The sequence below is a fragment of the Pseudomonadaceae bacterium SI-3 genome (assembly GCA_004010935.1).
Classification (GTDB): Bacteria; Pseudomonadota; Gammaproteobacteria; order Pseudomonadales; family Pseudomonadaceae; genus Stutzerimonas.
In genome coordinates this window covers 2,645,003-2,702,673 of record CP026511.1, presented here as the reverse complement: position 1 = coordinate 2,702,673, position 57,671 = coordinate 2,645,003, and the positions used below count along the sequence as shown (strand labels likewise).

Annotated in this window: 46 protein-coding genes (2 of these 46 running past the window's edge); 27 read left to right on the top strand and 19 right to left on the bottom strand. The window is 61.3% G+C overall.

Annotated features, from left to right (window positions below; all coding sequences use genetic code 11):
- The 4 genes from C1896_12610 to pcaD form a co-directional block, all read left to right on the top strand.
- A protein-coding gene (locus C1896_12610; protein AZZ45658.1) for a 3-oxoadipate--succinyl-CoA transferase subunit A crosses the window boundary here: on the top strand, positions 1-830 show its 3' portion. Its footprint begins 28 nt before the window's first position; only the last 830 of its 858 coding nucleotides appear in the window; the start codon falls outside the window, past its left edge; it ends in the stop codon at positions 828-830.
- Positions 830-1,624, top strand: coding sequence for a 3-oxoadipate--succinyl-CoA transferase subunit B (locus C1896_12605; GenBank protein ID AZZ45657.1), 795 nt, complete (start codon positions 830-832; stop codon positions 1,622-1,624). Before C1896_12610 ends, C1896_12605 begins: the two co-directional genes overlap by 1 nt.
- Positions 1,621-2,826, top strand: a complete 1,206-nt coding sequence (gene pcaF, locus C1896_12600) for a 3-oxoadipyl-CoA thiolase (protein AZZ45656.1) — start codon at positions 1,621-1,623, stop codon at positions 2,824-2,826. Before C1896_12605 ends, pcaF begins: the two co-directional genes overlap by 4 nt.
- Before the next feature lie 311 nt (positions 2,827-3,137).
- Positions 3,138-3,926 carry a 3-oxoadipate enol-lactonase gene (gene pcaD, locus C1896_12595; GenBank protein ID AZZ45655.1) on the top strand — a complete coding sequence of 263 codons (789 nt, stop codon included), beginning with the start codon at positions 3,138-3,140 and terminating at the stop codon, positions 3,924-3,926.
- An 89-nt stretch (positions 3,927-4,015) separates the two neighbouring features.
- On the opposite strand, the gene C1896_12590 is transcribed toward pcaD, so the two are convergent.
- Positions 4,016-5,275 (bottom strand): outer membrane porin, OprD family, encoded by a 1,260-nt coding sequence (locus C1896_12590; GenBank protein AZZ45654.1) that lies wholly within the window; start codon positions 5,273-5,275, stop codon positions 4,016-4,018.
- 292 nt (positions 5,276-5,567) lie between these two features.
- Entirely contained in the window at positions 5,568-7,295 is a 1,728-nt protein-coding gene (locus C1896_12585; protein ID AZZ45653.1) for a tannase/feruloyl esterase family alpha/beta hydrolase, read from the bottom strand.
- Positions 7,296-7,809: 514 nt separating this feature from the next.
- On the opposite strand from C1896_12585, the gene C1896_12580 reads away from it, so the two are divergent.
- Positions 7,810-9,450: a Na+/H+ antiporter gene (locus C1896_12580; protein AZZ45652.1), complete on the top strand. Its 1,641-nt coding sequence runs from the start codon at positions 7,810-7,812 to the stop codon at positions 9,448-9,450.
- Here C1896_12580 and C1896_12575 read toward each other — a convergent pair.
- Together C1896_12575 and C1896_12570 are read right to left on the bottom strand one after the other, a co-directional pair.
- On the bottom strand, positions 9,447-9,863 hold the full coding sequence (locus tag C1896_12575; GenBank protein AZZ45651.1) for a hypothetical protein: 417 nt from the start codon (positions 9,861-9,863) through the stop codon (positions 9,447-9,449). The two genes, C1896_12580 and C1896_12575, sit on opposite strands and share 4 nt — an antisense overlap.
- A gap of 296 nt (positions 9,864-10,159) precedes the next feature.
- Complete coding sequence (locus C1896_12570; protein ID AZZ45650.1) at positions 10,160-10,960, bottom strand: alpha/beta hydrolase; 801 nt, start codon at positions 10,958-10,960, stop codon at positions 10,160-10,162.
- Between the two features lie 211 nt (positions 10,961-11,171).
- Here C1896_12570 and C1896_12565 point away from each other — a divergent pair, with 211 nt between their 5' ends.
- Positions 11,172-11,996 carry an AraC family transcriptional regulator gene (locus C1896_12565; GenBank protein AZZ45649.1) on the top strand — a complete coding sequence of 275 codons (825 nt, stop codon included), beginning with the start codon at positions 11,172-11,174 and terminating at the stop codon, positions 11,994-11,996.
- Between the two features lie 83 nt (positions 11,997-12,079).
- On the opposite strand, the gene C1896_12560 is transcribed toward C1896_12565, so the two are convergent.
- Positions 12,080-12,505: a glyoxalase gene (locus C1896_12560; GenBank protein ID AZZ45648.1), complete on the bottom strand. Its 426-nt coding sequence runs from the start codon at positions 12,503-12,505 to the stop codon at positions 12,080-12,082.
- 114 nt (positions 12,506-12,619) lie between these two features.
- Between C1896_12560 and C1896_12555 the strand changes: the two genes are divergently transcribed.
- The 7 genes from C1896_12555 to C1896_12525 all read left to right on the top strand — a co-directional run bounded on the left by C1896_12555 (position 12,620) and on the right by C1896_12525 (position 25,663).
- Complete coding sequence (locus C1896_12555) at positions 12,620-13,510, top strand: LysR family transcriptional regulator (GenBank protein ID AZZ45647.1); 891 nt, start codon at positions 12,620-12,622, stop codon at positions 13,508-13,510.
- A gap of 200 nt (positions 13,511-13,710) precedes the next feature.
- Positions 13,711-16,296 (top strand): PAS domain S-box protein, encoded by a 2,586-nt coding sequence (locus C1896_12550; GenBank protein ID AZZ45646.1) that lies wholly within the window; start codon positions 13,711-13,713, stop codon positions 16,294-16,296.
- Positions 16,297-16,586: 290 nt separating this feature from the next.
- Positions 16,587-18,638: a histidine kinase gene (locus C1896_12545; GenBank protein AZZ45645.1), complete on the top strand. Its 2,052-nt coding sequence runs from the start codon at positions 16,587-16,589 to the stop codon at positions 18,636-18,638.
- 222 nt (positions 18,639-18,860) lie between these two features.
- Positions 18,861-19,067 (top strand): hypothetical protein, encoded by a 207-nt coding sequence (locus tag C1896_12540; GenBank protein AZZ45644.1) that lies wholly within the window; start codon positions 18,861-18,863, stop codon positions 19,065-19,067.
- Between the two features lie 237 nt (positions 19,068-19,304).
- A complete protein-coding gene (locus C1896_12535; protein AZZ45643.1) occupies positions 19,305-20,969 on the top strand; it encodes a phosphoglucomutase, alpha-D-glucose phosphate-specific in 1,665 nt (554 codons plus the stop codon).
- Positions 20,970-21,427: 458 nt separating this feature from the next.
- Positions 21,428-24,280, top strand: a complete 2,853-nt coding sequence (locus C1896_12530; GenBank protein AZZ47658.1) for a hybrid sensor histidine kinase/response regulator — start codon at positions 21,428-21,430, stop codon at positions 24,278-24,280.
- A gap of 612 nt (positions 24,281-24,892) precedes the next feature.
- Entirely contained in the window at positions 24,893-25,663 is a 771-nt protein-coding gene (locus tag C1896_12525; protein AZZ45642.1) for a 3-hydroxybutyrate dehydrogenase, read from the top strand.
- Between the two features lie 65 nt (positions 25,664-25,728).
- Here C1896_12525 and C1896_12520 read toward each other — a convergent pair whose 3' ends face one another.
- The 9 genes from C1896_12520 to C1896_12480 form a co-directional block, all read right to left on the bottom strand.
- The gene (locus tag C1896_12520) at positions 25,729-26,220 is read right to left on the bottom strand and encodes a GNAT family N-acetyltransferase (GenBank protein ID AZZ45641.1); all 492 of its coding nucleotides are present in this window, start codon (positions 26,218-26,220) and stop codon (positions 25,729-25,731) included.
- A gap of 100 nt (positions 26,221-26,320) precedes the next feature.
- Positions 26,321-27,811, bottom strand: a complete 1,491-nt coding sequence (locus C1896_12515; protein AZZ47657.1) for a sigma-54-dependent Fis family transcriptional regulator — start codon at positions 27,809-27,811, stop codon at positions 26,321-26,323.
- 77 nt (positions 27,812-27,888) lie between these two features.
- Positions 27,889-29,256: a C4-dicarboxylate ABC transporter gene (locus tag C1896_12510; protein AZZ45640.1), complete on the bottom strand. Its 1,368-nt coding sequence runs from the start codon at positions 29,254-29,256 to the stop codon at positions 27,889-27,891.
- A gap of 16 nt (positions 29,257-29,272) precedes the next feature.
- The gene (locus tag C1896_12505; protein AZZ45639.1) at positions 29,273-29,854 is read right to left on the bottom strand and encodes a C4-dicarboxylate ABC transporter permease; all 582 of its coding nucleotides are present in this window, start codon (positions 29,852-29,854) and stop codon (positions 29,273-29,275) included.
- Positions 29,855-30,097: 243 nt separating this feature from the next.
- Positions 30,098-31,183 (bottom strand): C4-dicarboxylate ABC transporter, encoded by a 1,086-nt coding sequence (locus tag C1896_12500; protein AZZ45638.1) that lies wholly within the window; start codon positions 31,181-31,183, stop codon positions 30,098-30,100.
- A 406-nt stretch (positions 31,184-31,589) separates the two neighbouring features.
- Positions 31,590-31,985, bottom strand: a complete 396-nt coding sequence (locus C1896_12495) for a MerR family DNA-binding transcriptional regulator (protein AZZ45637.1) — start codon at positions 31,983-31,985, stop codon at positions 31,590-31,592.
- A gap of 133 nt (positions 31,986-32,118) precedes the next feature.
- The gene (locus C1896_12490) at positions 32,119-32,745 is read right to left on the bottom strand and encodes a CoA transferase subunit B (protein ID AZZ45636.1); all 627 of its coding nucleotides are present in this window, start codon (positions 32,743-32,745) and stop codon (positions 32,119-32,121) included.
- Between the two features lie 2 nt (positions 32,746-32,747).
- Positions 32,748-33,443 (bottom strand): succinyl-CoA--3-ketoacid-CoA transferase, encoded by a 696-nt coding sequence (locus C1896_12485; protein AZZ45635.1) that lies wholly within the window; start codon positions 33,441-33,443, stop codon positions 32,748-32,750.
- 40 nt (positions 33,444-33,483) lie between these two features.
- Entirely contained in the window at positions 33,484-34,380 is an 897-nt protein-coding gene (locus tag C1896_12480) for a hydroxymethylglutaryl-CoA lyase (protein AZZ47656.1), read from the bottom strand.
- Between the two features lie 170 nt (positions 34,381-34,550).
- Here C1896_12480 and C1896_12475 point away from each other — a divergent pair, with 170 nt between their 5' ends.
- Entirely contained in the window at positions 34,551-36,173 is a 1,623-nt protein-coding gene (locus C1896_12475) for a methyl-accepting chemotaxis protein (protein ID AZZ45634.1), read from the top strand.
- A 179-nt stretch (positions 36,174-36,352) separates the two neighbouring features.
- On the opposite strand, the gene C1896_12470 is transcribed toward C1896_12475, so the two are convergent.
- The 4 genes from C1896_12470 to C1896_12455 all read right to left on the bottom strand — a co-directional run bounded on the left by C1896_12470 (position 36,353) and on the right by C1896_12455 (position 42,076).
- Positions 36,353-38,266, bottom strand: a complete 1,914-nt coding sequence (locus tag C1896_12470) for a 3-methylcrotonyl-CoA carboxylase (GenBank protein AZZ45633.1) — start codon at positions 38,264-38,266, stop codon at positions 36,353-36,355.
- A complete protein-coding gene (locus C1896_12465; GenBank protein AZZ45632.1) occupies positions 38,263-39,066 on the bottom strand; it encodes a gamma-carboxygeranoyl-CoA hydratase in 804 nt (267 codons plus the stop codon). Before C1896_12465 ends, C1896_12470 begins: the two co-directional genes overlap by 4 nt.
- 86 nt (positions 39,067-39,152) lie before the next feature.
- Positions 39,153-40,760: a methylcrotonoyl-CoA carboxylase gene (locus tag C1896_12460; GenBank protein AZZ45631.1), complete on the bottom strand. Its 1,608-nt coding sequence runs from the start codon at positions 40,758-40,760 to the stop codon at positions 39,153-39,155.
- A 152-nt stretch (positions 40,761-40,912) separates the two neighbouring features.
- On the bottom strand, positions 40,913-42,076 hold the full coding sequence (locus C1896_12455) for an acyl-CoA dehydrogenase (GenBank protein ID AZZ45630.1): 1,164 nt from the start codon (positions 42,074-42,076) through the stop codon (positions 40,913-40,915).
- A 233-nt stretch (positions 42,077-42,309) separates the two neighbouring features.
- Between C1896_12455 and C1896_12450 the strand changes: the two genes are divergently transcribed.
- From C1896_12450 to C1896_12415, 8 genes are all read left to right on the top strand, one after another.
- The gene (locus C1896_12450; GenBank protein ID AZZ45629.1) at positions 42,310-43,986 is read left to right on the top strand and encodes an AMP-binding protein; all 1,677 of its coding nucleotides are present in this window, start codon (positions 42,310-42,312) and stop codon (positions 43,984-43,986) included.
- Positions 43,987-44,044: 58 nt separating this feature from the next.
- Complete coding sequence (locus C1896_12445; GenBank protein ID AZZ45628.1) at positions 44,045-44,638, top strand: alkylhydroperoxidase; 594 nt, start codon at positions 44,045-44,047, stop codon at positions 44,636-44,638.
- Positions 44,639-44,742: 104 nt separating this feature from the next.
- Positions 44,743-46,005: an outer membrane porin, OprD family gene (locus tag C1896_12440; protein ID AZZ45627.1), complete on the top strand. Its 1,263-nt coding sequence runs from the start codon at positions 44,743-44,745 to the stop codon at positions 46,003-46,005.
- A gap of 249 nt (positions 46,006-46,254) precedes the next feature.
- Positions 46,255-47,028 carry an ABC transporter ATP-binding protein gene (locus C1896_12435; GenBank protein ID AZZ45626.1) on the top strand — a complete coding sequence of 258 codons (774 nt, stop codon included), beginning with the start codon at positions 46,255-46,257 and terminating at the stop codon, positions 47,026-47,028.
- Positions 47,025-47,741: an ABC transporter ATP-binding protein gene (locus tag C1896_12430; protein AZZ45625.1), complete on the top strand. Its 717-nt coding sequence runs from the start codon at positions 47,025-47,027 to the stop codon at positions 47,739-47,741. Before C1896_12435 ends, C1896_12430 begins: the two co-directional genes overlap by 4 nt.
- 83 nt (positions 47,742-47,824) lie before the next feature.
- Positions 47,825-49,039 (top strand): ABC transporter permease, encoded by a 1,215-nt coding sequence (locus C1896_12425; GenBank protein ID AZZ45624.1) that lies wholly within the window; start codon positions 47,825-47,827, stop codon positions 49,037-49,039.
- A gap of 68 nt (positions 49,040-49,107) precedes the next feature.
- On the top strand, positions 49,108-49,995 hold the full coding sequence (locus C1896_12420) for a branched-chain amino acid ABC transporter permease (protein ID AZZ45623.1): 888 nt from the start codon (positions 49,108-49,110) through the stop codon (positions 49,993-49,995).
- Positions 49,996-49,997: 2 nt separating this feature from the next.
- Positions 49,998-51,023, top strand: a complete 1,026-nt coding sequence (locus tag C1896_12415) for a branched-chain amino acid ABC transporter permease (GenBank protein AZZ45622.1) — start codon at positions 49,998-50,000, stop codon at positions 51,021-51,023.
- Between the two features lie 64 nt (positions 51,024-51,087).
- Here C1896_12415 and C1896_12410 read toward each other — a convergent pair whose 3' ends face one another.
- The gene (locus C1896_12410; GenBank protein AZZ45621.1) at positions 51,088-51,864 is read right to left on the bottom strand and encodes an enoyl-CoA hydratase; all 777 of its coding nucleotides are present in this window, start codon (positions 51,862-51,864) and stop codon (positions 51,088-51,090) included.
- Between the two features lie 173 nt (positions 51,865-52,037).
- On the opposite strand from C1896_12410, the gene C1896_12405 reads away from it, so the two are divergent.
- The 5 genes from C1896_12405 to C1896_12385 form a co-directional block, all read left to right on the top strand.
- Positions 52,038-52,928: a LysR family transcriptional regulator gene (locus C1896_12405; protein AZZ47655.1), complete on the top strand. Its 891-nt coding sequence runs from the start codon at positions 52,038-52,040 to the stop codon at positions 52,926-52,928.
- The gene (locus tag C1896_12400) at positions 52,925-53,956 is read left to right on the top strand and encodes an AraC family transcriptional regulator (GenBank protein ID AZZ45620.1); all 1,032 of its coding nucleotides are present in this window, start codon (positions 52,925-52,927) and stop codon (positions 53,954-53,956) included. Before C1896_12405 ends, C1896_12400 begins: the two co-directional genes overlap by 4 nt.
- A 1,082-nt stretch (positions 53,957-55,038) precedes the next feature.
- Positions 55,039-55,806: a 3-hydroxyacyl-CoA dehydrogenase gene (locus C1896_12395; protein ID AZZ45619.1), complete on the top strand. Its 768-nt coding sequence runs from the start codon at positions 55,039-55,041 to the stop codon at positions 55,804-55,806.
- Between the two features lie 12 nt (positions 55,807-55,818).
- Positions 55,819-57,006 (top strand): acetyl-CoA C-acyltransferase, encoded by a 1,188-nt coding sequence (locus C1896_12390; protein ID AZZ45618.1) that lies wholly within the window; start codon positions 55,819-55,821, stop codon positions 57,004-57,006.
- A 9-nt stretch (positions 57,007-57,015) separates the two neighbouring features.
- Positions 57,016-57,671, top strand: partial view of an acyl-CoA dehydrogenase gene (locus C1896_12385; GenBank protein ID AZZ45617.1) — the 5' portion only. 478 nt of this gene lie beyond the right edge of the window; only the first 656 of its 1,134 coding nucleotides appear in the window; its start codon is at positions 57,016-57,018; its stop codon lies off the right edge, out of view.

Genomic DNA, 57,671 nt, shown 5'->3' with positions numbered 1-57,671 from the left:
CAGTGGATCGCTTCGTCAGCAACGGCGATACCGTTGCGCTTGAAGGCTTCACGCACCTGATTCCCACCGCTGCCGCCCACGAGCTTATCCGCCAGGACAAGAAAGACCTGACCCTGGTACGGATGACCCCGGATCTGGTCTATGACCTGCTGATCGGCGCGGGCTGCGCGAAGAAACTGGTGTTTTCCTGGGGCGGCAATCCCGGCGTCGGCTCGCTGCACCGCCTGCGTGACGCCGTGGAAAAGCAGTGGCCGCTGCCGCTGGAAATTGAAGAACGCAGCCATGCGGATCTGGCCAATGCTTATGTCGCTGGCGCGTCCGGCCTGCCGTTCGCCGTGCTGCGCGCCTACCTCGGTTCCGATCTGCCGAAGGTCAACCCGATGATCAAATTCATCGACTGTCCTTTCACTGGCGAAACGCTGGCGGCGGTCCCCAGCGTGCGCCCGGACGTGACCGTGATCCACGCGCAGAAGGCTGACCGCAAGGGCAACGTACTGATCGCCGGCATTCTCGGCGTGCAGAAGGAAGCGGCCCTGGCCGCCAAGCGCTGCATCGTCACCGTCGAGGAAATCGTCGATGACCTGCAGGCGCCAATGAATGCCTGCGTCTTGCCCAGCTGGGCCCTGAGCGCCGTGTGCCTGGTGCCCGGTGGCGCGCATCCTTCCTACGCGCATGGCTATTACGAGCGCGACAACCGCTTCTACCAGCAGTGGGACCCGATCGCTCGCGACCGCGACACCTTCACCGCCTGGATCGATGAATTCATTCGCGGTACCGAAGATTTTCCAGCGTTTCAGGTCAAGCTGGCTGCGCAGCAGGAGGCCAAGTGATGAGCGCTCAGGTCAAGGACTACAGCACCAATGAAATGATGACGGTGGCCGCGTCTCGCAGCTTGGGAAATGGCAGCGTCTGCTTCGTCGGCATTGGTCTGCCATCCAAGGCCGCCAACCTGGCGCGCCTGACTCACGCGCCGGACGTGGTGCTGATCTACGAGTCCGGCCCGATCGGCGCGAAGCCATCGGTGCTGCCGCTTTCCATCGGAGACGGCGAACTGGCGGAGACCGCCGACACCGTGGTCCCCACCGCAGAGATTTTCCGCTACTGGCTGCAAGGCGGACGCATTGACGTGGGCTTTCTCGGTGCTGCCCAGGTGGACAGGTACGGCAACATCAACACCACGGTGATCGGCGACTATCACCAACCGAAAGTTCGCTTGCCAGGGGCAGGCGGCGCGCCGGAAATTGCCGGGTCGGCGAAAAAGGTGCTGATCATCCTCAAGCAGTCGCACCGCACCTTTGTCGACAAGCTGGCGTTCATCACCTCGGTCGGTTTCGGCGAAGGCGGTGAGCACCGCAAGCAGCTCGGGCTGCCCGGCAATGGCCCGGTTGGGATCATCACTGACCTCTGCATCATGGAGCCCGAAGCGGGGTCCAACGAATTCGTGGTGAGCTCGCTGCATCCGGGCGTGACCCGCGAACAGGTGACCGAGAACACCGGCTGGGCCATTCGTTTCGCCGCTCAACTGGGCGAAACCGTGGCACCGACCGAAACTGAACTGCAAGCGCTGCGCGCCCTGGAAGCACGCACCGCTGCCGCCCATGGACAAGCTGGAGGTGACGAGTGACACGCGACGTCTTTATCTGTGATGCAGTCCGTACGCCTATTGGCCGCTTCGGCGGCGCGTTGGCCGCTGTGCGAACTGACGATCTGGCTGCCACGCCAATCAAGGCGCTGCTCGAACGCAACCCCGGGCTCGACCCGGCGGCGGTCGAAGAGGTCTTCATGGGCAGCGCCAACCAGGCCGGCGAGGACAACCGCAACGTCGCGCGTATGGCCGCGCTGCTAGCCGGGCTGCCGGAAACCGTGCCAGGTGTGACGCTCAATCGTCTTTGCGCCTCGGGCATGGACGCGGTGGGCAGCGCCTTTCGCGCCATCGCTTGCGGTGAAATGGAGCTGGCCATTGCCGGTGGCGTTGAATCCATGACCCGCGCACCCTACGTAATGGGCAAGGCCGATACCGCCTTCGGCCGGACCCAGAAAATCGAGGACACCACAATTGGCTGGCGCTTCATCAATCCCAAGATGAAGGAGATGTACGGCGTCGATGCCATGCCGCAGACTGCGGACAATGTCGCCGAGGAGCACAGGATCAGCCGCGAGGACCAGGATGCCTTCGCGCTGCGCAGCCAGCAGCGCACCGGCAAGGCGCAGACGGCTGGTTTCTTCGCCGAAGAGATCGTGCCGGTGGTGATCAAAGGCCGCAAGGGCGACACAGTGGTCGACACCGACGAGCATCCACGTCCGGATACATCTGCCGAGGCGCTAGCCAAACTCAAGCCGGTCAATGGGCCGGACAAAACCGTCACCGCAGGCAATGCCTCGGGCGTCAATGACGGTGCGGCGGCGATGATCCTGGCCAGTGCCGACGCGGTGCGGAAATATGGCCTCACGCCTCGAGCTAAGGTGCTCGGTATGGCCAGTGCCGGTGTAGCGCCGCGGGTCATGGGTTACGGGCCGGTGCCGGCGGTACGCAAGCTGTGCGAGCGCCTGAATCTGGCCGTAAGCGACTTCGACGTGATCGAACTCAACGAAGCCTTCGCCGCCCAGGCGCTGGCCGTCACTCGCGATCTGGGCCTCGAAGACGACAGCCCGAAGGTCAACCCGCAGGGCGGTGCCATTGCCCTCGGTCATCCGCTGGGCATGAGCGGTGCGCGGCTGGTGCTGACCACCGTGCATGCGCTGGAGAAGAGCGGCGGCAAGCTCGGGCTTGCGACCATGTGCGTCGGTGTGGGGCAGGGCCTGGCCTTGGCGGTTGAAAGGGTTTGATCGGCGCGGCCATGGTGGGCTGAAGCCCACCCTACAGGAACTGTGCTGCGCGCTGGTAGGGTGGACTTCAGCCCACCATTGCTCTCACAGCTGTGGTGGGCTTGGCCTCGGCATGATTTGTACAACGGCCGTCTTACTCATTCGCGGATACCTATAAATCCGACTTCCAGGAGGGTCAGTAGGGTGGGCTTCAGCCCACCAGCGCTACCCACGACTGCGTTTGCCGCGCCACGGCACTGGTGTGATTGCAGGCACAGCATCTTCCTTGCACGTGCGCTGCCACCTCTAACTCGACGTTCAGGAGGGCTCCCATGCCCAGCATCAAACTCGCAGACGGCGAACTGTTCTACCGCTTCGATGGCCCGGTGGATGCGCCTGTGCTGGTGCTTTCCAACTCTCTGGGCACGACATTCGAGATGTGGGATGCACAGGTCCCCGCGTTCAGCGAACACTTTCGCGTACTGCGCTATGACACCCGCGGTCACGGCAGCTCGTCCGTCACGCCTGGCCCTTACACCATCGCGCAGCTCGGACAGGACGTGCTCGACCTGGCAGATGCCTTGTCCATCGATCGCTTCGCTTTCTGCGGTCTGTCCATGAGCGGCCTGATCGGCCAATGGCTGGGTATCCATGCCGGTGAACGCCTGACCCACCTTGTGCTCTGCAATACGGGCGCGAAGATCGGCACGGATGAAGCCTGGAACGAGCGTGTCGACGTCGTATTGCACGGTGGCGAGCAGGCCATGTGCGACATGCGTGACGCCTCTGTCGCACGCTGGTTCACGCCCGACTTTGCGGCGCAGCATCCCGTCGAGGTGGGTCGCATCACCCAGATGGTCGCCAACACCTCACCAGTCGGCTATGCCGCCAACTGCGCGGCCGTGCGTGATGCCGATTACCGCGAGCAGCTGGGTGCGATCAAGGTGCCGACGCTGGTTGTCTGCGGTAGCAAGGATCCGGTCACGACGCCTGAGCACGGGCGCTTTATCCAAGCGCATGTCGCCGGGGCGAGGCTGGTCGAGCTGGATGCTGCGCACCTGTCCAATGTCGAGGCGGGCGACGCCTTCACCCAGCCGGTAATGGCGTTTCTCTGTGATTGAGCCGCAAGGTTGATTTGGATGAAAAAAGCCGGGCCGCAAGGGCCCGGTAAAGGATCAACGAGGAGGTATTGCGGTGCTGCTCAGGACGCTTACCAGAGCGCCAGGGTGTAGCTAAGGATCACCCGAGTTTCGTTGATGTCGCTGCCAAAGTTGCTGCGTACCGTAGCGTTACGCACTTTCATGGCGAGGTTCTTCAACGGTCCGTTCTGGACCACATAAGCGATGTCGGTGTCGCGTTCCCACTCTTCACCTTCGCCGCCGCCGGCCAGGTTGACGTTGTCACCGGACACGTAGCGGGTCATCAGGCTCAGCCCGGGTATACCAGCTGCAGCAAAGTCATAGTCATAGCGGACCTGCCATGACTTCTCATCTTCGTTACCGAAGTCATTGATCTGCAAAAGGTTGATCAGCATGTTGTCGCCACCGCTGACGTACGCAAACCCGGTGTCGCCGCTCAGGGTCTGATAACCGCCAGTGAAGCCATGGCCGCCGATCTTGTAGGTGAACAGCGCGCCGAACGCGTTGTTATCGACGTTGCTGCCGCCGTCATCGGTGGAGCGCACGTAGCGCAGGTCGGTTTTGAAGCTCTGGTTCTCACCGAGCGGCATGATGTGGACCAGCTGCGTGTTGTGCTGCTTGTAGATGCCATCCAGGCCGCCGTAGTAATAGCTACCGGTCAGTTCGGGCCTGAACTGGTATTTGCCGCCAGCGAACATAAACTCGTCGCTGGTTTTGGCATTGCCCAACACGATGTTGCGTGCTCCCGCGGTGAATACGGTCATCTCTTCGTAGTCCGAGGAGTCACGGTAGCTGGTGCGGTCGAGCATGCCGAGGTCGAGCGTAAGCCCGTCGACTTCTTTGCTCTGCAACCAGGCACCGCGATAGACGTTGGGCAGCAGACGACTGTCGTTGCGCATCACCACCGGGATGATCGGCTGCAGGGTGCCAACGTGCAGGGTCGTGTCGGACATCTTCGCTTTGGCGGTCAGGCCGGCAGTGCCGTAGTCATCAGACGGCTGACCGGACGAATCGCGCTGCAAGATGCCAGTGCCGGAACGATCCGGGCTGGAGTCGAGCTTGACGCCCAACAGGCCGATCGCATCCACGCCGAAGCCGACTGGGCCGTCGGTGTAACCCGACTCGATTTTCATGATGAAGCCTTGGGCCCACTCGTCCGCCTCAGACTGCGGTGCGCCACTCTGGCGGAAATCACGGTTCATGTAGAAGTTGCGCAGCTCGACGCTGGCTTTGCTGTCATCGAGGAACGCAGCGCTGGCCGGGCCGGTGATGCTCAGTGCAACGCTGGCACAGAGCAGGTTGCGGGCGAAGAAATTGCGGAGGTCTGTCATGGTGCTTCCTTTTGTTGTTATTGGTTCGGTGTCGCCAGGTTTCCCTTCAACGAATAGCGAATGCCGTGCCAGGCGCACCGGCAGAGCCGGCATTCCACCGCTATCGGGCGCGGAGCTCTAGCCAGAGCCCTGCAGCCACTACCTCAAGGACCGCACGGCCACAAAACGGGTAGGGCAGCACTGTCTGTCCGGCTGGACATGTTCGCCTGGGCAGGCCAAACGCTGTCCAATCGGCTGGAAGCCGGTCGCCGCGCACCACCAGGTGCTGCGTGGGGCGCGGCGTTATGCGGCTCTAGTTGAGGCCTATGTGGCTCTTCACGCAGACAAAGCTGGAGGCATCGTTAACATCGCCGCGCCGCTTGTACTTCGGCCAGCCCGGGTATTCGCAAAGTGGGCGGGTGCGACCGGGTACGGCGATGGTGTCGGTGACGACCTGGCGCTTGGGTGTCACGCCGCGTTCGACCCAGTTTTCTAGCGCGGTCAGCGAATCCCAGGCGGCATTGAAGACGGTGCTGGCCGCGTGTGCGTAGCCGGGAATCTCGTAGTAGCGCATGAACCGGCGGGTCTGCCCGACGCCCATGTCCTGCTGCAGGCGCCGGTAATATTCAGCCGTGGCGCGGGTGCTGACCAGCTGATCTGAGGTGCCATGGGCCATTAGAATCTTGCCGCCGTTGGCAACGAACGCCGACAGATCGGTCTGGTTAACGTCCTGACGCAGCGACAGTGCATCGACTCGCGCCTGCCACGGACCGAGATCGGTCGGGTCCAGCGTCAGGGAGTTGAATGCCGGGTTGCGGGTCACGAAGTAGCGCACCCACTCGTCCCAGAATCCTGAATGGTAGGGCGCGCCTTCGGCGAAGCCGGTGCCATGCACGGGCATCGGATAATCGGGTTGCAGGGTATTCAGCCCCAGCCGATTGACCACCAGTTGCAGGCCTTCGCCGGGACGGCCCAGGTCGGTGCCCCAGGTATTGAAGCCGGGATAGCCGCGTTCACCACTGGCCAATGGTTGGCTGAAACGAATCGGCGTATCGAACACTTTGAGCGCGTTGATCTGTGCATCGGACAAGCAGCTGCTACCTGTGTCAGCCCCGTCACGGCAGCGCAAGGGACGGCCGTTGAGCTTGGCTGTTGCCGGATCGAATTGGGCATTGCATGCCGCCTGATGACTGATCACCCGATCATGCACGCCATCGAGCCCGTCACAGGCCTGGATCGCGGCTTCCAGTAGCGCGGCACGCTTTTCCAGGCTGGGATAGGCGCCTGGCGCGGCCAAGGCGCGGGTAATGCGGCCAAACTGCAAATCCAGTGCGGCGGCGTTGTATGCCGGGTAGAGCACGATTGCACCGTGAAAATCCTTCGGCCATTGCTGCACCACCGCCAGCGCCTCTCGGCCACCAGTGGAGCCACCGGCAAAATAGCTGCGAACCGGGGGCTGACCGTAACGTTGCTCGATCAGATACATCGCCGTATCACGGGTTTTCTTCAGGGCGTCGTGCCCGTAGTTGGCCAAGGCTTCCTCGTTCCAGGCGAAGTCACCTGGATGAACCGGGTTGGCGACGTGGCCCGAATCGCTGGCAAATACCGCATAGCCGCGGCCCAGTGGCGTCGGCTGGTCGATCGGCCCGGCTGGGACGTTGCCGGCAACATTGGGGACAGTGCCGTTGTAGCCGCCACCGCCATACATCATCGCTTTGCTGTTCCATTGTTCAGGCAGGACGATGCGCATCTTGATGCTGGGTGCGCTTGGGTCGACCGGAGCGATGTCCACGCTCAGATCGCAATGTGGGCCAAATGTCTGTGGTGCGCTGCCACCGCCTGGGTTCAGGGTCGCGGCTGTGACCCTCGCGCCCGATGTAGGTAGAGCGATTGCCGAGGCAGGTATTTGCGCACCGGATAATTCGCTGCAGTTAGCGGCTAGGGTTGGCTCGGCTATCACTAACGCCAGCAGGGCGGGCGATGCCAACAGCAGCCGCGGAGAGGCTGCGCTGCGAAAACGCTTTGCACGGGATGCTTTCATGTGGGTTTCCTTGTTCTTGTTGTCATGCCTTCATGACTGACGCCACGAGGTGATGCCCGAGAACCACTGGCCGGGCGTAGTGGCTGAGCCAAAGCTGTGCCAGCTCAACAGAGCAAGGTTCAGCCGCCGATGACCGGTCACGAGATTGCAGCCGGACCGCTCTAGCATGAAGACGGTCAGGCTGAATGCAGCGCTGCGACGAAGTTGTTTTCTGTCCAGTCCACGGGACATAGGTAGCCGCGTTGTCGTCGCGGCTGGACACTCTGTATGGCGGCTTGGACTTATTCGACGGGCGGTGCGGCCGTTAATTGAGAAATGCCGCCCCGAGGCGTGACGGGGTGCCGGCACGGTGACGTCTGTGCTTTAGCACCCGGGGAGTGGCGGTCGCAGCGTTTAGTTCGGACGGATCTGAACACCGAAGCGGATATTCCAAAACCTCCTGACTATACTTTCGTCGTATGTGCGCAACGGTCGCACGCCCCGCCTATTTTTCCTGTCGAGACCAGCCCGCCCCATGGAAACGCTTTACCTCATCTTCCTGCTGCTGCTTGCAGTGGGTGCAAGCCGCATTCTGGCCAATGTCGTTCCGCTGCCACTGCCCATTCTGCAGATCATCATGGGTAGCCTGCTGGCGCTCCCACCGTTTGGCATGGGCGTCGAGCTAAGGCCCGAGATATTCATGCTGCTGTTCATTCCACCGTTGCTGTTTTATGACGGCTGGAAGATACCCAAGCGCGAGTTCACCGAGCACGGCGCGGAAATGACCGCCATGGCGCTGGTGCTCGTGCTGATCATTCTGGTGGTGGTGGGCTATTTCATTCACTGGCTGCTGCCAGCCATTCCGCTCGGGGCGAGCTTCGCTCTGGCCGCCATCCTGTCGCCGACCGATGCGCTGGCGGTGATCGCCATTGCCCAGGGACGGCTGCCGCGGCATATGTCTCACCAGCTGGAAGGTGAGGCGATGATGAACGATGCCACCGGCCTGGTTTCCTTCAAGTTCGCGTTGGCTGCGGCTATCACCGGCTCTTTCTCGTTGGTCACCGTTACCGGCGAGTTCTTCGTCATCGCGCTGGGCGGTCTCGCGATTGGTGCGGGACTGAGCTGGTCGGTCGGCAAGGCCAAACAGTGGATGACCGCACGAGATCTGTTTGATCCTTCGACTTACGTGGTGATGATTCTCCTGCTGCCATTCGCCGCGTTCTTCCTGGCCGAACATGCCGGGATGTCCGGCATTCTCTCGGCGGTAGCGGCGGGGATGGTGCAGAGCCGTATCGACATGCTGCCGGTCAAGACCAGTACCCGGATCCTCAATCGCAGCATCTGGGAGATGCTCGACTTCAGCTTTAACGGCCTGGTATTCCTGCTGCTGGGTCTGCAGTTTCCGCGGATCGTCGAGCGCGTCTGGGAAGCGGCTGGGCACGAGTCCTACAGCATGCCGATGCTGGTTTTCAGCGCGCTGGCGATCATGGCGTTGCTGTTGGTGGTGCGCTTTGTCTTCGTCTTCGCCTATCACTGGAGCGAGGCACGTGTGCGTCGCATGCTCGGCAAGACCGTCCAGCCCAAATCCCTTCGCTTGTTCTCAGCGCTGAGCGCCGTCGCCGGCGTGCGTGGTGCGATTACCCTGGCAGGTGTGCTGTCGATCCCGTTGATGATCGGCGATACACCGTTTCCAGGCCGTGATCTGATGATCTTCCTCGCCGCCGCAGTGATCATTTTGTCCTTGCTGATCGGTGCGCTGGGCATTCCCTATTTCCTCAAGCAGCTACCCAACAACGATTTTGAAGAACATAGGGAAGAGCTGAAAAAGGCACGACGGCTGGCCGCTCAGGCAGCGGTCAGCTGGCTGGAGGGCTGGAAGCAGGCCAACCCGGTGGAAGATGCGGATAGCGCATTGCTGCGCAGCGAGGTGACCGCGCGGGTCACCGAGTCATACCGTCACGACATCGAAGCGTTGATGGACCATCACGGTCGAGCAAACCAGGCCCGTGAAACCATGACGTTGGAGCGGGTCATTCGCGTTCAAGCCATCGCGGTGCAGCGCAAGGAAATGTACCGCATGAGGAAACGGCACGAGATCGACGAGCAGATGCTGCAAACCCTGCTGCGCGAACTCGATTATGAAGAGGCCGCGCTGGGGGCGGGTGAAACGGCTTAACGGCCGGCCAGGTCTTGCTGCGGTTCGGGTTCAAGCACGGCGATCGTATGGTCGCTGTGCTTGAACGTCACCAGCTGGGTCAGCCAGGCCTGCAGCACAGGCGATGGTGCTTTCTGGTTGCGCATCGCGATCGCAAGGATTTCCCGGGCGATGGTCACCACCGCGCTTTTGCTGCCGAGAAAGTGCCAGTTGAACCAGCCATCGCCGTAGGTCAGCGGCGTTTTCTGCCCTGACGGCAAGGGGATGTACACCTTGACCGAAAGATCGAAAAGCACTTCGGGCTTGGAGATGATCAGCAGCTTCACGTCCGCTACCTTGCTCAACCAGTAGCGATGATCGAAGCGTCCTCCCGTCAGTTCCGCAGACTGGCTCAAGGCATCGTTGATCAACGCTCGGTTATCGATGAGTTGCACGGTAAGGGCTTCCGTCTGCAGGGTGGGTGTTCCGCATTCGAGCTGACGCGATCGATACGAAACAGTACGAAATCGGTGAAATAGACGCCGCGCGTGGCCGACAGCTTGGAGCCGTGCACGCCTCGCTTGGCATGTCGGGTTATCGGTTGATCGAGGTTTTTGTTTAGCCTCGCGTGAGTGAAAAGTTCGTTCGTCCAACAGCCCTTACCGATGGCGAACCCTGTCTAACAAGCGGCCTAGGCGCAAAAAGGCCGGTCGATGAACCAAGCTCATCGACCGGCTTTTTGCCGTAGCGGTTACTGGGCGCTGGCTTGCGCGGCTTCTGTGATCAGCGCAGCCACTTCATCTGGATGCGAGGTCATCACGACGTGGGAGGCGCCGGGGATGCTCAGGGTTTTCTTCGATCCCGCGCGGTCGGCCATGAACTTCAGCGCCGCCTCGGGGATGTTCTTGTCGCCGGTACCGTAGACGAACCAGGAAGGCACGTACTCCCAGGCGGTGTTCTGGCTTTCTTCGTTCAACGCGGCGGCGGTTATCGGGCGCTGCGTAGCGGCCATCAAGGCCGCCTCGGCCGCCGGCACATCGGAAGCAAACTGTTCGGCAAACTTGTCCTGCTGGATGTAGAGATCCTGGTTGCCGTCGCTCAGCTGAACGGGTTCGGCCAGGGTCGGACCAAGCGTTCCGCCTGGAAACTTGCCGGCCAGCGTGGCAGCACTTTCGCCGGCTGCCGGTGCGAATGCAGCGACGTACACCAGCGCTTTGACCTTGTCGCTTCCATTCACTGCGTTGGTGATGACGCTACCGCCGTAGGAATGACCAACCAGCACGATAGGGCCTGAGGTGTGCTCGATGATGTCGGAGACGTATTTGGCATCGTTGGCCACGCCACGCAGCGGGTTGGCGGCGGCGATGACCGGATAACCTTGTCCAATCAGCCGGGTGGCCACGCCGTTCCAGCTTGCTGCTTCGGCAAATGCACCGTGCACCAGAATCACGGTCGGTTTGTCGGCGGCGAAGCTGGCGACGCTGCCCAGGGTAGTGGCGGCGGCGAGAAGGGTGGCGGCTGCGGCGTTGCGGGTTTTCGATGCAGTGGTCATGACGTTGTTCTACCTTTTCGATTAGATACGGTTCGGGTTGTTGTGTCGGTGGCGGGCTCTGCTCAGCAGGCCGGAGCACCCACACAGGAAACGGCTTGGGACTTCGGAGCGACTTGCGTCAGGTGCAGGGTCATAATGCGCAGTCGGGTTGTCGTAAAGGACTCAAATCGTCTTCAATATGCAACTAATCGTCTAATCGAGGCAGGTAACCATGGATCGTCTATCGAGTCTGCTGTGCCACTTCGGCATGCACGCGGGCCTGTATCACAGCGGAGATCTCTGTGGCGTTGCGGCCTTCGAGACTGCGGACCAGGTGGGCTACATCCATGTGCTGCGCGAAGGCGCCATGACGTTGCGTCTGGCGGACAACAGCGAGGTGCGGTTGGCGGAGCCGACGGTTATGGTATTTCCCCGTCCGTATCGGCACCGGATGCTCGCCAACGAAGCGGATGGCGCGCGGCTGGTGTGCGCGACGCTGCAGTTCGACGGCGGGGCTAACAATCCGCTGGCCGCGGCGTTGCCTGATGTCTTGCTGCTGCCGGTGGCCGAAGCGCCGATCCTCGACGGTGCGCTGGCCTGGCTGTTTGAGGAAGCGGTCGCCGGCTACTGTGGCCGTGAGGCGGTCATGGGGCGCCTGTTCGAACTGCTCATCGTGCAGATGCTGCGCCACTTGATGGCCAGTCAGACGATGAGTTCGGGAATGATGGCCGGGCTTGCCGACTTGCGCCTGGCGCGAGCGATCACGCTGATGCACGCCGAACCCGAGCGTGCATGGTCGGTGGCCGAACTGGCTGCCGAATCGAACATGTCACGGGCCAGCTTTGCCGCCAGTTTCCGCTCGGTGGTCGGGCAGACGCCCGCGGATTACCTCACCAGTTGGCGCATCAGCCTGGCACAGAAGCGCTTGCGCGAAGGTCGGCCGATCGCCCTGATTGCCGATGAGGTGGGTTACGAAAGCCCATCGGCGTTGGCTCGCGCCTTCCGCCGCAAGACCGGCGCCAGTCCGCGCGAATGGCAGGCCGCAGCGAGCGCGTGACGGCGTGGCGGGGTACTCCCCGGCATTATCGGTCCGTCCGCGCTGCGTTACTTGCCCCATGAGTTGATTGGCAGCGGCACAGCTCATTTGGCGAACAGCTGACTCATGTCCTTGAATGCCTTGAATTCCAACGCGTTGCCGCAGGGGTCGAAGAGAAACATGGTCGCCTGCTCGCCGACCTGGCCCCGGAAGCGTACATAGGGCTCGATAACGAATTTGGTAGCCCGTGCGCGCAGACGTTCGGCCAACGCTTCCCACTCCGGCCAGCTGAGCACGATGCCGAAGTGCGGCACCGGAACGTCGTGACCGTCTACGGCATTGGTGTGTGCAGCTTGCTGCGATGGCGTCTGCGGGTGCTCATGGATGACCAGTTGATGGCCGTAGAAATCGAAGTCGACCCAATGCTCGGACGAGCGGCCTTCGGCGAGACCGAAGACTTCGCCATAGAAGCGGCGCGCGGCGGGTAGGTCATGGACAGGGATCGCAAGGTGAAAAGGAGAGAGGGTCATCAAGGCTACCTTCTGTTGTGGGGCCGTAACGATCATGTTGCCGATTTGTCGCCCTCATCAACAGCGGATATCGTTGGTGTCGAGCCTCGAATATTTCGATCAATCCAGGTCCCTATGATCCGCGAATTGAAAACCTTCCTTGCGATCGCCCGGTGCGGCAGCTTCGCCGCTGCAGGCCACAGAATCGGGCTGACCCAGTCTGCGGTCAGCGCTCAGATCAAGAATCTTGAGGAGGCGCTGGGCCTGCGCCTATTCGATCGAACAGGCCGCTCGGCGTATCTCAATGCGGCGGGCCTGCGGGCGCTGCCGCTGGCCGAGCAGATCCTCGAGACGTTCAGCTTGATGGGACAACCGGAGTCGCTCGAAGACTACCGGGGCGAACTGCGAATCGGTGCCATCGGTACGGTACAGACCGGCCTTCTGCCGCGGGTGCTGCTCCGTCTGCTGAAACAGGCGCCGGGCGTCGCGCCAAAGCTGGTTCCCGGTGTCTCGTTGAATCTGTTATCGCAAGTCGATGCCGGCGAGATCGATCTGGCGATCATGATCCGACCGCCGTTTTCGCTGCCCAAGGAGCTCCATGCCGAGTTGGTTCAGCGCGAGCCGTTCGTGCTGATCACGCCGCTCGACGTGGCCGGTGATGACCCGCTGCAGCTCCTTGTCGAGCAGCCGTTTGTGCGTTACGACCGCAGCTCCTTTGGCGGTCGGCAGGTGAGTCAGTTCTTGCGCAAACATCACCTGGACGTCCGCCCTGGCCTGGAACTCGACGAGTTGGATGCCATCGTCAAGATGGTCGCCTGCGGGCTGGGTGTAGCCCTGGTGCCAGAAGCCGGGTTATGGCTCGAAAGTACGCCGATTGTCCGCGTTCTCCGACTGGGCGGCGCAACCTTCTACCGGGAGCTGGTACTGATCGGCCGCCACAGCGCCCGGCAGCTGCCGGTGCTGCAGCTGTTTCACCGCTGTGTGCGTGAAGTGTTGGCGGAGCAGGGCAATCCGACTCTGGATTAGCGCGTCCGCTGAGGAAAAGCGCCCGCCAGCCACACCGAACGTCGGTTATAGACGCCTTGGCAGGGGGATATCGGGGCCGTGCACTACCCTTGATAGAGCGAGGATTCAACAATGGCTACGTATATCGGTCTAGCTCAGAACGGTGGCCAGCTCTATGGGTCCAAGTAGAAGCTCGCTTTACACACTTTTTGGATAACAGCATGGCCCAACCAGATCTGCAATCCCGGCTTGCTTTCACGCTGCAATCGGCTGGCTTGCTGGAGTGGTACGTCGAGCTGGACGATTCGCTGAACGATACCCAGGCGACGGTCGAGGCCGTCACCCATGCGCTCGATGCCTGTGCATTGGGCAGCACCTCGCTCACCGAATTTCTGGAGCACATCCATCCCGATGATCGCGATCCGGTCGCCGAGCACGTGGCTGTCGCCCTCTCGACCGGTGACGAGGTGCGCTTCGAATGCCGTGTTCTGGTCGGCGACAGCAGTGTGCAAATGGTCAGCGTGACCGGTCGCTCCACCGCTCATCCCGAGCTGCGGGCGCTGCACTTCGTCAGTCAGGACGTGACCGACTGCCGCCGCTCCGAGGCCATAGCCGAAGGGCAGATGCGCTCACTGGAGCTGGCGGTGGCCGGTGCGCCCTTGACCGAAGTGTTGGTTGAACTTACCCGCTCGGCCCAAAGGCAGTCGGCTGGGACCATTCGCGCAGCCATCATGCGCCTGGATGAGGATGGCAGGCTGCGATTCGTTGAAGCATCCAGCCTTCCTTCAGATTTCGTCGCTGCGCTCGATGCAATGGACGCAGGTTCCGATGAAACCACCTGCAGCGTGTCGGTACGCACCGGCAAGCCAAGTGTTGCCGTGGATATTGCCAGCGATCCTTACTGGGCCCGGCACCGGGACAAGGCGCTTGAGCACGGCCTACGCGCTTGCTGGTCCACACCCGTTCTTTCTGACCGCGGCGAGGTGATGGGCACCATTGCCTGTTACAGCAGCGTATACGCAGCGCCGTCGTCTTTGGAGCAAGAAGGAATCACCCTGCTCGCCAATACGGCGGCGCTGGTGGTGCAGCGCGATCGAGCCAACCGGGCACGGATCAAGGCCGAGCGAGAGATGGCAGCCAACGAGCGCCGCTTCAAGGGGCTGGTGAAGGCCACCAACAGTTTGGTCTGGTCGACCAGCCCCGAAGTGGACATCGTTGAGCTACAGCCCGACTGGAATGAGTTCACTGGCCAGACGTTCGAGCAATCGCGCGGGAAGGGCTGGCTCGAAGCCGTGCATCCGGAAGATCGTCCCGCGCTTGAAGCCATCATTGAGGAAATGTGTTCGGTTTATAGCAACAAGCGCGCGGAATACCGCATCCGCCGGGCGGACGGCCAGTATCGGCATATGACCGGTCACGCCGTGCCCATCTTCGATGACCACGGGAATATGAAGGAGTGGTCCGGCGGGTTGACGGACATCACGGACCGCAAGCAGGTCGAGCACCGACTGCACCACATGGCCACTCATGACTCGTTGACGGGGCTGCCCAACCGAACCTATCTCAATGATCACCTGCGGGAACTGGTCAATTTCATTCCGGAAAATCAGCAGTTGATGATCATGCTGATCGACCTTGATCGCTTCAAGGAAGTGAACGACTCGATGGGGCATGGCTACGGCGACGTCCTCTTGGTGCAGATCGCCCATCGGCTGCGCGAGGCGCTGCCGTCCGGTGATCTGGTGGCGCGCCTGGGCGGTGACGAGTTTGTGGTAGTGGCTCATCTACCTGACGGCGTGCGCTCGGCCGAGCGGCTGGCAGCTGATCTGCTGCGGGCGATCCAAGTGCCCTGCGATGTGCTTGGCACACGTTACTACCCCTCGGCATCGATGGGCATGTGTCTGTATCCGGACCCGGACACCAGCATCGATGAGCTGCTGCAGCACGCCGATATCGCCATGTATCGCGCCAAGGATGCCGGCGGCACCGGGATGCAGTTCTTCTCGGCCGAGATGAGCATCGAGACCAAGAACCGCATGGCGCTCGAACTCGACCTGCGAGAAGCGCTGGAGCGCAATGAATTCGTGCTGCATTACCAGCCGCGTATTTGCCTGGACGATGACATTGCATGCGGTGTGGAGGCGCTGATCCGCTGGAACCACCCAAGCAAAGGGCTGGTATCCCCGGCGGTGTTCATACCCATCGCCGAAACCACGGGGCTGATCTGCAAAATCGGCAACTGGGTGCTGCAGCAGGCGTGCAAAGACATCCAGCAATTGACCGAACGCATCGGTACCGAGCTGATGCTGTCGGTGAACGTGTCACCGGTGCAGCTCAAATCGCCGACGCTGTGCAGCGAAGTCAGCGGGGCATTGCAGACAGCCGGGATGGATACGCACCGTCTCGAACTGGAGCTGACCGAGTCCGGGTTGATCGAAGACACCGACGCTTCGCACCAGCTCCTGAGAAACCTGCGAACCATCGGCGTCAGGCTTGCAATCGATGATTTCGGCACCGGGTACGCCGGCATCGCCTATTTACGCCAATATCCGATCGATGTTGTGAAGCTTGATCGGACCTTCCTTTGCCCAGCCGCGAAGGCTGATAACTGTCTCGATTTCATCAAGGCGGTGACCGAAATGTGCCATTCGCTTGGCATGCGCGTCGTGGCCGAAGGCGTAGAGGACGCCGATATGCTGCGGCAGCTGATGCGGTCGGCATGCGACGAGGCACAGGGTTACCTGTTCGCAAAGCCTATGCCGCTGGCCCAGCTGGGTGACTACATCATCGATCGTCGGGCAAGTTGAGCCATTCGACGTTTGGACTGCGCTGAAGTCGCAACTCAATATTTGTCTGAATCGGATGCACGGTGTCTTCTGCCCGCACGGCCGGCTCTGTACCATTTGTCGACGCTACTACTCCCAAGCTGGCCAAGCTGTCGTGGAGCCTGACTGTGGGGCTCTTGCGCAATCAAGCACAGCATCGCCTTCAGCCTTTGTGGCCGGCTTATCTATCGATTCTTCAAAGCAGAAGTTTGAGTGCTAAACGGACGCGAAGGGAAACCTCACCTGCTCCTAACTACAGGAAGAGCACCGACGTGACTGCTGACATTTCATCCGAGGCCAGGCGGCTATTGATTGGCACCGGCTGTGGCGTCGATTTCTCTCGCCTGGTCCAACTGCTGGACGAAGAGGGGTATGAACTCGCTTTCTGCTCCGATAGCGAGAGCCTGTTTCAACAATTGGATCACCGAGTGGGTGCGGTGATCGCCACCGATCGATTCCTCGCTTCGGCGATGGCGAGCGGGCCCGCCGTCACCGAGCAAGGTGACGGGGCGGACATCCCCTTTATTGTGGTCACAGATACGCAGAGCGAATCCCGCGCTGATTTTCTGGCAGTCAAGAAGCGGTTACCCGGGTGGGTAGCGGACCTGGTCATTCTCGAACAGCCAATCAGACCGGCAGCCCTGCTGAGCACCGTGGCGATGGCCTGGCGCTCTCGCCTCCGTCAGTTCGAGATTGCAGACCGTCTCGTGGAGCTCGCTGAGCAGCAAGCAACGCTTGAGAGCCTGGTCGAACACCTTCCGGTTGGCATCTGCCTGATCGATACAAACGGGACCACCGTGCTCAGCAATCCTACCTACGAGCGGTACGTCCCCAACCGAAGAATCCCATCCACTGATGGTCGGCATGCTCAGCGATGGGTGGGCCTCGATAGCCAGGGTCAACGGATCCCGCCGGATCAATTTGCAGGCGCCCGGGCTCTGCGCGGCGAAATGGTGGAAGGTGCTGACTTCCGCTACTACCCCGACGACGGGCCTGAGCTGTGGACACGCGTCAATGCGGTGCCGCTGTACGACAGCCAAGGGGAGATCCGAGGCGCCGCCTTGGTCGTCATTGATATAAATGCTGAAAAGCAGAACGAAGAAATGTTGCGCCGGTTCAACGATGATCTTGAGTTTCAGGTCAAGGTTCGTACCCGTGCGCTGGAAGAGGCGTTAGAGAAACTGACGCTGGAAAGCCAAGAACGAGCCCGAACCGAAGACCAGCTGCGCCAATCCATGAAGATGGACGCGGTGGGCCAGCTCACCGGTGGCATCGCTCACGATTTCAACAACATGCTTACGGGTGTCATCGGCGCATTGGACCTGATGCGACTCCGTATAGGCCGGCAGCAATACGGTGATCTGGATCGTTACATGACGGCCGCCCATACGTCCGCCAGCCGAGCGGCAGCCTTGACCCAGCGCTTGTTGGCGTTCTCCCGTCGGCAGTCGCTCGAAGCCCGCACCGTTTCAGTGAATCCGCTGATCTTGTCGCTAAGCGACCTACTTAAACGGACGCTGACGGAGCGGATCAAGCTTGAGCTGCAGCTTGATGACGGTGCCGGCTTGGCATTAGTCGATCCCAACCAGCTTGAAAACGCCTTGTTGAACCTAAGCATCAATGCGCGTGATGCCATGCCAGATGGCGGCATTCTGGCGATTGCTACCAGCCGAGCCGATATCGACGAGACCGAGGCTGCTCGTCTGGGTGGTCACAGGGGGCGCTACGTCAGCATCAGGGTATCGGACACGGGGGTCGGTATTCCCGAGCCCGTGCTGGGGAAGATATTCGAACCCTTCTTCACCACCAAACCCTTGGGGCAAGGCACCGGGTTGGGTCTGTCCATGGTCTACGGATTCGTTCAACAGAGCAGCGGTTTCGTCTCGGTGACCAGCGAGGAGGGGGCCGGTACCTCGATCACCTTGTACATACCCCTGGCGCAGTCGTCTGCAGTCGAGAATGGGGCGATCGCCGCGTCCGTGGATCTGACCTCCGGACGAGGGCAGACGATCCTTGTGGTGGAGGATGATGATTCGGTACGCCTGTTGCTCGCCGCCGCGCTGGAGGACTTCGGCTACCAGGTGCACCTCGCTGAAGATGGTCAGCAGGCGCTGAGTTTGCTCGATGGCTTGCTTACGCTGGACCTGTTGATAACCGACGTCGGACTGCCCGGTCTGAACGGTCGCCAACTGGCCGAAATCATCCAGCAGAAACGGCCGGATCTGCCCGTTCTGTTCATCAGCGGTTACGCCGAAAAACGCCGCGATTCGCTCGGAGTTTCTCGGGGCGGGCATGAGTATGATGACCAAGCCGTTCACGCTTGAGCATCTGGCTGAAACAGTATCAGCCGCCTTGGACGCGCAGGCTGAAACGGGCGCTATTGAGGGCGCAAGGCCAGGTCCCGCGGGATGGCCTGTCCGTACGGGTTCGACGAGCGCTTAGCGTCCGCCCGCCGAGATGACACTTGCCACCTGGGCATCGGCCAGAACCTGCTGGAACAGCAGCGGTGACATGGGCCGGCCGAGGTAGAAGCCCTGAGTCGCAGTGTGTTCGCCGGCGCTGACGCCAGTTGGTTGCACTACGGGACCTACGCGCTGCTGTTCTTTCTCATCGCGGTTCCTTGTCTATGCGCATGGGCGGCGTTGGGGCAGGGGGCAGTGCGGCTGCTGAAATCAGCGCAGTCGATCAGACGTTTCAATCGGTGCATGGCGTTGTTGCTGCTGGCCTCTGCCTGGAGCAGCTTGCTCGTCTGATCTTCGGTCGGCAGCGGAACCTCAACCCGCCATCTTCGCGGCACGGCCGGCGCGCTCTATCATGCGCCACCGCTGCGCATGCGCTTTCGATGCAACTGTGGGGAACCAAAGCCCGAGGGTGCATGGTCGAAGCGCGTAGATAAGTGCCGGTTGCCACCGTCATTTTGCGTTCGACACCCTCGGCAGAACTCAGGGTTCTGCCTGAATTGACCTACTGATCTTCCAAAGGAACGACTGATGAGCCTCGACCTCAACGCAGGACGCCTCCCCGCCGAGCACACCTTGACCAATATTCCGCGACTGATTTCGCGGTATTACAGCGAGCGCCCTGATCCATCCGATCCGGCGCAGCAAGTCGCTTTCGGCACCTCCGGCCACCGCGGCTCGTCACTGAAGAACAGCTTCAACGAGTGGCATATCCTGGCAACCACACAAGCGATTTGCGACTACCGCCGAGAGCAGGGCATCGACGGCCCGATCTTCGTCGGCATGGACACCCACGCGCTGTCCGAGCCGGCATTCGTATCCGCCCTGGAAGTGTTGGCAGCCAACGGCGTCGAGACACGCATCGACGCTGGCTGCAGCGAAACCAATGGCGAGCCCGGATACACACCGACCCCGGCCATCTCCAACGCCATCCTCGAATACAACGCTGGCCGCAGCAGCGGCCTGGCTGACGGCATCGTCATCACGCCGTCGCATAATCCGCCTGCCGACGGCGGCTTCAAGTACAACCCCACCAATGGCGGCCCGGCCGACACCGGCGTAACCAAGTGGATCCAGGAGCGCGCCAACGCGCTGCTGGTTGCCGGGCTCAAAGGCGTGCAGCGGATGGACTATTCGCAAGCGTTGAAGGCAGCCACCACCCAACGCTTCGATTTCATCGAACATTACGTAGGCGGTCTGGAACAGGTGATCGACCTGGAGGCCATCCGCAACTCCGGCCTGAAGTTTGGCGTTGACCCACTCGGCGGCGCCGGCGTGCATTACTGGACGCGCATTGCCGAACGCTACGGCCTGCCGCTCGAAGTGCTCTCGACCCGCGTCGATCCGACCTTCCGCTTCATGCGCCTGGACTGGGACGGCAAGATCCGCATGGATTGCAGCTCGCCCCACGCCATGGCCGGTCTGATCGAGAACAAGGACCGCTTTGACGTCTCCTTCGCCTGCGACACCGACCATGACCGCCATGGCATCGTCGCGCGATCGGTCGGGCTGCTGAACCCCAATCACTACCTGGCCGTCGCCATCGAATACCTGTTCACTCATCGCCCAGAATGGAGCGCGCAGGCGGGTATCGGCAAGACCTTGGTGTCGTCCTCGATGATCGACCGTGTCGCCAAGGGCATTGACCGCAAGGTGGTGGAGGTGCCGGTGGGCTTCAAGTGGTTCGTTGATGGCTTGATGGACGGCAGCCTGGGCTTCGGCGGTGAAGAATCCGCTGGCGCTTCTTTCCTGCGCAAGCAAGGCGGTGCGTGGTCCACCGACAAGGATGGTCTGATTCTCGGCCTGCTGGCTGCGGAGATCACCGCGGTGACTGGCAAGGATCCTGGCGAGCGCTACCAGGCGCTGACGGAGCGCTTCGGTTCCCCGGTCTATCAACGCATCGATGCCGCCGCAGACCGCGAGCAGAAGGCCAAGCTCGGCAAACTGTCGGCTTCGCAGGTCACCGCCAGCGAGCTGGCCGGCCAGCCAATCACCCAGATTCTCACCGAAGCGCCGGGCAACGGCGCCGCAATTGGCGGCCTCAAGGTCGTGACCGACAACGGCTGGTTTGCGGCGCGGCCGTCCGGCACCGAGGACGTCTACAAGATCTACGCGGAGAGCTTCGAGGGCGAGGCGCACCTCAAGCGCATCCAGGAAGAGGCCAAGGCGCTGGTGGATAGTGTGTTGGCAGGATGAGGGTCAGTTCGCGCAACTACTGCCATGGCGGTGATGCGTGCTGAAGTCGTGGACGGATCTGGCTGCGTGGAGGTTGGGTGAGATTGCAACCGGCGCCGACTGGCGGTGTGACCCTCCTCGTATTGGCGCGGCCAGGCAAACCTCTGGGTCGTTGTTGGCGCATAAACGTCCCAGGCCGTCGACAGGTCAGCCGGTGGTTGTGCTCGTGTGGCGCTAACCTCGACAATTGCAGACAGGTTGTCTAACCCGCCAGATCGTGGGGAACGGTCCGTCATCGTTATCAGATTGAGATAGGTATCGCGTTGAAAGACCTTACCCGTGAGGCGCTTGAGGCAGAAGTCGTGCGTCTGCGCACCGTCCTTGAGAACGCAGGGATCTGCGCGGAGCAACAGACGCGGCGCGACGTCCATCAGCCGGATTCCTGCTCGAGCTGCCAACCGGCAAGCGCGGCCGACCCGATGACGCTACAAGCACTGGCAGCAGAGCTCGCAGCCAGCCAGGCTGCGCTGACCAGTAGCGAAGCACGCCAACGCGCAGTGTTCGACAGCATCACCGAGCTCGCCATTGTCCTGACTGATCCAGCTGGAATCATTACCGACTGGAACCTGGGTGCCGAGCAGGTGATGGGGTGGAGCGCCACGGAAATGCTTGGCCAGAGCAGCGAGCGGATCTTCACGGTGACCGATCGAGCCACAGGCCGGGCCAAGCATGAGATGGAAGATGTGCTGCGTCGTGGGCGCGTGACAAACGAGCGCTGGCACTTGCGCAAAGACGGTCAACAATTCTGGGCATCGGAGGCGATGTCGCCACTGTATGGCCCAAATCACAGCCATCTTGGCTATATGAAGATCCTGCATGACCACACCAGCGAGCACATGGCAGGCCGCGCCATTGAGGAATCTCAGCAACGCTATCGTCTGGCTGCGAAAGCTACTAATGATGCCGTTTGGGACTGGGATCTGAACACCAATCATGTGCTCTGGAACGATGCACTGGAGCAGGCATACGGCTACCCACTTGCGGACGTCGACAGTTCTGGAGACTGGTGGATCGAGCGCATCCATGCAGAGGACCGCGCGCGCATCCACTCATCGATTCGCGCCGTTATCGATGGGAGCGGTACCACCTGGACGGGTGAATACCGCTTCCGGCGTCAGGACGGGACCTACGCCGAGGTGATCGACCGCGGCCAGGTTATCCGCAACGCCGAAGGTGAGGCCGTGCGTATGATCGGCGCGATGCTTGATCTGACACGCATGCGCGCTGTGGAAATAGCGCTGCGCCAGAGTGAGGAGCGGTTCAAAACCATACTGGAGTCTATCGAAGCGGCGTTCGCGATCGTTCAGGTCAAGTTCGACGCGAACGACCAGCCCGTGGACTATCTGTTTGTTGAGGCCAACCCGGCGTTCGAGCGCCAGGCAGGCGTCGACCTGCGGGGCAAGTGGGTTACCGAATTCGCACCGGATCTGGAGCAATTCTGGTTCGAAACCTACGGCCACGTTGCGAAAACCGGGGAGCCGGCCAGTTTCGAGAATTACGCTGAAGCGTTCGAGCGTTGGTTCGACGTTCGGGCCGTTCGAGTCGGCGACCCCGCCGAGCGCCAGATTGCGATTCTCTTCAGCGATGTAACCCAGAGGCGACGTGCCGAAGAGCGCCTGCGTGTCAGTGAATCGCTTGCGCGAGAAAACGTCCAGCGCGTTCAGCTTGCCCTCGCGGCCGGCGCGATCATCGGAACCTGGAATTGGCATCTGCCTACCGACCGGTTCACGGTCGATGAAGGCTTCGCTGTCGCCTTTGGTCTTGACCCCGCCCTCGGCCGAGAAGGGCTCAGCCTTGAGCAGATAATCGCTACCGTGCACACCGAAGACCGGGAGGGGCTGAAGGCTGCGATAGCCGAAGCGATCTCCCGCGGTGGCGCCTACGCCCATCAGTACCGGGTACGGCGTGCTGATGGCAGGTATTACTGGATCGAAGCGAACGGACGTGTCGATCTCGCGGAAGACCGCACGCCTCATAATTTCCCAGGCGTACTGATTGACGTCGAACACCGGCGGTCCATCGAGGCGGAGCGTGACAGGGCCACTGCGGCGTTGAGAGCGCTCAATGAGACCCTGGAGCAACGCGTGGCCGAGCGGACGGCAGCGCTGATCCAGACCGAGGATAAGCTGCGACAGTCACAGAAAATGGAGGCTGTCGGTCAACTCACCGGGGGCCTTGCACACGACTTCAACAACCTGCTCGCAGGAATTTCGGGCGCGTTAGAGCTGATGAGTCTGCGGTTGTCCCAGGGGCGGTTTGACGATATCGATAGGTACATGGCGTCAGCTCAGGGGGCGGCGAAACGTGCCGCAGCCGTGACGCACCGTCTCCTGGCGTTTTCGCGGCGCCAGACGCTCGACCCGCGGCCGATCGACGTGAATGTGCTGATGGAGGGTATGACGGAGCTGATCCAGCGCACGGTCGGCCCCGGTATTCGGGTTGAAACCGTCAGTGGCATGCACCTCTGGTCGGCGTCCGTCGATGCGAGCCAGCTCGAGAATGCCATCCTCAACCTGTGCATCAATTCCCGCGATGCCATGCCGGACGGCGGGCGTATCACCATCGAGACGTCCAACCGATGGCTGGCGGGTGATATCGCTCGGGCATACGACCTTCCCGAGGGTCAGTATCTCTCGCTGAGCGTAGCGGACTCCGGAACGGGCATGACACCAGCCGTTATCGCCAAGGCGTTTGACCCCTTCTTCACCACCAAGCCGATCGGCCAGGGCACAGGCCTGGGGCTATCGATGATCTACGGATTTGCCAAGCAGTCCGGTGGCCAGGTTCGCATTGATTCAGAGAAGGGGCAGGGCACCCAGGTATCCATCTTCCTGCCGCGTTACATCGGTGAAGCGGCCGAAGCCGCAACCGTGCCGACGATGACGAATACCGTTCCCGGCGAGGCCCGCGGGACGATTCTGATCGTGGACGACGAACCGACCGTGCGTCTGCTCCTGATGGATGTTCTAGGTGACCTTGGCTACACGTTGATTGAGGCGGCTGACAGTGTCAGCGGGCTGAAAGTGTTGCAATCCGAAGTAAACATCGACTTGCTGATCACAGACGTCGGCCTGCCGGGGGGTATGAACGGACGACAGATGGCCGACGCGGGTCGGGAGATACGCACGGGCCTGAAGACCCTCTTCATTACAGGCTATGCAGAAAGCGCAGCGCTTGGAAACAACTCCCTGGGTGCGGGCATGCAGGTCCTGACGAAACCCTTCGCGATCGATACCCTTGCCATCCGCGTCCAGGAAATGCTGGCTTTGTAGGCATCAAGGAACGTCGCTAAGTCCCGCCTGGGGCTGCCTTGACCAAACATGGCCAGGCCGCCGGGGGCCACCCTGAGTGGTGTGCCCGGCAGAAAACGGCATTACTTCTTGGTTGATCTGCAGAAACGCGGCCGGTGAATCCCGAATCGGTTTAACGGCGCTACGCGGACCGGGCGGACAGGCATGGGTCCAGTCATCCGGACATATCGTCGTGAAGGCAGTACGTCGAAATGGGCATGTACACGAATCTGTACATTAGCGTGATGCGCCGTTGTCCCGTCGGTCGTCCACTCACCTCGGTTTGGCAGCTGTAAGTCAGCGAAACCAAGGCCTAGGAACCATTTCTGCTGGCCGCGTCTGGATTGGCATGGCTTTCGCTCTGACAAAGTCTCTCTTTGCTCGTTGAAGCTGATGCATCCGAGCGAGGCGACAAGAACAACAAGGAAAACCGCAGATGACTCCTTCTTTTAGTTCTGGCCGTTGTGCCAGCCACTCGTCCAGTACCCTGCCTGTCAGCGCCCCCGTCATGGTCTGTGAAGGCCGCTTTGCTGGCAATCAACGCGTCGGTTTTGGCCGCGCTGTTCCAGTTGCGCAACCCGATCGGAGCACGCCATGACACTCAACGCTAAGACTGCTCTCGTGACGGGTTCGACCAGTGGTATCGGCCTGGGCATTGCCTGCAAGCTGGCCGAGGCCGGGGCCGACGTGATGCTCAACGGTTTCGGCGATGTTGATGCCGCCCTCGAACGCGTCTCGGCATACGGCACGCGCGTGCTGCACCATCCTGCCGACGTGTCCGATGTGGATCAGATCGCCGATTTGGTCAGCCGGACGGAGCGCGACCTCGGCTCAGTCGATGTGCTGGTCAACAATGCTGGCATCCAGCATGTCGCTCCCATCGAAACATTCCCCGTGGAGCGCTGGGACACCATCATTGCCATCAACCTGTCCTCGGCGTTTCACACCATGCGCCTCGCCTTGCCGGGCATGCGTGAGCGCAACTGGGGGCGGATCATCAACATCGCCTCGGTTCATGGCCTGGTGGCCTCGGCGCAGAAGGCTGCTTATGTGGCCGCCAAGCATGGCCTGGTCGGTCTGACCAAAACCGTGGCGTTGGAAACAGCTACCACCGGCATTACCTGTAACGCGCTTTGTCCTGGCTGGGTATTGACGCCCCTGGTGCAGCAGCAGATCGATAGCAAGGCCCAGGCCCACGGCGACCCGAGCCAGGCGACCCGCGAGCTGCTAATGGAAAAACAACCGTCGCTGGATTTCGTGACGCCGGAACAGCTGGGCGAGCTGGCCGTCTTCCTGTGCAGCGATGCTGCTCGCCAGGTCCGCGGCGTTGCCTGGAATGTCGACGGCGGCTGGCTGGCGCAATAGTCATTCGGGCCATCCATGGCCGCAGCGGGTGTGTCGTCTGCGGCTACCGGTGGCAAAACAGTTTGTCATTGCCCTGCCGATGGCGGGTTGCGACGGAGATGAACTAACGCGATGCGTTCACCGGCCCGACTCTGTCTTTCCTCGATCGCGAATGGCACGAACCCGAGCTTCGGATAGAGCAGCAGGCCCGCTGTGTTCAGGCTGAAACAGGAGATCTGCACCTGGGCGGCCGCAAATTTCGAGAAGGCAACCGCGCAAAGGTGGTCGACGAGGAAACCTGCAGCCCCGGACCTGCGCGCGTTCGGCGCAACGATCACGTTCCCGATTGAACAAACCCCACCCTGATCCCATCGGTAGAAGTTCGCGAATGCTACGGGCCTGCCTGATTGGACGACGACGGACGACTCGGCGCGTTGAGCGATCGCCTCGAGCAGTTGGCCCTCAGTGAGTGGGTAATGAGCTTTTGGAAAGCAATAGAAGAGTTCGGCTTCGTCCTGCGGCCATTCACAGATAGCCGGCAGATCTTCGTGGCAAACCGGGCGAATCGTAAATGTCATTCTTTGCGCATCCTGCGACAGTCAACGGTTCGTTACGTTAACGACGGACATCAGCCGCAGCAAGGCACCCATCATTGCTTACGAACTTCTAGCTATCGCGCTACCGTTCGCTCAGTCCATGTAACTGCAACTTCGAATACAGACTGGCTCGGGATATGCCCAGCTCCGTCGCGGCTCGGCGGCGGTTGCCTTTGCAGGCGAGCAGGGCGGTCTGCAAGGCGCGGCGCTCGGCCTGGGCGACGCTTTCGGCGAGACGTTGCAATGGTGCGTTGGGTTCCGGTGCCGGTTCAGCAAGCATCGGCTCACTGGGCATGGCGGCAGCCTGCGGCGCGGCGGTGGTCGTCGAGCCCAGCAGCGGCGAGAAATGGCGTGCTTCCAGCGGGCTGCCATCCGTGCTCAGCTGGGCGCGTTCCAGCAGATTGCCCAGCTCGCGTACGTTGCCCCGCCACGGCTGGTTGCACAGCAATGCGATGGCGCTCGGTGCAAGTTCCATGGGTGCCTGACCGGAGCGGTTGGCAATGTCGTCGAGCAGGTGTTCGATTACGGCTGGGATGTCAGCAGCGCGTTCGCGCAGCGGTGGCACCTGTAGCGCCAGGACGTTGAGCCGGTAGTAAAGGTCATCGCGGAACTCGCCCGCGGCGACCTTGGCTTCCAGGTCGATGTGCGTGGCAGCGATCACCCGCACATTCAGCGGCTTGACCTGGTTGGAGCCCAGCGGCTCGATTTCCTGTTCCTGCAGCACGCGCAACAGCTTGGCCTGCAGTGCCAACGGCAGGTCGCCGATTTCATCGAGGAAGAGGGTGCCGCCGTTCGCCACTTCGAACTTGCCGATGCGCGCTTTGCGATCAGCGCCTGTGAAGGCGCCGGGCGCAGTGCCGAACAACTCGGCTTCAACCAGCGTTTCCGGAATTGCCGCGACGTTGACTGCAACAAAAGGTCCATTGGCACGCGGCGACAGGTTGTGGATGCCCTGGGCCAACAGCTCCTTGCCTGTACCGGTCTCGCCACGGATCAGCACTGTGGCGTCCAGCTGGGCGGCACGCCGTGCTTGGCGTTTCACTTCGCTGGCGGCCGGGCTGGTGCCGATGAAGCCGGCGATGGTGTAGCGCGCTCGGCGAGCCTTGGCCAGTTCGTTCTGGGTGGCGACCAGCTGCGTCTGCAGCGTGGTGAACTTGGACATCAACGGCTTGAGATGTCGGGCGCGGTCGAACAGGACGAAACCCAGCGCGCCGACCAGGGTGCCGTCTTCGTCACGAAGCGGAATGCGAGTGACGACGAAATGCTCGCTGCCGAAGGCCATCAGGTCGAGCATGCTCGGCTGGCCGCTTTCCACTACCTCGCGCAAGCGGCTGGCGGGCAGCACCTCTTCGATTTCCTTGCCGAGTACGCTACGCGGGTCGCTGATGCCGATCTTCTCGGCGTACTTATCGTTGATCCAGACAATGCGTGCCTGGCGGTTGACCGCGATGGTGCCTTCGCATTGGGCATTGAGGTGGTCGAATAGCAGCGGCATGGCCACCGCACGGAAACGTTCGGGAGATACGCCGATGGTCAGGCCGTTGAGATCAAGGTCGTTGCGGGCGATTGCCATGGGTTCGAGCTGTCCGGTGAGGTTCGGCCGATTATGGAAGGCGCCGGCTGCCAGGGGCAAGGCAGCCGGGTCCGGGCTCAGAGTCCGTACACCTCGTTGGGCAGCCATGTCGCCAATGGCGCGAAGAAGAAAACCAGTGCCAGGCCCAGCAGCTGGATCAGGATGTAGGGCATGACGCCGAGATAGACGTCCCGCGTCGTGACTTCCGGCGGGCAGACTCCCTTGATATAGAACAACGCGAAGCCCACCGGCGGGGTAAGAAACGAGGTCTGCAGGCACAGCGCGAAGAGCACGGCAAACCACAGCGGATCCACGCCCATGGAAAACAGCACCGGCGCCACCAGCGGCAGGATGATCAGGGTGATCTCCACCCAATCCAGGAAAAAGCCCAGCAAGAACGTGATGAACAGGACGGTCAGCAACACCCCAGTCTGGCCGAATGGCAGGCCGGTGAGCGCCGCGCGGATCACGTCATCGCCGCCCAGTCCACGCAACACGGCGGCGAACACCGTGGCACCGATGAAGATGCCGAAGATGAATGCTGAGGTGCGGCTGGTCTGGTAGAGCGCTTCCTTCAGCACCGCCATGTTCAACTTACGGCTGAGGGCAGCCATCAATACCGCGCCGAATGCACCTACAGCAGAGGCCTCGGTGGTGGTGGCGATGCCGAAGAAGATCGAGCCCAGCACGGCCAGAATCAGGACGAAGGGTGGCACCACCGCCCAGAACACATCGATCAGCGCCTTTGCATCGAGCTTTTGGCGATTGGCCGGAGCAGGCGCAAAGTCCTTCTTCAGCCACGACACCACAACGATGTAGAGGATGTACATCAGTGCCAGCATCATCCCGGGTATCAGCGCACCCATGAACAGCTTGCCCACTGAGGCTTCCGACGTACCGAGTCGGTCGGCCATCAGGACCAACATGATGCTTGGCGGAATCAGAATGCCCAGGGTGCCAACCGAACAGGCGGTGCCGACGGCGAGGCTCTTGTTGTACTTGGCCTGCAGCATCGGCCCAATCGAGAGCATGCCGAGCAGGGCCACCGAGGCGCCGACGATACCGGTGGATGCGGCCAGCAGGATGCCCACCAGCACGACCGTTACGGCGTAACCGCCACGCAACGGACCGAGTATGCGAACGAGGCTGTGCATCAGTCGCTCGGCGATACCGGAGCGGTCAAGCATGATGCCCATAAAGATGAACAGCGGCAGAGCGACCATCAGCTCATTGGCGACGATGCCGTAGATGCGGGCATCCAGAACGCCGATGGTACCGTCCCAGGTGAACCAGAGATCGGCGTCGAAGTGTTCGACCATCACGTGGCCGAGCACGGCGAACAGCAGCCCGATGCCGGCCAGCGACCAGGCAACGGGGAAGCCAAGCAGCAGCAGCCCCATGAAGGTGGCGAACATGCTGATGACGAGAATTTCTTCCAGACCCATGATTACGGCTACTCCATCAGGGCTGCGAATGGCCGCGGTCGCGGACATGCGTCGGGGCTACAAAGGCCCGCGGAAAATTGAACAGCAGCGTGCTGCAACGAGTGGCCCGTGAAAGCAGCGCCAGTGCTACTAGCGTCAGGCCTATGGGCAATACGCTTTTGAAAATGTAACGATGTGGCAGGCCGCTCGGCGCCTGCGAGCGCTCGTCATAGATGAAAGCCTGGTAGGCGAACGGCACCAGTGCGTCGACCATCAGCACCACGATCGGCAATGCCAGTATCAGGATCGCCAGCAGTTCGATGATGGCCTGGCTGCGCAGCGTGAATTTCTCACGCAGTACATCGACGCGGACATGGTCATCTCGCACTACGGCGTACGCCAGGGCGAGCATCAGGGCTGCACCGAACAGGTGCCAGGACAGTTCTTCCAGCGCGATCGAGCCGCGAGAGAGGACAAAGCGGCTGAACACGTTGGTCAACACGACCGCCAAAACCAATAGCCAAATCCATGCACTGGCTTCGCCGATGGCGACCAGTGCTTTGTCCAGCCACCAGGACAGCTTGTTGTGAGGCAATGCATCCGTTTGAGCGGCGGGCACGGCTTCGTTAGGGGAAACGGGATGAGCGGACACGGCCACCTCGGAGATCCGAAACCAGGGGAAGACACGGCACGCAGGCCGTGCCGCTAGAGCTTGTCAGGTCGGCCAGATTCTTCACCTGTTGTGCTAAGACTGCGTGACTGCGCTTCGGCAGTTGCCAACCGACCGCAGAGAACCTCAGCACACCAGGCCATACGTAACTGACAAGGCAACCCTAGCGGGCGCTAGGCTTTGATGAGTGGATCACTCGTACTTGTAATAATCGCGCGGCAAGTAGCCTTTGCCGTGCCAGATCGAGTGGTGCTTCATGAAGTCACGCTGGCTGGTCAGGACGCGATTGAACATTTCGTCCTTGGCCGCGATTTCATCGAGCACTTCGTTGGTCACGCGCTCCAGCTCACGCAGCACTTCTTCTGGCAACACCTGCGCTTTCACGCCCTGCTTTTCGTACTCGCGCAAGGCGGTCGGCTGGGCCCATTCGCTTTCGGCAAAACCTTTGAGGGTGGCCGATTCGCAACCCATTTCGATCAGCGCGCGGCTCTGTGGCTCAAGTTTGTCCCAGACACCCTTGTTCACCAACAGGTGCGAAGTGGTCAGCGTCTGGTGCCAGCCGGGCATGATGTAGTTCTTGATGATCTGATCAAGGCCCAACATCTTGTCGATCGCCGGCTGCGAGAACTCGGTGGCGTCGATGGTCTTGCGCTCCAGCGCCTGATAGATCTCGCCACCAGGGATCATCGTGACCGAGGCGCCGAGTTTTTCCAGCACCTTGCCGCCGATGCCGGCAAAGCGGATACGCAGGCCGTCGAAGTCTTCCAGCTTCTCGACTGGCTTGGCGAACCAGCCGGCGCCTTCCGGCCCGATGATGCTGCAGAGCATCGGGTGGATGTTGCGCTCAGCATAGATTTCTTCCAGCAGTTTCTTGCCGTCACCCTCGTAGTACCAGGCCAGATAGGCTGGCGGCTCCATGTTGAACGGCGCGCCGGAGTACAGAGGCAGTGACGCAATGGTGCCCTGATCGTAGCCGATCCAGGTATAGCCAGCCGGGTACTTGCCGTTGCTGACCGCATCCATGATTTCGAACGGCGGCACCAGTTCGCCGGGCTCGTAATAGCGCAGCTGGATATCGCCGCCAGAAATGGCCTTGAGCGACTCGGACAGGTGTTTGATTGGAGTGGTTAGACCGACCAGGTGCGACGGGAAGGCCAACGGCACTTGCCAGCGGATCTTCTCGACAGCCATGGCGTCAGCGCTGATCAGGCTGGCGCTGAGAACGGTAGTGGCACCGATGGCGCAGGCGAGACGGGACAGCTTTTTGGATATCGACATTGCAGGTTTCCTTCTTTTTTTTGTTTTGGTAACCAGAGGCGCAGACCGGCATTCAGTAGGCCGGAAAGCAGGACGGGAGCAGCAGCGCTTTTTCGTCCCGCCAGGTGTTCTGGCGTCGTGCATGTATTACTTAGCAGGTTTTGTGCCTGACTGTTAGAAAACCTGGTAACCCGTGGGCCAGGGGCTTCTCGGGGTGCTGCCGAATTGACGGGTGTCCAATTGGCCGGACACTCATCAGGGTCGATAGGAGGGCTGTCCAGATCGTTGGACTGGTGTCTATTTATCTGGACGGTGACAACTGGTAAGCCAGCAGCCATTGCGACGCCATTTGGCGCCCAGGCTGACCTCAAACAATGACGATTCGGTGGGAGGCGTCAGATGCGAATGACGGAAGCGTTAGCCGAGCTCAGCCCGCATCTTTGTCCACGGTCGCTTTAAGGGCGGTGAGGCAGCGTTCTTCTGCGGTATCGAGTTCCAGCTGCATCTGCTGGATATCAAGCAGCTGTTGTTCGAGCTGTTGGCGGCGTTCAGCAATCATGCCGAGCATGATGTTCAGCTGTTTCTGATTGCCGGCCTTGGGGTCGTAGAGTTCGATCAGCGTCTTGCATTCGGCGAGGGAGAAGCCGATACGTTTGCCGCGCAAGATGAGCTTCAGGGCAACACGATCCTTGGGGGTGTAGATGCGCTCCTGACCGCGCCGCTTCGGCGAGAGCATGCCTTGTTCTTCGTAGAAGCGTATGGCGCGGGTGGTGATATCGAGCTCGTTGGCCAAATCGGAAATGCTGTACGTCTGCTTTGCCATGAAGGTATCCAGTCCTGCCTATCCACCCACGGCTCGCGATGAGCCGGGCGCGCGTTTACTACGGTTTAAAGCGAGTCAAGGCTACACGCTGCGCTGGCCCGATGCACAGTGGCACCGGGCCATATTGCGGCGCTCAGTGCTGGATTGTGCAGCCGGTGGCGTCTTGCATCTCCTCGAAGCTAACGCCGTCGGCCAGCTCCACCAGTTTCAAACCCTGCTCGGTAACATCCAGCACACCCAGGTCGGTGATGATCCGGTCGACTACCCCGACGCCGGTCAGCGGCAGGTCGCACTGCTTGATGATCTTGTGCGCGCCCTTGGCGGTGTGCTCCATCAGCACGACGACACGCTTGACCCCGGCCACCAGATCCATCGCGCCGCCCATGCCCTTGACCATCTTGCCGGGGATCATCCAGTTCGCCAGGTCGCCTTTTTCGGAAACCTGCATGGCGCCGAGAATTGCCAGGTTGATATGGCCGCCGCGGATCATGCCGAAGCTCATGGCGTTGTCGAAAAAGGCACTCCCGGGCAGGGCGGTGACGGTCTGCTTGCCGGCGTTGATCAGATCCGGGTCGATCTCGTCCTCGGTGGGGAAGGGGCCGATGCCGAGCAGCCCATTCTCGCTCTGCAGCCAGACGTCCATACCGTCGGGAATGTAGTTGGCCACGAGGGTTGGCAAGCCGATGCCGAGGTTGACGTAGAAGCCGTCCTGCAATTCCTGTGCGGCGCGTTGCGCCATCTGTTCGCGTGTCCAGGCCATGATCAGCTCCTCACCGTACGCTTTTCGATGCGCTTCTCAGCGTTCGGGTTGTGGATGACGCGCTGCACGTAGATGCCCGGCAGGTGAATCTGGTCGGCGTCCAGTTCGCCGGTTTCGACCAGATGATCGACCTCCACCACACAAACCTTGCCGGCCATCGCGGCGAGCGGGTTGAAGTTGCGCGCGGTCTTGTTGAATACAAGATTGCCAGCCTTGTCGGCCTTGAAGGCTTTGACCAGCGATACATCGGCGGGCAGCGACTCTTCCATCACGTACCACTCACCGTTGAATTGGCGAGTTTCCTTGCCCTCGGCGATCAGCGTGCCGTAACCGGTGCGGGTGTAGAACGCCGGTATGCCCGAGCCTGCGGCGCGTAGCTTCTCGGCCAGAGTGCCTTGCGGCGTGAATTCGAGTTCTAGTTCGCCGGCCAGGTACTGGCGCTCGAACTCCTTGTTCTCACCGACGTAGGAGGAAACCATTTTGCGCACTTGGCGCGTCTCGAGCAGCAGGCCGAGGCCGAAGCCGTCGACGCCGGCATTGTTGCTGATCACCGTGAGGTCTTTCTTGCCGGTGTCGCGCAGTGCTTCGATCAGCGCTTCGGGAATGCCGCACAGGCCGAAACCGCCAACGGCAAGTGTCATGCCGTTTTCGACTAGGCCGTCGAGTGCCTGCTGGGCGTTGGGGTAGATCTTGTTCATGGAGGCCTCTTGTTATTTGAGTGAGGGCGATGGCGTTGGGTTATTGCGCGGCCAGACGCGCCCGAGCGACCCGTGATCCGTTGGGACGACCCAGTACGTCACTGATGCGTTGCCCTGCGGCGATCAGCATGTCCAGGTCAATCCCGGTCTCGATACCCAGGCCGTTAAGCATGTAGAGCACGTCTTCGCTGGCGACGTTGCCACTCGCGCCTTTGGCGTACGGGCAGCCGCCGAGCCCGGCGACCGAACTGTCGAAGGTACAGACGCCCTCTTGCAGGCTGGCATAGATGTTCGCCAGCGCCTGCCCATAGGTATCGTGGAAATGCCCGGCGAGCTTGTCACGCGGGACCTCACGGGCAACGGCTTCGAACAGCTGACGGGTCTTGCCTGGGGTGCCGGTGCCGATGGTGTCGCCCAGCGATACCTCATAGCAGCCCATGGCGAACAGCTCATGCGCGACATGCGCGACACGCTTAGGGTCGACCTCGCCTTCGTAAGGGCAGCCCAACACGCAAGAGACGTAGCCGCGTACCTGAATGCCGTTCTCACGCGCGGCGATCATCAGCGGGGCAAAGCGCGCCAGGCTCTCATCAATGGAGCAGTTGATGTTCTTCTGCGAAAACGCTTCCGAGGCGGCGCCAAACACGGCCACTTCGCTGACGCCGGCTTCGATGGCAGCTTCCAGCCCCTTCAGGTTCGGCGTCAACGCCGCGTAGGTCACGCCAGGCTTCTGCCTGATCTGAGCGAAAACGTCAGACGAGCCCGCCATTTGCGGCACCCACTTAGGCGACACGAAGCTACCCACCTCGATATAGCGCACCCCGGCAGCACTCAGGTCGTCCACCAGGTGCACCTTGTCTGCGACGCTGATCGGCTGTTTTTCGTTCTGCAAGCCGTCTCGCGGGCCGACTTCAACCAGGCGAACCCGGCGTGGCATTTCAGTGGTAGTGGTCATCGGTTTTCCTCATGACAAGTACGGGTGCCTTCCCGGTAAAAGGGGGTTGACCATCGGGTCATACAGAGACCGTCAATGCTCAAGTTCCGAACAGCGTGGCAGATAAGGTTAGAAGACCCGGCCCTTCCGGGGCACCACGTCCGAGAATCGCCATGCTACGCAAATTGAAAATCTCCCATCGCACGCTGTTGTTCTTTGCGCTTGTAGCTGTGCTGCTGACTGCGCTTGGGTTGTTCAGTCTGATGCAGATGGCGGCTATACGTGCGGCGGGCAGCGAAATCGACTCCGACTGGATGCCAAGCCAGGCAGCCGCAGACGACATGGCGTTGCACTTCGCTCACGTACGGATCGAGTCCATGCGTCAGCTTGCCTTTCACGATGCCGAAACGCTTCGTAAGAGTGGTGAGCAAATCGCTGCTGCAATGAATGAGATCGGTCAGCTGATGGTTCGTTACGAAAGCCACATTTCCGACCCTGACGAGGCTCGTACGTTTGGCGTCGTCAAAGAGGTATACGCGACCTATCCCAAGGCGCTTCAGGAACGGCAGCGCGTGATGGATAGCAACGCGAGCGCTGAGCAGATCGCCACGGCTAACGCGCGGGTTACCGAGCTGAGCCACCAGTTCGAGCAGGCCTTGTCGAAGCTTCGATCCTTCAACGAAGAGGGCGCTCACCATGCTGTAGAGGCGGCCACTGCCGTTTACCAAAAAGCTCAGATCGTGATCGCGTTGGTGATCCTCGTTGCGCTGATCTTCACCGTAGCGTTGGCCGTGCTGTTGACCGCCAGTATCGTGCGGCCCATGCGCCGGGCGGTCGCTGTTTCTAATCAGATTGCCAAAGGAGACCTGACGCATGATGTGCATGTCGATGGCCATGATGAAGCCACCGAGCTGCTGACCTCGCTGAGCGAAATGCAGACCAACCTGCGCGATATCATTGGCCAAATCAACGACTCGGCCCATGTGCTGACGGCCTCGGCGGAAGAGATGAGCGCTGTCATGCTGGACAGTACCGAGGGCCTGCAAAGGCAGAACGACCAGATTGAACAGGCCGCCACGGCGGTGAATGAAATGACTTGTGCGGTCGAAGAGGTAGCCAGCAACGCGGTGTCGACCTCTGAGGCGTCGCGGGCGTCGAGCGAGTCGGCCCAGCAGGGACGCAAACAGCTTGAAGACGCCATCGCGTCGATCCAGGCGTTGGCGGACGACGTGGTCAGCGCTTCGGCACGTGCCGGCGATCTGGCCAATCAGACCCACAACATCACTCGAGTGCTGGATGTGATCCGCGCCGTTGCCGAACAAACCAACCTGCTCGCGCTCAACGCGGCCATTGAAGCTGCGCGCGCCGGAGATGCCGGTCGTGGATTCGCCGTTGTGGCGGACGAAGTGCGAGCGCTGGCGAAGCGCACCGGGGAGTCGACCCGCGAGATCGAGTCGATGATTGGCAGCATCCAGAACGGCACGACGCTGACGGTTGAAGCATTGCAACAAGGTGCCTCTCGCGCTCAGGGCACGCTCGATAAAGCCGAGGCTGCAGGGGTTGCCCTGGCGCGGATTGCCGAGACGGTGGCCGGAATCAACGAGCGCAACCTGGTTATCGCCAGTGCCTCTGAGGAGCAGGCGCAAGTCGCCCGTGAAATTGACCGGAACCTGGTCAGCATTCGCGAACTCTCGGTGCAAACGTCCGCTGGCGCCCAGCAGACCAGTGTGGCGACGCAGGAACTGTCGCGCCTGGCGGTGGGGTTGAACGGACTGGTACGCCGTTTCCGGATGTAGCCGCGCGGCAACGTTGGTGCGTTGGCAGCGCCGAGGGGGACGCTTATCCAAGCCGCATTTGCGAGCAAGCGCCTCTCTATCGCAGGCTTTTTTAACGTGGGTCGAGCGTGCACGTCGACCGCCACCGCGCGGCAAAAACGGCGGTCGATGCCCGGTTTGCCGGCCGCCAGTAGCGGTCATTACTCAAGCTCCACCAGCGTCGTGCCTTCGCTGATCATTTCGCCTTCGGCGCAGTAGACGGCTTTTACCACGCCTGCTTCGGCGGCTCGGATGCTGTGCTCCATCTTCATCGCTTCAAGCACGACCAATGTGGCGCCGGCCTCGACACTTTGCCCGGCCTCGACCAGCACACGAACGATGCTGCCGTTCATGGGCGCGGTGAGGCCGCCGTGGTGTTGGTGGCTGGCTTCGACGTCGGCGATGGGGTCGAATGCGGTGACGGCTTGCAGCTCGCCATTCCATTCCAGATACAGGGTTTGGTCCTTGCGAATCACTTTGGGCTGGCGGCTGACATTTGAAGGGGCACGCTCGCTGGTGTTGGCGGCCGCATCGATGCGCACCAACCGGCTTTCACCGTTGCATTGCAGATGCACACCAATTCGCGCCGGCATACCGAAGCGCAGGCCGTCGCGCTTTGCCCAGGGCGAATGGAGGTCGTCCTCGCGGATCTTCGCCGGTTCGGTCTGCACGAACAGCTCGCCCGCCTGCTGCCAGAAGTCATCCGGAAGTTCGCCGGGTGTGCGCATCAGGTCGGGTTCGTGGCGTGGGATGAAGCCTGTATCGAGCTCGGCGGCGGCAAAAGCCGGGTGTCCGACCACACGGCGCAGGAAGGCAAGGTTGGTACGCACGCCGCCAACGCAGGTTTCATCGAGCATCGCCAGCAAACGCAGGCGTGCTTCCTCGCGGTTCTCGCCCCAGGCAATCAACTTGCCGAGCATCGGATCGTAGAAGGGTGACACCTGGTCGCCTTCGGCCACGCCGCTGTCGACGCGTCGACCCGGTCCAGCAGCGGATTCGCGGTAAAGGTCTAACGTGCCGGTGGCGGGGAGGAAGTCATTGTCCGGGTCTTCGGCATACAGCCGCACTTCGATGGCGTGACCGTTGAGCGGCACCTGATCCTGTGTGATCGGCAGCGGCTCGCCACGCGCGACACGGATCTGCCAGGCCACCAGATCCAGGCCGGTGATGGCTTCGGTCACGGGGTGTTCGACCTGCAGGCGGGTGTTCATCTCCATGAAGAAGAATTCACCGCGCGCGTCGAGCAAAAATTCCACCGTGCCGGCGCCCACATAGCCGATGGCTTGAGCCGCTTTGACCGCTGCTTCGCCCATGGCGCGACGCAGCTCGGGCGAAAGTCCTGGCGCGGGAGCTTCCTCGACGACCTTCTGGTGGCGGCGCTGGATCGAACAGTCACGCTCGTTCAGGTACAGGCAGTTACCGTGCTGATCGGCAAATACCTGGATCTCCACGTGGCGCGGTTTGAGCACGTATTTCTCGACCAGCATCCGCGAGTCGCCAAAGGACGACTGCGCCTCACGCTGAGCCGATTGCAGCGCTTCGGCCAGATCCGTTTCACGCTCAACCACCTTCATGCCTTTGCCGCCGCCACCGGCGGTGGCCTTGAGCAGCACTGGGTAGCCAATCTTTTCTGCAGCGACGCGGAAGGTTTCCACGTCCTGCGCTTCACCGTGATAGCCAGGCACGAGCGGCACGCCGGCTTTTTCCATCAGCGCCTTGGCGGCGGATTTGCTGCCCATGGCATCAATGGCCGAGGCGGGCGGGCCGAGGAAGATTAGGCCGGCATCCTCAATGGCGCGAGCGAAGCCCGCGTTCTCCGAGAGGAAGCCGTAGCCGGGATGGATCGCTTGTGCGCCGCTGGCTTTGGCGGCGTCGATCAGCTTGTCGATCATAAGGTAACTGTCGGCCGGCTTGGCGCCGCCGAGGTCAACACGAATGTCTGCCTCGCGGGCATGCCTCGCATCGCGGTCGATGGCGCTGTGCACGGCAACGGTGGTCAGGCCCATGGCCTTGGCGGTGCGCATCACGCGGCAGGCGATTTCGCCCCGGTTCGCGACCAGCAGGGTGGTTATCATTGTTCTGGCTCCTGCGTCCAATTCGGTTTGCGCTTTTCGAGAAAGGCATTGAGGCCTTCCTGTCCTTCGGGGCTGACCCGTATGCGCGCAATGGCGTTTTCGGTGTAGCGGCGTAGCGCGGGGCTCAGCGAAATACTGGCGGCTTCGCGCAACAGGTCCTTGCTGGCACGCATGGCTTGCGGGCTGTTAAGCAGTAGGTTGTCGAGCCAGCCGAGCAAGGCATCGTCCAGTTCGGCGGCGGCGTAGGTTTCTGACAACAGACCGAGGTCGCGGGCGCGCTCGCCACTGAAGCGCTCGCCGGTCATGGCGTAGCGACGCGTGGCGCGTTCACCCATGGCCTTGACGACGAAGGGGCTGATGACTGCCGGCGCAAGGCCGATGCGCACTTCGGAAAGGGAAAACAACGCATCATGCGCACCGATGGCCATGTCGCAGCAGGCAACCAGCCCGACCGCACCACCGAAGGCTGCGCCTTGCACCACTGCCAACGTGGGCAGCTTGAGGTGGTAGAGGCTGTACATCAGTTCGGCCAGCTCACGGGCGTCGGTGAGGTTGGCATCGAAATCCAGCTTCGCCGACTGTTGCATCCAGGCCAGATCCGCCCCGGCCGAAAAATGCTTGCCACGGCCGCGCAGCAGCAAGAAGCGCAGGCTCTTGTCCGCCTGCACCGCGTCGATTGCCAGTACCAGCTCGCGAATCATTTCGGCGTTGAAGGCGTTGTTCTTTTCCGGTCGGTTGAGCCATAGGGTGGCGAAGCCGCGCGGGTCTTTGTTCAATTCGATGGTCTGGAAATCGGTCATCTGCTTCTCCTGTACGAGCCAGCCTGCGGTCAATACGCGCCGCGACCGGCCGCTTTGGCCAGCGCACTGCGCGCGGGATCGCAGGCTTACATCCGGAATACGCCGAATCGGGTCGGTTCGATCGGTGCGTTGAGACTCGCTGAGAGTGCCAGGCCCAGTAGATCGCGCGTCTGCGCCGGATCAATAACACCGTCATCCCACAGTCGGGCACTGGAATAGTAGGGATGCCCCTGGCGCTCGTATTGCTCAAGGATCGGCTGTTTGAGCTGCGACTCGTCTTGTTCTGAGAAGGTCTGTCCGCTGCGTTCGGCCTGTTCACGCTTGACCTGCACCAGCACGCCAGCGGCTTGCTCGCCACCCATCACGCCGATTCTCGCGTTGGGCCACATCCACAGAAAGCGCGGATCATAGGCACGACCGCACATGCCGTAGTTGCCGGCGCCGAAGCTGCCGCCAATCACCACGGTGAACTTAGGCACCTGAGCGCAGGCCACCGCTGTGACCAGCTTGGCGCCGTGCTTGGCGATACCGCCGGTCTCGTACTTCTGGCCAACCATGAAGCCGGTGATGTTCTGCAGGAACAACAGCGGGATGCCACGCTGGCAGGCCAGCTCGATGAAGTGAGCGCCTTTCTGAGCGGCTTCGGCGAAGAGGATCCCGTTGTTCGCCAGAATCGCGATCGGATAGCCGTGCAATGTGGCGAACCCGCAGACCAGGGTGGTGCCGAACAGCGCCTTGAATTCATCGAACTCGCTGCCGTCGACGAGCCGCGCGATGACTTCGCGCACGTCGTAGGGCTGCTTGGATTGTGCCGGAATCACACCATAAAGCTCGTCCGCGGCATAGAGGGGTACACGCGGTTGGCGGGTCTGCACCTGGCCAAGCTTTTTCCAGTTGAGGTTGGCGACGCAGCGCCGGGCGATCGCCAGCGCGTGCTCGTCGTTCTCGGCGTAATGGTCGGCCACACCGGACGTTTTACAGTGCACATCGGCACCGCCGAGATCTTCGGCGGTGACCACTTCGCCCGTCGCGGCTTTGACCAACGGCGGGCCGGCGAGAAAGATCGTCGCCTGGTTGCGCACCATGATGGTTTCGTCAGCCATGGCTGGCACATAGGCGCCACCGGCGGTGCAGGAGCCCATCACCACCGCGAGCTGCGGGATGCCCATGGCACTCATGTTGGCCTGGTTGAAGAAGATGCGACCGAAGTGTTCACGGTCCGGGAACACCTCATCCTGGCGCGGCAGGTTGGCGCCGCCGGAATCCACCAGATAGATGCACGGCAAACGATTCTGCTGGGCGATGGATTGCGCGCGCAGGTGTTTTTTCACCGTGAGTGGGTAGTAGCTGCCACCTTTTACCGTGGCGTCATTGGCGATGATCACGCATTCGACGCCCTCGACTCGGCCGATGCCAGCCACCACGCCCGCAGCAGCAACGTCTTCACCGTAGACCTCGTAAGCCGCCAGGGGTGCGACTTCGAGAAAGGCCGAACCGGGGTCGAGGAGGGCGTTGATGCGGTCACGCACCAGCAGCTTGCCGCGCGAGACATGGCGCTGCTGCGCTTTCTCGCCGCCACCTTCGCTGACGCGCCCGAGCAGCGTGCGCAGGTTGGTCACCTGTTCGAGCATCGCGGCGCTGTTGGCCGCGAACTCCGGTGAACGGGTATTGATCTGGGTATTCAGGATGGCCATAGAACCCTCGAAAAGAGCGCTGGAGGCTGGAGCTGGACGATGGCCGAAGTGGCACTTCATCCTGGGTAGGGTGGGCTTCAGCCCACCACCTCCGGGAATGGTGGGCTGAAGCCCACCCTACGGTTACCGCGTTCCGCCTCTGCTGCTTTGTCTTATTTGGTTTCGTTGAACAGTTCGCGGCCAATCAGCATCCGGCGAATCTCGCTGGTGCCGGCGCCGATTTCGTAAAGCTTGGCGTCGCGCAGCAGGCGGCCGGTAGGAAATTCGTTGATGTAGCCGTTGCCGCCGAGAATCTGGATCGCCTGCAAGGCCATCTGCGTCGCCGCTTCGGCGGTGTAGAGGATCACCCCGGCGGCATCCTTGCGAGTGGTCTCGCCACGGTCGCAGGCTTGCGCCACGGTGTAGAGGTAAGCGCGGCTGGCGTTGAGCTGGGTGTACATGTCGGCCACCTTGCCCTGGATGAACTGGAACTCGCCGATGCTTTGGCCGAATTGCTTGCGGTCGTGGATGTAGGGCACCACCACATCGAGGCACGCCTGCATGATCCCGACCGGGCCGCCTGCCAGCACCACGCGCTCGTAGTCCAGGCCGCTCATCAGCACCTTCACGCCACCATTTTCGACGCCAAGCACGTTCTCTTCCGGAACCTCGACGTCATCGAAGAACAGCTCGCAGGTGTTGGAGCCGCGCATGCCGAGCTTGTCGAACTTGCTGCCGCGCGAGAAACCCTTCCAGTCGCGCTCGACGATGAACGCGGTGATGCCGTGCGCGCCTTTATCCAGGTCAGTTTTCGCGTAGATGACGTAGGTGTTGGCATCCGGCCCGTTGGTGATCCAGGTCTTGCTGCCGTTGAGGACGAAGCGGTCACCCTTGCGATCGGCCCGCAGCTTCATCGAAACCACGTCGGAACCGGCATTCGGCTCGCTCATCGCTAGCGCACCGACGTGCTCACCGGATACCAGTTTGGGCAGGTATTTCGCTTTCTGCTCCGCCGTACCGTTGCGGTTGATCTGGTTGACGCAAAGGTTGGAGTGCGCGCCGTACGACAGACCCACCGAGGCCGAGCCACGGCTGATTTCTTCGATAGCGATGACATGTGCCAAGTAACCCATGCCAGCGCCGCCGTATTCCTCGTCTATGGTGATACCGAGCAGGCCCATGTCGCCAAACTTGCGCCACATGTCGCTGGGGAAGAGGTTGTCACGGTCGATGGCTTCGGCGCGGGGCGCCAGTTCGTTCGCAACGAAACCGCGGATCTGGTCGCGGAGCATGTCCACGGTTTCACCGAGCGCGAAGTTGAGGCCTGAATAGTTCATGTGCCACCTGTCTATTTTGTAGTTGTTCTGATCCGACCGCCGATCAAAAGCTGGATTTCGCCTGCGGCTCAGCCTGTTGTTTGTCACGCTTGCGCACCGACTTTTGGCGTAGGGTGCGGTGGGTTGTCACGCTGTTACCTTTACGTTAACGTAACCACGTCCCGAATGACTGTCAACAACAGCGCGCGGGACAGTAAGGCCTCATAACAAACATAAGACTGAGGAATTTCGACATGAGTCTTCCGAGCTACACCTGCGGACCGCAGACCAAACCCCTGTTGCCGATGACCATCGGTGCGGCGTTCGACCGGGCTGTCGAGCGGTTCTCCGACCGTGAGGCCTTGGTCGTTCGTCACCAGAACCTGCGCTACACCTGGGCCCAGCTGGCCGAAGAGGTGGACCGTTGCGCACGGGGCTTGCTGGCACTCGGCCTCAAACCTGGCGAGCGGGTGGGCATCTGGTCGCCTAACAATGCGCAGTGGTGCATCGCTCAGTTTGCGACCGCCAAGGTGGGTGTGGTGCTGGTTAACATCAACCCGGCCTATCGCCTCAACGAACTCGAATATGCCCTTAAGCAGTCCGGCTGCCGCTGGTTGATTTGCGCCGATGCGTTCAAGACATCCGACTATCACGCGATGCTGCATGAGCTGCTGCCGGAGCTGGAGCGCTCGGCCATCGGCGCCTTGCAGAGCCACATGCTGCCCGAGCTGCGTGGGGTGATCAGCCTGTGCGACACGCCGGTTGACGGCATGCTCCTGTGGAAAGGGCTGATGGACATGGCGGAGAACGTCGGCCCGGAGCAGCTGCGCCAATGCGGCGAGCAGCTGCAATTCGATGACCCGATCAATATTCAGTACACGTCCGGCACCACGGGTTTCCCCAAGGGCGCCACGCTCAGTCACTACAACATCCTTAATAACGGCTACATGGTCGGTGAGAGCCTCAAGCTCAGCGAGCACGACCGGCTGGTAATTCCAGTCCCGCTTTATCACTGCTTCGGCATGGTCATGGGCAATCTTGGCTGCGTCACCCATGGCACCACGATGATCTATCCGAGCGCCGCCTTCGAACCGCTCGCGGCGCTGCAAGCGGCAGCCGAAGAAAAGGCCACCGGTATGTACGGCGTGCCGACCATGTTCATCGCCATGCTCGACCACCCGGAGCGTCAATCGCTGGATCTGAGCAATCTGCGCACCGGGATCATGGCCGGTTCCACCTGTCCGATCGAAGTCATGAAGCGGGTCATCGACGACATGCACCTGGCTGAGATGCAGATCGCGTACGGCATGACCGAAACCAGCCCCGTCTCGACTCAGACCGGCCCGGATGATGACCTTGAACGCCGTGTCACCAGTGTCGGGCGCACCCAGCCGCACCTGGAAAGTAAGGTAGTCGACGAACACAACCGCATCGTCCCGCGCGGGCAGATCGGCGAACTCTGCACCCGCGGTTACAGCGTCATGCTCGGTTACTGGAACAATCCGGAGGCCACCGCCGGTGCTATCGACGGCGCGCGCTGGATGCACACCGGCGACCTGGCGACCATGGACGAGGAGGGCTACATCAAAATCGTCGGCCGCAACAAAGACATGATCATTCGCGGCGGTGAGAACGTATATCCACGGGAAGTCGAGGAGTTCCTGTTTACCCACGCGGCGGTGGCTGACGTGCAGGTGATCGGCGTACCAGACAAGACTTACGGTGAGGAGATCGTTGCGTGGGTCAAGTTGCACCCGGGGCATTCAGCAACTGCCGACGATCTGCGCGAGTTCTGTAAAGGGCGGATCGCACATTTCAAGACGCCGCGACATATCAAGTTCGTCGATGAGTTCCCGATGACGATCAGCGGCAAGGTGCAGAAGTTCAAGATGCGCGAGGTCAGCGTCGCAGAGCTCGGCATTGCCGAGTGATGACCCAGCGGCTGGTTTCGACTAGCCGCTTCATTTGCTGAACGATACGGAGCCCTCCATGACCCAGCCCATCAGTCGTTTTCCGCTCGTCGATGACTTCGCTTCGCTGCCGGACGATGTGCGTGAGCGCGTTCTGGCGGTAGAAGAGAAAGCCGGCTTCATACCCAATGTTTTTCTGATGTTGGCCCATAGACCAGATGAATTCAGGGCTTTTTTTGCCTATCACGATGCGCTGATGGAGCGAGAATCGGACAGTCTGACCAAAGCCGAGAAAGAAATGATCGTGGTGGCGGTGAGCGCCGATCATGGCTGTCTGTACTGCGTAGTGGCGCATGGTGCGATTCTGCGAATCCTGGCCAAGGATCCACTGATTGCCGATCAGATTGCAGTGAACTACCACACCGCCGGGCTCAGCGAGCGCCAGCGGGTCATGCTCGATTTTGCGCTGCACTTGGCTGCACAACGTGGCGTACTGGATGACGCTTGGCAGGCGCGATTGGAAAAGATGGGCTTCACTCAGAGCGACATCTGGGACATTGGCGCGATTGCTGCGCTGTTTGGTCTTTCCAACCGTCTGGTGTCGATGGCGCGAACGCCGCCCAACGACGAATTTTATTTGCTGGGTCGCGTGCCCAGAGCTGCCGCGAACTGAGCGGTAGCCATGGATTTACCGCATAACGCGGTAAACGAGACCCGACAGGAGCGAGGTCGGGTCCATCAGCTGCATCAACCAAGACAATAACAAGAGAGATGATCATGCAATTGAAACCCCTGAGCCGTTTCTTCCTCTTCAGCAGCCTGGCAGCTTCAGCGCTGGGCACCTCAACCATGGCATCCGCCGCGTTCCTCGATGACAGCAAAGCCAGCGTCGAGCTGCGCAATTTCTACATGAACCGTGATTTCCGCCAGTCCGGCGCGTCTCAATCCAAGGCCGACGAATGGGCGCAGGGCTTCATCCTGAAGATGGAATCGGGCTACACCGAAGGGCCGGTCGGCTTTGGCGTGGATGCGCTCGGCTTGCTGGGCGTCAAGCTCGATTCCAGCCCGGATCGTTCCGGTACTGGCATCCTGCAGCGCGATTCGTCTGGTCAGCCGTCTGATGACTACGGCACTGCCGGCCTGACCGCTAAAGCGAAGATGTCCAACACGACCCTGCACGTCGGCACCCTGCAGCCGATCATCCCGGTGGTGATGCGCAACGACAGCCGCCTGCTGCCCAGCATCTTCCGTGGGGGCTGGTTGCAGAGCAAGGAAATCGAGGGTCTGACCGTTGATGTCGGTATGCTCGATCGCATCAGCTACCGTGACTCGTCGGATTATGAAGAGCTGACGGTGTTCAATGGTGGTGCTCGGAATATTCAATTGGGCAGCGCCAAAACCAGCGACGAGTTCCTGTTCGCCGGTGGCCGCTACCAGATCATGCCGGAGCTTACCGCTAACTATTACTACGGCGGCATGGATGGCATCTACAAGCAACACAACACGCAGTTGGTCCACATCATGCCGCTCGGTGAGAACCAGAGCTTCAAGACCGACCTGCGCTACGTGCGCTCCACCGATGACGGCGGCAGCAACGTCGATAACAACGCCTTTGGCGCGCTGTTCACCTACAAGATCGGCGGCCATGGCTTTACTGGCGGTTACCAGACGTTGAGCGGCGACACCGGCTTTGCGTACGTCAGCGGCGGCGACAACATGCTGATCAACCTGTTGCAGATCAATGACTTCGGTAACGAAGATGAGAAGTCATGGCAGGTCCGCTATGACTATGACTTTGCTGCAGCTGGTATCCCCGGGCTGAGCCTGATGACCCGCTACGTGTCCGGTGACAACGTCAACCTGGCCGGCGGCGGCGAAGGTGAAGAGTGGGAACGCGACACGGATATCGCCTATGTGGTCCAGAACGGACCGTTGAAGAACCTCGCCATGAAAGTGCGTAACGCTACGGTACGCAGCAACTTTGGCAGCGACATCAACGAAACTCGCGTGATCCTTAGCTACACCCTGGCGCTCTGGTAAGCGCCCTGAGCAGCACCGCAATACCTCCTCGTTGATCCTTTACCGGGCCCTTGCGGCCCGGCTTTTTTCAGCAGTCTCCATGCGTACGGCAATGCCGCACAAGCCGCATCGCTACCCACTTTTTTACTCAAGCGAGCGTTTGAAAACGATGCTTGCAACAGCTTGCAAACGATTGTTATCGTTTACGTAAAGGTCATCCACAGACCTGCGCCATAACCAACAACAATAATCAAGGTTAGAGGGCATCCCATGGCACCTGAGTTCGTGCTGGAAACGCGCGGTCTGACCAAGGAATTTCGCGGCTTCACCGCAGTGGATTCCGTCGATCTGCGTGTGCAGAAGGGACACATCCACGCATTGATCGGCCCCAACGGTGCCGGCAAGACCACAGTGTTCAACCTCCTTACCAAGTTTCTGACGCCCACACGCGGCGAGATCCTCTATCGCGGCAAAGCGATCACGTCGATGAAGGCCAACCAGATTGCCCGCCTCGGGCTGGTTCGCTCGTTCCAGATCTCGGCGGTGTTCGGTCACATGAGCGTGTTGGAAAACGTTCGTGTCGCCCTGCAGCAAAAGCTCGGCACGTCCTATCACTTCTGGAAGTCCGAACGGTCACTGCGCGAGCTCGATGAGCGAGTCATGCAGTTGCTCGCCGAAGTGGACTTGGAATCCTACGCCCAGACGCTCGCCATCGAGCTGCCCTATGGCCGAAAGCGCGCTCTGGAACTGGCGACCACGCTGGCGCTGGACCCGGTCGTGCTGCTGCTCGATGAACCTACGCAGGGCATGGGCGGTGAAGACGTCGACATGGTCGTAGCCCTGGTCCGCCGGGCTGCGGTGAACCGCACGGTGCTGATGGTCGAGCACAACCTGAGCGTCGTCAGCCGGCTCTGTGACCGCATCACCGTACTGGCACGGGGTTCGGTTCTGGCCGAAGGCGATTACGAAAGCGTTTCGGCAAATCCCGAGGTGCGCGAGGCCTACATGGGCAGCGAAGCCGACGCAGAGGAGGCTCACGCATGACGCCCAAAGCTGACCGCGACCAGCTGCGGGTCGACGACCTGCATGCGTTCTACGGTGAATCGCACATCCTGCATGGGGTCGACCTGGTGGTCGGGCGCGGCGAACTCGTCACCCTGCTGGGGCGCAACGGCTCAGGCCGTAGCACCACGCTGCGCGCCATCATGAACATGGTGGGACGGCGGACCGGCTCCATCATCGTCAATGGCAATGAAACCATCGACATACCCGCCCACCAGATCCCCAGACTTGGCGTGGGCTATTGCCCGGAAGAACGCGGGATCTTTTCCAGCCTCAATGTCGAGGAAAACCTGTTGCTTCCGCCCACCGTGCGCAGTGGCGGCATGGGATTGGACGAGCTTTACGACATGTTCCCCAACCTCTACGAGCGCCGTTTCAGCCAAGGCACCCGGTTGTCCGGCGGCGAGCAGCAGATGCTGGCCATGGCGCGAATCCTGCGCACCGGTGCCAATCTGCTACTGCTTGATGAGATCACCGAAGGGCTAGCCCCGGTGATCGTGCAGAAGCTCGCCGAGGTCCTGATCAAGCTGAAGAAACGCGGCCTGACCATCGTGCTGGTAGAGCAGAATTTCCGCTTCGCCGCGCCACTGGCCGACCGTCATTACGTGATGGAGCACGGGCAAATCATCGAAGAGATCAGCGCCGCCGACCTGGATTCGAAAAAGGAGTTTTTGAATAGCTGTCTGGGGGTCTGACCGCCCTCGTCATGGAAGCCAGCCGGTCTGCAGTACATGCCGGTGATCAATAGCCACAACAAAAACAATCACAGTGGGTGAATATGAAAATGCTCAAGAAAACCGCAGCCGCCGTCCTCGTCTCCAGCATGATCGCCAGTGCTGCCCAGGCCGAAATCAGCAACGACGAAATCCGCATCGGCTATCTCGCTGACATGTCCGGCACCTACCGCGATCTGTCCGGTCCCGGTGGTCTCGAAGCGCTGAACATGGCCATCGAAGATTTCGGCGGCACGGTCGATGGCAAGAAAATCGTTACCTTCAACGCCGACGACCTGAACAAGCCGGATGTTGGCGCCAATACTGTGCGGCAGTGGATCGATGAACGTAATGTCGACATGGTCACCGGACTGGTGGCCAGCTCCGTGGTGCTGGCGGCAGCCAAGGTGGTGGAGCAGGGCGGCAAACTTGCACTGATTTCCGGTGCCGCCGCATCGAGCATTACCAACGAGTTCTGTTCGCCCAATCATATCCACTGGACGTACGACACCTTCGCCCTGGCCAACGGTACGGCCAACGCGGTCCTCAAGGATGGCGGCAAGAGCTGGTTCATCCTGACCGCCGACTACGCCTTCGGCCACGCAATGGAGGCCGATATCAAGAAGGTCGTCGAAGCCGAAGGCGGCAGCGTGGTCGGCACGGTCCGCCACCCGTTCCCGAGCAGCGACTTCTCGTCATATATCCTTCAGGCGCAGGGTTCCGGTGCTGATGTTATCGCCCTGGCCAACGCGGGCGCAGATACCGTCAATTCGCTGAAGACCGCGAGCGAATTCGGCGTGACGCAGTCCGGACAGCGTCTTGCTGGCATGGTCGTGTTCCTTAACGACATTCACGCCATGGGGCTGGACGTCACGCAAGGCCTGATGCTGACCACCGGCTGGTATTGGGACATGGACGAAGAAGCCCGCGCTTGGGCCAAGCGCTACGAAGAGCGTGTAGGCAGTATGCCGACCATGGTCCATGCCGGCATCTATTCAGCCGCCACTCACTATTTGAACGCGGTGAAGGAAACCGGTAGCGACGACACCGCAACCGTGCGCGCGCAAATGGCCAAGACTCCGGTCAACGATATGTTTGCCAAGAACGGCAAGATTCGCGAAGACGGCCGCATGGTGCATGACATGTACCTGGTGCAGGTCAAGACGCCAGCGGAGTCGAAAGGTGAATGGGACCTTTACAAGGTCATCAGAACCATCCCAGGCGATGAAGCCTTCCGTCCACTCTCAGACAGTCAGTGCAAGCTGGTCACCCAGAACTGATCGGCCTGCCCCAAGCCATTCCCCGGCCGCTTGGCCGGGGCGTCACGGACTTTTCTGGGTAGTGAATCATGACTCTCGTTTTCGGCGTTCCCCTGAGCGTACTGTTCGGGCAGCTGCTGCTCGGTCTGATCAACGGGTCGTTCTACGCGCTGTTGAGCCTTGGTCTGGCGATCATTTTCGGTTTGCTACGGATCATCAATTTCGCCCACGGTGCGCAATACATGCTCGGCGCTTTCGCCGCGTTCCTCGGGCTGAACTATCTGGGCATCAATTACTGGGCCGCATTGTTGCTCTCGCCTCTGCTGATCGGTCTGCTGGGCATTGGAATCGAGCGCGGTCTGCTGCGTCGCATTGCCGGCGAGGATCACCTGTATGGTCTGCTGCTGACCTTCGGCCTGGCGCTGATCGTCGAAGGTAGCTTCGTCAAGCTGTTCGGCGTGTCCGGCTCGTCCTACCCGATGCCGGAATTGCTCAAAGGCGGGCACAACCTCGGGTTCATGTTCCTGCCAACCTATCGTGCCTGGGTCATCGTCGCCGCGCTGACGGTGTGCTTTGCGACCTGGTACATGATCGAGCGGACTCGGCTTGGCTCCTATCTGCGCGCCGGGACGGAGAACCCCAAGTTGATGCAGGCTTTCGGCATCAACGTCCCGCTGCTGGTCACCCTCACGTATGGCTATGGCGTTGCGCTGGCCGCATTCGCCGGCGTGCTTGCCGCGCCCATCTACGCTGTCACGCCGGGAATGGGCTCCAATTTATTGATCGTGGTGTTCGCGGTCGTCGTGATTGGCGGGATGGGCTCGATCATGGGCGCGATCGTCACAGGGCTTGCGATGGGTCTGATCGAAGGGCTCACCAAGGTGTTCTATCCGGAGGCGGCCAACACGGTGATCTTCGTGATCATGGTGCTGGTCCTGTTGATGCGGCCGGCCGGTTTGTTCGGAAAGGAGGCATGAACATGTCGACTCAGGAAAATGTTCAAGCCTCTGGCTTGCAGGCGACCTCCACCCAAGTCAGAGCCAATGCCGAGCGCGAACGTCGCCGTGCAGCTCGGCGGCGCATGTCCATTTTCTACGGCGTCTTGCTAGCCGTGGCGATGGTGGCACCGCTGATGGTCTATCCGGTGTTCCTTATGAAGCTGCTGTGCTTCGCACTGTTTGCCTGCGCCTTCAATCTGCTGCTGGGATACGCCGGGCTGCTGTCGTTCGGTCACGCAGCATTCTTCGCCTGTGGCGGCTACATCACCGGTTACATGCTCAGCACGTACAGCGGGTTGAGTACTGAGCTGGGCATTCTGGTCGGTACGCTGGCCTCCACCGTGCTGGGGTTGATCTTCGGTTTGCTGGCGATCCGCAGGCAGGGCATCTACTTCGCGATGATCACGCTGGCATTGGCACAGATGGCGTTTTTCGTCTTCGTCCAGGCGCCTTTCACAGGCGGCGAGAACGGTATGCAGGGCGTGCCGCGTGGCTATCTGCTGGGCCTGTTCGACATGCAGAACAACATGGCTTTGTATTACTTCGTGTTGACGGTGTTCGTGATCGGGTTTGCCATCATCCAGCGCACCATTCATTCCCCATACGGGCAGGTGCTCAAGGCGATTCGAGAAAACGAGCCGCGGGCAATTTCACTGGGCTACAACGTTGACGGTCACAAACTGCTGGCCTTTGTGATCTCCGCGGCGCTGACCGGGCTGGCTGGCTCAACCAAGACGGTGGTGTTCCAGCTCGCCTCGCTGACCGATGCACACTGGCACATGTCGGGTGAAGTGATTTTGATGACGCTACTGGGCGGCGTTGGCACCATTCTCGGGCCGATCGTGGGCGCAACCGTGGTGGTCACGCTGCAGAGCTCGCTGTCCAACGGGCCGTTGGGCGAGTGGGTGCACGTGATTCTCGGAGTGATCTTCGTGCTCTGCGTGCTGCTGTTCCGCTCGGGGATCGTGGGATGGGTGGAGCGGCTGATCAAGCGCAATTTCAAGTAGTACGCTGGCTATGACGGGGAGGGTGATGGTCTCCGGCCCCGCTTGAGCGGGGCCGGTTTCGGCCTCAGGCGTTCTGCCACGTGGCGCTGCGTTTTTCCAGGAAGGCATTGACCCCTTCTTTCTGGTCATGCGTGTCGAACAACTCGGCGAACAGCTCGCGCTCAGCTGCCCAGCCGGCGGCTTGCGGTGCCTGCCGCGCATTCATCACCAAGCGCTTGCAGCGACTGACGGAGGAGGGGCTTTGCTGATCCACCAGGGCCGCCAGTTTGAGCGCCGCCTCGAGTGACTCGCCGCGACCGACCACCTCTTCAACCAGGCCAATCTTCTCGGCTTTCTGTGCGCTGATGCGCTCGCCACAGAGAATCATCCGCTTGGCCCAACCTTCGCCTACCAGCCATGGCAGATTCTGCGTACCGCCTGCGCAGGGCAGCAGCCCAACCTTGGCTTCCGGAAGTGCCATTTGTGCCTGCTCTTCGGCGATGCGTATGTCGCAGGCCAACGCGCATTCGAGTCCACCACCCATGGCGTAGCCATTGATGGCGGCAATCGACACACCACGGAAATGACTCAAGGCTTCAAAGGCACGCCCGAACAATGCAGCGATTTCCTGCGCACCTTGCTTGTCGCCATCGGCAAACTGTTTCAGGTCGGCGCCGGCGGAAAAGAATTTTTCGCCGGCTCCGGTGATCACCAAGGCATACACGTCGGGATTGTCGTTGAGCTGGCCGATGGTTTGTTCCAACGCAGCCAGAGACTCGCGATCCCATGTGTTGGCTGGTGGATTGGCGATGGTCAGCAGCGCCGTGTGGTCGCGCATTTCGAGCTGGATCTTTTGGCTCATGTCGGTTCCTTGTGCTTGGAATGATGCGGATGTCGTGAGGCGAAACGGAGTTCGATAGCGAGCCTAGCAGCGTAAAAATAGTAAACCCATGGTGCGAAATGCAGAGGTATTCTGTGTTTTTGCACAGCGTGCCGCGGACGGCACGCGTCAATTCGATGGATCTGGAGTCTGCAGTGGACTGGGACAACCTGCGTTTTTTTCTCGAACTCTCGCGTGCGGGCAAGTTGACGGTCGCCGCGAGGCGATTGGCTGTAGACCACACCACGGTGGCCCGACGGGTGCAGGCGCTGGAAAAAAGCCTGGATCGACAGCTCTTCATCCGCGCCAAGGCAGGCTATCGACTGTCCGAAGCGGGCCGCGAATTGCTGGCCCAAGCCGAGGCGATGGAAAGCGCCATCACCTCCATCGAACAGCCGAGCCTGACCGCCGATAAGCTGTCCGGTCAGGTTCGCATTGGCGCCACCGAGGGGTACGGCACCGTGATGCTGGCGGGCCAGCTCGCCAACCTGACCCGTGATTACCCGCATCTCGGCGTGGATCTGCTGGCGGTGCCACGCTCGGTCAGGCTGGCGCGACATGAGGCGGACATCGTCATCACCCTGGAGCGTCCCGAGCGCGGCCCCTACGTGATCACCAAGCTCACCGACTACGTGCTGCGGCTCTACGCGTCAGAAACCTACCTGGCGTCACACCCGTCTATCCGCAGCCGGGAAGACCTCAGCGGCCATGTGTTCGTCAGCTACATCGAGGACCTGCTGTACAGCAAGGAGCTGTTCTACCTCGACGAGATCGTTCGCCCCCGTCAGCACTCGTTGCGCAGCACCAGCATCCTCGCCCAGCAGGAAGCTGTTGCCGCCGGGGCTGGGCTGGCAATCCTGCCGGCGTTCCTGGCAGCCAGGGAGCCGTTGCTCAAGGAGGTTCTGGTCGGCGAGGTCGAATTCACTCGAACCTTCTGGATGTTGATGCCCGTAGAAAACAAGGACCTGGCGCGGATGCGTGTGTGTTGGGACTTCCTGCGGGATGTGGCTGCCAACAGTCATGACGTGATGATGGGGCGCGCATGAACCGCGACGGCAAAAACACCATTTCCATCCGGCTGGTGGAGGAGGCGCTGCAGGGTTTCATCTCGTCTTCGCAATCAGCCGAAGAGCTGCTGCGCCAGCTTGAGCTCGGCGCTATTGACCTGGCCGATAGCGAAGCGCGTGTCGATGTGGCTGATTTCAGCAAGCTATGGCGGCGCCTGGCGCGGCAGTTCGACGATGAGTTTTTCGGTATGGATGCGCGGCGTATGCGCACCGGCAGTTTCGCCTTCGTCTGCCGTGCCGCCATGGCCCAGCCGACACTCGATACAGCGCTTCGTGTGGCGCTGGATTTCTTCAGGCTGACCTTCGAAGGCTTCCGCGGCGAGCTGTTTCGCAGCGAAAGCCTGGCGGAGATCACGCTGTCGGAGCCGGAAGATGCACCGCCGCTCAGAGCCTTTAGCTACTTCACTTTCTGGATGCTGCTGCACGGTCTGGCCTGTTGGCTGGTAGGGCGGCGTATCCCGCTGCTAGCCGTCGAGCTGCGTTGCGATGAGCCGGCCTATACCGATGACTACCGGGTGATGTTCTCGCGCAACCTGCGTTTCGCACGGCCCAGCACGCGGGTCATCTTCGCTGCCGAGGTGCTCGACCTGCCAGTGCGCCGCAGCGAGCAGGAGCTGCACGGGTTCCTGGCCCATGCGCCTTCCAACATCCTGGTCAAATACCGCGACACCACGAGCCTCGCCAGCCGCATCAAGGCGCAGCTGCGTGAACTGCCCGCCGAACAGTGGCCGACCAGTGAAGCGCTGGCGCGGACGTTGTGCGTATCAGCCTCAACTCTGCGCCGCCGATTGGCCGAGGCAGGGCAGACCTACCAGGCCATAAAGGACCAGGTGCGCCAGGAAATGGCCACCCTGTGGCTGGCGGACGCCTCGATCACCTACGCCGAAATTGCCGAGCGCCTGGGTTTCGCCGACGTCAGTTCGTTCTACAAGGCATTTCGCAAATGGTCCGGAACCAATCCAGGGCAGTATCGCAGCCTGATCTTGCGTGGCGATGAAGGGCCATAGCCCAGTTGTAGGTGCTAGTGGGGCCTAGTCCTTGCTGGTGATCCGGCCTATTGGTTCGGCCTTGGATCGCCAGCAAGCTGGCTCCTACAGGACTGGCGGGGCGAGGACAGACGTCAGCTCCTCGCCGTCGCGCTTTTCGTAGGAGCGAGCTCGCTTGCGATCAGGCGTTAACTCAATTAACGCGGGACGGTGAAGCACGGATCGCCAGCAAGCTGGCTCCTACAGGACTGGCAGGGCTAGTACGGGCGTCAGCCGCTCGCCGTCGCGCTTTTCGTAGGAGCGAGCTCGCTCGCGATCAGGCGCTAGCTGAGTTTGCGCGGGATGGCGAAGCACGGATCGCCAGCAAGCTGGCTCCTACAGGACTGGCGGGGCGAGTAGAGACGTCAGCCGCTCGCCGTCGCGCTTTTCGTAGGAGCGAGCTCGCTCGCGATCAGGCGCTAGCTCAGTTTGCGCGGGATGGCGAAGCACGGATCGCCAGCAAGCTGGCTCCTACAGGGCTGGCAGGGCGACTACAGACGTCAGCCACTCGCCGTCGCGCTTTTCGTAGGAGCGAGCTCGCTCGCGATCAGGCGTTTAACTCAATTCACGCGGGACGGTGAAAGCACGGATCGCCAGCAAGCTGGCTCCTACAGGACTGGCAGGACGAGTACAGACGTCAGCCGCTCGCCGTCGCGCTTTTCGTAGGAGCGAGCTCGCTCGCGATCAGGCGTTAGCTCAATTCACGCGGGACGGTGAAGCACGGATCGCCAGCAACCTAGCTCCTACAGGACTGGCAGGGCTAGTACAGACGTCAGCCGCTCGCAGTCGCGCTTTTCGTAGGAGCGAGCTCGCTCGCGATCAGGCGTTTAACTCAATTCACGCGCTACGGTGAAGGACGGATCGCCAGCAAACTAGCTCCTACAAAGGCAATCATGGACCCGCACGGCCCATAGCGTGCACCCGTGCCAGCTGCCTTGGCCAAACCAGTCACCGCGATTGCCCGTAACGACCATTGTCCGTACCCCCCGGTCTGAAGAAGATGAACTCAGATGGACCCGGCAGCTCGCCTGCCGCGATACCTAACATCTTCTCGAGGTCGTGCTGTGGATATTCAAGGCAAAGTCTTCCTGATTACAGGCGGTGCGTCCGGCCTGGGCGCTGCGGCTGCCGAAGCGCTGGTCGCAGCCGGTGCCAAGGTGGTACTGGCGGACATCAATCAAGCATTGCTGAACGAACGCAGTGAAGCGCTGGGGGCGAACGCCATCGGCGTGGTGACCAACGTGTGTGACGAGACCGCCGCTCAGGCTGCCGTGAACGCAGCGGTCGAGCATTTCGGCGGTCTGCACGGGCTGGTCAACTGCGCCGGCGTCGCCAGCGGCGAAAGGATTCTGGGTCGCCAAGGCCCGCACGGACTGGACAGTTTCAGCAAGGTCATCGGTCTCAACCTGATCGGCAGCTTCAACATGTTGCGTCTGGCGGCAGAAGCCATTTCCAGGGGCGAGCCGGACGAGCAGGAAAATCGCGGCGTGATCATCAATACAGCCTCCGTCGCGGCCTACGACGGCCAGATTGGCCAGGCCGCCTATGCGGCCTCCAAGGGCGGCGTGGTCGCGATGACGCTACCAGCGGCCCGCGAACTGGCGCGTCACGGTATTCGCGTGATGACCATCGCCCCGGGTGTGTTCGAGACGCCGATGATGGCCGGTATGCCACAGGAAGTCCGCGACTCGTTGGCGGCTGGCGTGCCATTCCCACCGCGTCTTGGGCGCGCCAGTGAATACGCAGCGCTGGTACGCCATATCATCGAAAACGACATGCTCAACGGCGAAGTGATCCGCCTCGACGGCGCGCTGCGCATGGCCGCGAAATAATCGGAGACAGCAATGCACAACGATCCAATCGTGATACTGGGCTCGGCCCGTACGCCCATGGGCGGTTTCCAGGGCGATCTCAAGAGCCTCAGCGCGCCGGAACTGGGCGCGGCAGCGATTCGCGCAGCGGTAGAGCGCAGCGGTGTCTCGGCTGAACAGGTTCAGGAAGTGCTGATGGGCTGCGTGCTGCCAGCCGGTCTCGGTCAGGCACCGGCGCGCCAGGCCGCACTTGGTGCGGGACTGGGCAAGGCAACCGCTTCCACCACCCTGAACAAGATGTGTGGCTCAGGCATGCAGGCGGCCATTCTGGCGCACGACGCGTTGCGCGCCGGCAGCGTCGATTTGATCGTCGCGGGTGGCATGGAGAGCATGTCCAACGCGCCTTATCTGCTGGAAAAGGCCCGCAGCGGCTATCGCATGGGACATGGCAAGGTGCTTGACCACATGTTCCTCGATGGCCTTGAAGATGCCTATGACAAGGGCCGCCTGATGGGCACCTTTGCCGAGGACTGCGCGCAGAACCACGGCTTCACCCGTGAAGAACAGGACGCCTACGCCCTGACATCGCTGCAGCGTGCGCGCGACGCCATCACCGCCGGCCGCTTCGCCAGCGAGATCGTCCCGCTGGACGTCACCCAAGGGCGCGAGCAACGGACCATTCGCGACGACGAACAGCCGCCCAAGGCGATGCCGGACAAAATTCCGTCCCTAAAGCCAGCGTTCCGCGAAGGCGGCACCGTTACCGCCGCGAACTCCAGCTCCATCTCCGATGGCGCCGCTGCTCTGGTACTAACACGGCGCTCCCAGGCAGAGCAGCTTGGCCTGAAGCCGAAAGCGGTGATTCATGGCCATGCGGTGTTCGCCGATGCGCCCAACCTGTTCCCGACCGCGCCCATTGGTGCCATCCACAAGTTGCTGGAGCGTACTGGCTGGCGTCTTGATGAGGTGGACCTGTTCGAGATCAACGAGGCTTTTGCCGTGGTCAGCATGGTCACCATGCGCGAACTCGGCCTGGATCACGCCAAGGTCAACGTCAACGGCGGCGCCTGCGCCCTCGGCCACCCGATCGGTGCGTCCGGGGCTCGCATCCTGGTGACCCTGATCGCGGCCCTGCGCGACCGTGGCCTGCGCAAAGGTATCGCGGCGATCTGCATCGGTGGTGGCGAGGCGACCGCCATGGCCGTCGAACTGCTCGACTGAGGATTTTCCATGCTGCTCAATGATGACCAGACCAGTATTCGCGACATGGCCCGGCAGTTCGCCCAGGAGCGGCTGAAACCCTTCGCCGCCGAGTGGGACCGCGAACACCGTTATCCGGCCGAAGCGATTGCCGAAATGGCCGAACTCGGCTTCTTCGGCATGCTGTGCCCGGAGCAATGGGGCGGCAGCGACACCGGCTACATTGCCTACGCATTGGCGCTGGAAGAGATTGCCGCTGGCGATGGCGCTTGCTCGACCATCATGAGCGTGCACAACTCGGTGGGCTGCGTGCCGATCCTGCGGTTCGGCAACGAGGAGCAGAAGCAGCGCTACCTGATGCCGCTGGCCAGTGGCGAGCAGATCGGTGCCTTTGCCCTGACCGAGCCCCACGCTGGGTCCGACGCCAGCAGCCTGCGTACCCGCGCCCGGCGTGACGGCGACAGTTACGTTATCAACGGTGCCAAACAGTTCATAACGTCCGGGCAGCATGCCGGCACGGTGATCGTATTTGCCGTGACCGATCCGGACGCCGGCAAGCGCGGCATCAGCGCGTTTATCGTGCCGACCGACACACCGGGCTATCAGGTGGTACGGGTCGAGGACAAACTCGGCCAGCACGCCTCCGATACTTGCCAACTGGCGTTCGAAAACATGCGCGTGCACGA

What these genes read in the sequence shown, in the direction of transcription:
- C1896_12605 (AZZ45657.1), top strand. Translation starts at nt 830, where the DNA reads ATGAGCGCTCAGGTCAAGGACTACAGCACCAATGAAATGATGACGGTG.
- pcaD (AZZ45655.1), top strand. Translation starts at nt 3,138, where the DNA reads ATGCCCAGCATCAAACTCGCAGACGGCGAACTGTTCTACCGCTTCGAT.
- C1896_12590 (AZZ45654.1), bottom strand. Translation starts at nt 5,275, where the DNA reads ATGACAGACCTCCGCAATTTCTTCGCCCGCAACCTGCTCTGTGCCAGC.
- C1896_12585 (AZZ45653.1), bottom strand. Translation starts at nt 7,295, where the DNA reads ATGAAAGCATCCCGTGCAAAGCGTTTTCGCAGCGCAGCCTCTCCGCGG.
- C1896_12580 (AZZ45652.1), top strand. Translation starts at nt 7,810, where the DNA reads ATGGAAACGCTTTACCTCATCTTCCTGCTGCTGCTTGCAGTGGGTGCA.
- C1896_12570 (AZZ45650.1), bottom strand. Translation starts at nt 10,960, where the DNA reads ATGACCACTGCATCGAAAACCCGCAACGCCGCAGCCGCCACCCTTCTC.
- C1896_12565 (AZZ45649.1), top strand. Translation starts at nt 11,172, where the DNA reads ATGGATCGTCTATCGAGTCTGCTGTGCCACTTCGGCATGCACGCGGGC.
- C1896_12560 (AZZ45648.1), bottom strand. Translation starts at nt 12,505, where the DNA reads ATGACCCTCTCTCCTTTTCACCTTGCGATCCCTGTCCATGACCTACCC.
- C1896_12555 (AZZ45647.1), top strand. Translation starts at nt 12,620, where the DNA reads ATGATCCGCGAATTGAAAACCTTCCTTGCGATCGCCCGGTGCGGCAGC.
- C1896_12550 (AZZ45646.1), top strand. Translation starts at nt 13,711, where the DNA reads ATGGCCCAACCAGATCTGCAATCCCGGCTTGCTTTCACGCTGCAATCG.
- C1896_12535 (AZZ45643.1), top strand. Translation starts at nt 19,305, where the DNA reads ATGAGCCTCGACCTCAACGCAGGACGCCTCCCCGCCGAGCACACCTTG.
- C1896_12530 (AZZ47658.1), top strand. Translation starts at nt 21,428, where the DNA reads ATGACGCTACAAGCACTGGCAGCAGAGCTCGCAGCCAGCCAGGCTGCG.
- C1896_12525 (AZZ45642.1), top strand. Translation starts at nt 24,893, where the DNA reads ATGACACTCAACGCTAAGACTGCTCTCGTGACGGGTTCGACCAGTGGT.
- C1896_12520 (AZZ45641.1), bottom strand. Translation starts at nt 26,220, where the DNA reads ATGACATTTACGATTCGCCCGGTTTGCCACGAAGATCTGCCGGCTATC.
- C1896_12515 (AZZ47657.1), bottom strand. Translation starts at nt 27,811, where the DNA reads ATGGCAATCGCCCGCAACGACCTTGATCTCAACGGCCTGACCATCGGC.
- C1896_12510 (AZZ45640.1), bottom strand. Translation starts at nt 29,256, where the DNA reads ATGGGTCTGGAAGAAATTCTCGTCATCAGCATGTTCGCCACCTTCATG.
- C1896_12500 (AZZ45638.1), bottom strand. Translation starts at nt 31,183, where the DNA reads ATGTCGATATCCAAAAAGCTGTCCCGTCTCGCCTGCGCCATCGGTGCC.
- C1896_12495 (AZZ45637.1), bottom strand. Translation starts at nt 31,985, where the DNA reads ATGGCAAAGCAGACGTACAGCATTTCCGATTTGGCCAACGAGCTCGAT.
- C1896_12490 (AZZ45636.1), bottom strand. Translation starts at nt 32,745, where the DNA reads ATGGCCTGGACACGCGAACAGATGGCGCAACGCGCCGCACAGGAATTG.
- C1896_12485 (AZZ45635.1), bottom strand. Translation starts at nt 33,443, where the DNA reads ATGAACAAGATCTACCCCAACGCCCAGCAGGCACTCGACGGCCTAGTC.
- C1896_12480 (AZZ47656.1), bottom strand. Translation starts at nt 34,380, where the DNA reads ATGCCACGCCGGGTTCGCCTGGTTGAAGTCGGCCCGCGAGACGGCTTG.
- C1896_12475 (AZZ45634.1), top strand. Translation starts at nt 34,551, where the DNA reads ATGCTACGCAAATTGAAAATCTCCCATCGCACGCTGTTGTTCTTTGCG.
- C1896_12470 (AZZ45633.1), bottom strand. Translation starts at nt 38,266, where the DNA reads ATGATAACCACCCTGCTGGTCGCGAACCGGGGCGAAATCGCCTGCCGC.
- C1896_12465 (AZZ45632.1), bottom strand. Translation starts at nt 39,066, where the DNA reads ATGACCGATTTCCAGACCATCGAATTGAACAAAGACCCGCGCGGCTTC.
- C1896_12460 (AZZ45631.1), bottom strand. Translation starts at nt 40,760, where the DNA reads ATGGCCATCCTGAATACCCAGATCAATACCCGTTCACCGGAGTTCGCG.
- C1896_12455 (AZZ45630.1), bottom strand. Translation starts at nt 42,076, where the DNA reads ATGAACTATTCAGGCCTCAACTTCGCGCTCGGTGAAACCGTGGACATG.
- C1896_12450 (AZZ45629.1), top strand. Translation starts at nt 42,310, where the DNA reads ATGAGTCTTCCGAGCTACACCTGCGGACCGCAGACCAAACCCCTGTTG.
- C1896_12445 (AZZ45628.1), top strand. Translation starts at nt 44,045, where the DNA reads ATGACCCAGCCCATCAGTCGTTTTCCGCTCGTCGATGACTTCGCTTCG.
- C1896_12440 (AZZ45627.1), top strand. Translation starts at nt 44,743, where the DNA reads ATGCAATTGAAACCCCTGAGCCGTTTCTTCCTCTTCAGCAGCCTGGCA.
- C1896_12435 (AZZ45626.1), top strand. Translation starts at nt 46,255, where the DNA reads ATGGCACCTGAGTTCGTGCTGGAAACGCGCGGTCTGACCAAGGAATTT.
- C1896_12430 (AZZ45625.1), top strand. Translation starts at nt 47,025, where the DNA reads ATGACGCCCAAAGCTGACCGCGACCAGCTGCGGGTCGACGACCTGCAT.
- C1896_12425 (AZZ45624.1), top strand. Translation starts at nt 47,825, where the DNA reads ATGAAAATGCTCAAGAAAACCGCAGCCGCCGTCCTCGTCTCCAGCATG.
- C1896_12420 (AZZ45623.1), top strand. Translation starts at nt 49,108, where the DNA reads ATGACTCTCGTTTTCGGCGTTCCCCTGAGCGTACTGTTCGGGCAGCTG.
- C1896_12415 (AZZ45622.1), top strand. Translation starts at nt 49,998, where the DNA reads ATGTCGACTCAGGAAAATGTTCAAGCCTCTGGCTTGCAGGCGACCTCC.
- C1896_12410 (AZZ45621.1), bottom strand. Translation starts at nt 51,864, where the DNA reads ATGAGCCAAAAGATCCAGCTCGAAATGCGCGACCACACGGCGCTGCTG.
- C1896_12400 (AZZ45620.1), top strand. Translation starts at nt 52,925, where the DNA reads ATGAACCGCGACGGCAAAAACACCATTTCCATCCGGCTGGTGGAGGAG.
- C1896_12390 (AZZ45618.1), top strand. Translation starts at nt 55,819, where the DNA reads ATGCACAACGATCCAATCGTGATACTGGGCTCGGCCCGTACGCCCATG.